Consider the following 57,450-nt stretch of genomic DNA (forward strand, 5'->3'; position numbering starts at 1 on the left):
CACCACTGCGGTCACCGGTAGAACTCGCCGTAATAGGTGTCGAGGCGATCTCGGTAGGCGGGGTCGTCGTCGGTGACGGAGTCATCCAGCTCCGGAGAGTTCTTGATCTGGTCCTTCGTCAGGTCGACAAAGACCTTCTGTTCCACGTCATCCACTCGCTGGATTGTTCCGGCAGGAAGGACCACCTTCCGCCCGAAGATCCACGGGCCGGTGTCGACGACGATCCGGCTGGTGCCGACCTCGTGGCTTGCCTCATCGATCTTGCCGATGGAGCCGTCGCTGGCGTGCACGTGGTAGCCCACCAGGTTGCTGGACCCGGGTGTGCGGTCCGCCGACTCCCGGTAGTTCCATGCGTCCCATGATGTAGACATCTCTGCTCCTTGTCCTCATTCTGTGGCGAGGGTGGATGCGCGACCGGGTTGGCCGCTGCCAGGTTCACGCTATGCGCGGTTGCCGAAGCCGGGGACCCCCTGGCGGAACCGCGCGAAATGGCGTAAAACGCGACATGCTCCCAGCCGGCAGAATCGTCCGCAGGGCGGTCGGCCCGATGTGTCTGGGTCCTTGACACCGGAGCGATCATGGGCATCGACGGACCCTGAGCGCGATCAGACGCGAGCAGACGGACCGCGCGTCTGTCAACCCATCTGGCCCTCGCAATTCAGCGAGGTAGCGTCCTCGTATCGAGCCACCGATCGTTGCCGCAGGGAAGGACGGGCGTCATGCAGCCGTTGCAAGAAGCACCGACGACTGCCCTCCTAGGCGGCCGCTATCAGCTGGGCGAGCGCATCGGCGAGGGCGGCATGGCGCACGTCTATCGAGCCGAAGACCTGTGGCTCGGACGGACCGTCGCCGTGAAGCTCATCCGGGGCGATGCCGACGCGGTCGACTCCCCGGTTCGGGCGCGCACCGAGATGACGGTGCTGGCCTCGCTCGATCACCCCGCTCTCGTGAAGCTTCTCGACGGCAGCGTCGACCCAGGACAGCCGCAATACCTCGTCATGGAATTCGTCGACGGCACGAACCTTGCCGAGCGCATCAACGACGGCCCGCTGGCGCCAGACCTCGTCGCCCATCTCACCGTCCAACTGGCTTCTGCACTCCACTCCGTCCATGGGGCAGGCATCGTGCACCGCGATCTGAAGCCTTCCAATGTTCTGGTGGAGTCGAGTACGGCGCCGGGAGAGCAGCCGCACGTGAAACTCGCCGATTTCGGCGTGGCCTACTTGATGGACAGCACCCGCGTGACGACACCCGGAACGGTCATCGGAACAGCGGCCTATCTGGCGCCGGAACAGGTCCGCGGCGAGGCGATCGCGCCGCCGGCGGACATCTACGCCCTCGGACTGGTGCTGCTCGAGGCTCTGACCGGCCAGCGAGCCTTTCCCAACGCTTCGGGTATGGGTGCCGTCATGGCGCGACTCATCGATTCGCCCCACGTGCCGGAGTGGGTGGGCCCCGTGTGGGCTCAGCTGCTCAGTCGGATGACGGCCACCGACCCGGCGCTGCGTCCCACCGCGCTCGAGGTCGCTCAGGCAGCCGCTGGGCTCCCGACTCACATCCGTCCGGGCTCTGTGCCGACGGAACCGGCGGCGACCCAGCCATCCTTCCTCCTTCCCGCCGAGGCCCTCCCCGCCGAACCCGCTCCGCCGACTCGGCGGGTGGCCGCCCCAGCCGGGCGAGCGGTTTCCGCTCTGCGAACGGGAAGGCGTCGCGGCGTCCGCACCGGAGCAGTTGCGCTCACGGCTTCGCTGGCGACAGCAGTTGTCTTGGGGATCACCGCTTCGGCGTGGCCCACTGCGGTCGATGCCGCGACGGAGCCCACAGTCAGTCGCGTCATCGTCGAACCGCTCAGCATGGACATCGACAGCGGGAACGCAGCTGTCGAACCTGTCGCGGACACCGGACCGTCGGGCGCCGACGTTGCGCCCGCCCTGTCGACACCTGCCTCCGATGTGAAGACGAAGGGCGCCGACGAGGCCCGCAAGGCCGCGGAGAGCGCACAGCGCGAAGCCGAACGGGCGCAACGCGATGCCGAGAAGCAGCAGCGCCAGAACGAGCGAGAATCGGCCAAGACGTCCCACGGCGGCTGACCATGGCGTCGCGCACCCGAATCGGATCGATGTGCGGACGAGGGCGAGGCCCGCTCAGGTCGCGGCCAGCCGCTTCGCTTCGGCGATGCGCTGCACAGAGCGGACAGTGACCGGTTCGAGGCCGATGATCAGATGGTCGACACCCATGGCTTCGTAGTCCCTGAATGCCTGGGCTATGTCCGTGATCGTCCCGGAGATCGCCTTCGCCTCCGGCTCCATGACGGCGGGTTGGTCCCGATCGGCGACGGTGATCCCGACCGTGACCGAGACCGCATCGATCGGCCGGCCGGCGACCGACACCGCCGCTCGCAGCTTTCCGATGTTCTGCTGGACAGTCTCGTTGGCCAGGCCGTACCAGGCCGTGTTCCACTGGTCGGCGAACCTGGCCGTCAGATCCAGCATGCGCGGCCCGAACGCGGCTACGAGAATCGGGATGGGTCGGACCGGCGCTGGCACGAGCACCGCACCGTCGACGGTGAAATAGGTCCCGTCCATTGTCACCGTCTCCCCGCGGACCAACCGGGCGACGATCTCCAGCCACTCCTCGAACCGCCCGACCCTATGGTCGGTGGGCAGGCCGAACGCTTGGTACTCAGGGTCGTGCCAGCCCGCACCGACGCCGAGGATGAGCCGCCCGTCCGAAACGAGATCGAGCGTCCCCGCCATTTTGGCAGTCAGTCCCGGGTCCCGAAATGACGCGCAGAGCACCATCGTGCCGAGCTCGACCCGCTCCGTCACGGCGGCGACGGCGCTGAGCAGCGTCCACGCCTCGTGCATCCCGTGCGTCGTTCCATCGGGCGCGCGGTAGAAGAAGTGGTCCGCCAGCCAGACCGAGTCCAGCCCAGACAGATCCGCGGCCAACGCGGCATCGCGCACGTCAGCCCAGCTCGGACTCCCGCCGCGAGGCCCGTCGGTGCCACCGGCCGGAAGCATCACCCCGATCTTCATCCGGCGAGAATCTCCTTCAGGTGTGCCACGTGGCCGTTGGGGTCTACACCGTAAAGGGCGTGGCGAACGCGACCCTCCTCGTCGATGACGAAGGTCGAGCGGATCACCCCGATCACCGCCACACCGTCTCGGATCTTTTCACCCCACACCCCATACGCCTCGTGCGCGGCACGCTCGGGATCACTCAACAGGCCATAGGTCAAGTGGTCACGGGCCCGGAACTCACGCAGCTTCTCCGGAAGGTCGCGCGACACTCCGAACACCTGATAGCCCGCCGCCTGCAGTGGGCCAAGGCTGTCCCGGAAGTCGCACGCCTCAGTGGTGCATCCGGGCGTCATCGCTTCCGGATAGAAGAAGAGGACGACGGGAGTGCCGCGCAGGCCGGTCAGCGTGACCGGCCGCTCGTCCTGATCGACGAGCGTGAAGTCAGGTGCCTCGACACCGGTTTCAAGACGAGTCATGCCCCCAGAGTAGGACTGATCCCGCCCGAAACTCAGGGAGTGCGACGCGAGGCCGATGTGCGTACCGTGGCTCTCACAGGCACCCGAGCGAGACGGCGACACCATGCGAGGACCGAAGGCGCACACGGGCTTGCTGGGTTTCGTGGGCGTCGCCGCAGTACTCGGCAGCATGATCCTGTCCATCCCCGCGGGGGCGGCCGTCTCCGTGAAGCAGGGCTTCGAGCTCGAGGGAGTCAGCGAGCCCACAGCGACGGGGGCCCCGGATGGCCCCGCCGAGTCACCGAGCCCCACTCCCACCGAGACGGAGGAGGCAGCACCCAGCCCGACGAGTTCAGCGACGCCCGGCCCCACCCCCGGCGAGTCGGCGACGCCTACTCCCTCACCGACCCCCACACCTTCGACCACACCCGCGCCGACCTCCACAGTCGCCCCGGTGCCCGCTGTGCCCCCCGCGATCACCACCTCCACGATCGCCCTTCCGACGCTGCTCATAGCTGTCGGAGTGCTCCTCGCGGCTGGGCTGTTCGTCTGGTCGCTGATGCGCAGGCGCCCGGCGCCCGCGCCGCCCGAACGCCGGGCAGTGGTGACCACAGAGGCTGTCAGCGTCCCGGTTGTGCTGGATTCGATGGCGGCACTGGGGACAGCCATGATCGACAGCGGGTACCCGGTGGGCCTGGTCCGCGACGCGCTGGAAGACATGGCGGCGGCGAGCGGCCGGCCCTCAGTCCAGGCGATCGTCTACCCGACATCGATCCTCGTGTCCTCCGCCGACGATGCCGTGGCGCAGACCCGCGCGGTGTCAGCCGGCGACTCGCCGTATCTCCTTCACCAAGTCGACATGGTCGACCGGATCGTCGGCGTCGCCCGCAGCCGCCCGGGTGCCGCGGCGTGGGTGAGGCGACAGATCGATCGCGTAGCCGTCCTTCCCCCGCCATACTCTCGCCTGCAGCGGATCGGCGCCTACGGTCTCCTTTCGGCGGCGCTCAGTGTGCTGCTCGAATCCTCTTGGCTGGGAGTTCTGCTCGCCGGGCTGCTGGGACTCGCGGTCGGAACGGTGCTGCTCCTCAGCGAGCGGCTTGCGTCGAGTTCCCAAGCGCTCATCGTCGTCGCTGTCTCGCTGAGCGTCGCGCTGATCGTGCTCGTCGTCGGGCGAGCCGTCGATCCGGGCGTTCTTCCCGCGATGGTCGCACCGCTGGTCATTCTCCTTCCCGGAGGACTGCTGACCATCGGAGTCATCGAGCTCGCAACCGGCCAGATCATGTCGGGAGCGGCACGTGTAGCGGCCGGTGCGATGCGCCTGCTCCTTCTCGCAACCGGCATCGTCGCAGCATCCGCCCTCGTCGGCATTCCCGCGCACGAGCCCGCAGGCGAGAACCCCCTCGGCCCCGTTGCCCCGTGGATCGCGGTGGCCGTTTTCGGCCTCGGCATCACCGTCTATCAGTGCGCGCGACGCCGATCGATCGGATGGATCCTGGTCGTGCTCTACGTGGCTTACGGCGCGCAGGTGCTCGGCGACGTCCTCTTCGACGGAGTGCTGTCTGCACTGGTAGGCGCCGCGGTGATGACGCCGGTCGCCGTGGTCATCGCCCGGCAGCGCACCGGCCCGCCCGCGCTGGTCAGCTTCCTGCCCGCCTTCTGGCTCCTGGTGCCAGGAGCACTCGGGCTCATCGGCGTCGCAAGCGTGCTGTACGGCGATCTGGGGGGCGCCAGCACGATCATCACCACGGTCGCCACGATGATGGGCATCGCACTGGGTGTGCTGCTCGGGCTCGCCATGTCCGGATCGCTGCAGGGATTCGCGAACTCCGAGTTCAACGACGTCGACGGGTTCGACGACCGCGCCGAGACCCCTGAGTCGCTCGCGCCCTCAGAGGTTCGGCGGCCGAGCTCCGGGCTGGGACTCGAGTCGTGAAACGAGCGCTACGCGAGGGCTTTCGACTTGAGGACATCGAACTCGGCCTGCGTGATGGCACCCGAGTCCAGCAGGGACTTGGCGGAGGCGATCTGTTCGGTCGCTGACGTCGAAGAGGAGGACTTGGCGACGGACTGGATGTATTCAGCCTGCCGCTCGTGCATCGCCTTCATCTGCTCCAGTTGGCGCTCCTGCATTCCGCTGCCACGCGCGATCAGGTAGACCAGGAGACCGAGCCAGGGGATGAGGATGACGAAGATGATCCAGAGCGTCTTCCCGCCGCCGCGCAGGTCGCTGCTGCGGAAGATGTCGCCGATGACCCAGAACAGGCACATGAACCAGGCGAAGAACAGGAAGAACTCGAGGAGGGCGAGCAGGAACGACCCGTTGTCGTTGAACATATTGGTTTCCTTCGGGAGGAGCTTGCAGGGTGGTCCTCGGAGGCTATCAGCGTGACGAAGAGATCTGGCGGCGCTCTGCTGCGTCACACGGCGGACAGCACGCCGACGGCGGCGAGCACCACCCACGCCAGGTAGGCGAGGAGGCAGAACCTGTCCGGCCATCCGATTCGGATCTCGGGCGAGCCGCCCTGCCCGCGGGCGGGCGCAGCGGCGGTGAGGAACCACACCAGACCGGCTATCGGAACAACGGATGCGATCGCCAGCGTCCAGCCGAGCGCAGGCGCCACCCCGACTCCCGCCAACAGCGCGGCAGGCGGAAAGCCGGCGAGGCACACGCCTCCCAGCACCGTGTGCGCTCTGCCCACGGGCGTGGATTGAGCCCGCGGAGTCATGATCGGATCTGAGTCGATGAACGCGGCACCGAGCGCGCCCAGCGCGACGGCGGCAAGGCCGATGGTCCAGGCGCCGCCGAACGGCCATAGGGCGACGCACGTCGCGGCGGGGCTGATGGCCATCGTGACGAAGGCCAGGCGCATGACCCACCCGTATCGCCCGAGGGAGTACTCGCTGATCATCCGCCAGGACGGGTCGTACTCGGGCTCGAGGACGTGCAGGATGGCGATCAGCCCAGCGGTGATCCCGCCGGCGACGAGCGCAGTGACGGCGGCGATGGCAGCGACGCTCACCCTCGGACAGCCATCGTTCCAGCGACCACCGGCATCCTCCTGCGCGGCACTATATCCCGCCGGCAGTTCGCGGGCTGAGCCGCAGGTCGTCCGGCCTAAAAGGACGGAGAGATCGGGTGGCGCGCATGCGCGCCACCCGATCTCTGATCAGCGAACCGACTTGACCTTGAAGATGATCAGCGCCGCACCGACGAGGGCGAGTGCGCCACCCACCAGGTAGAGGAGCGTGTAGTTCTTGACGCCCTCGGCAGCGCCGATCGTGATGATCGCCGCCGCCAGGATCGGGGCGAACGCGCTCGGGATCTTCTGCGCGAATTGAACGACAGCCATGTAGCGGCCGGCCTCGGCGCGGTCCGGCAGGATGGCCATCACGATCGCCTGGTCGACCGCACCGAAGGCGGCCAGCGCGAGGTTCATGAGCACAGCGCCCACGATGAGGCTGGGCATCGTGTATGCGGTCGCCTCGACGATCGCGCCGACGGCGAACAGGCCGGCGCCGATCCCGACGAACAGCCTGCGGCGACCGAGCTTGTCTGACAGCCAGCCTCCGCCGATCGCTCCTACGACGGCCGCGACGATGCCGAGCAGTCCGATGATCGCGACGATCCCGGCGATCTCGGCGATGGGCAGGCCGAGTCGCTGCGAGTAGAAGAACGTGCCGAACGCGGTGTTGAAGTACAGCCCGACGAAGAAGATGAACCGGCCCAGCCAGTTCCAGCCGAATTCGGGGTACTTCCGCGGGTTGAACACGAAGGCGCCGAAGACCTTCTTCAGCGAGATCTTGTCGCTGGGCAGGTCCATGTGGCGGGAATCGGCATCCTTCCCGAAGAACACGAAGAACAGCGCCAGGATCGTGCCGACGATGCCGGGCAGCACGAAGACGAGGAACTGGCTGACATTGACGACTGCGTAGACGACGCCGATGCCCATGATGGCGGCGACCTGCGCGGCGACACCGGTCAGGGCCGACACCTTGCCGCGCTGTGCGTCCGGCAGCTGGTCGGCCTGGATGAACAGCACCGTTGCGGCCGCATTCGCCCAGCCGAGCATGCCGATCGTCCAGCCGAGGATCATGACGGGAACGTTCGGGGAGACGCCTATGATGGCGAGCCCGATCATGCCGATCACGATGCCGCCGATGATGAAGGGCTTGCGTCGCCCGAGGCGACTGCGGGTGCGGTCGCTCCAGATGCCGATCAGCGGCGACGAGAGGATGAAGACCGTCTGGGCGATGCCGGTCGCGTATCCGAGGATCTCCTCGTGGCCGGGCGCGAGCTGCTGGATGCGCAGCGCGAGCGAGTACGTCAGCGGAACGATGAAGGCCATCGCGGCGCCGAAGTTCAGCAGGACGAGCCACAGGATGAAGCGCTTGGTCACGGGCTCGGTGGGACCGTTTTCGGCGCGGACGGTCGTGGTCAGCGGACCGGCAGCCGGGCCGGCCGTCATCGGCCGGCCGGTTGCGGCCGCGATGGTGATGCGCTCTGCCTCGTCGGCGGTGAGGTCATCGTCGGTGTTCATGGTGGACTCCTTTGTCAATTGTGGATGTCGGTGGCGGGCTGGTGGGTCGGGGTATCAGTCGGTGGTGCCGGGCTTGCGGCCGTTCAGGCCGCGCCACCGGTCGCGGAGGGCGTGCGCCGCGGTCTTGGGTTTGCGGTCGCGGGTGAAGACGCCCTTCTTGTTGCCTTCCACTCGGTGGATGCCGTTGGAGGTGGCGAAGTCGGCGAAGTTCCACACCTGCTCGCCGACGAACTGCGGGAAGCGGTCGAACACGCGGTGGTTCATGGCGAGGTAGTCGCGCTGATACTCCTCGGTCCATGCCGCGTCCCAGATGGAGTGGACGCCGGGCTGCGTGTCGGCGCCGTACTCGGTCATCATGATGGGCTTGCCGGTGCGGTCGATCCATCCTTGGATGTCGCCCTGCAGGTACATCTCTGCGACCTTCAGATCTCCCGTGGCGATGTACCAGCCGTAGTAGCGGTTCATGCTGACCACGTCGAAGAGGTCGATGATCTTGTCGTTCTGGAACGTCGCGAACATCACCAGCGCGTAGGTGACCGGACGTGTCGGGTCCAACTCGCGGGTCAGCTCGACGAGGGGCTCGAAGTACTCGCGTGCGCCGTCCTCGTTCGAGGCCGGCTCATTGGCGATGCACCACATGACCACGCTCGGGTGGTTCTTGTCGCGGGCGATGAGTTCGCGCAGGTGCTGCGCGTGGGCCGCGTGCGTGTTCGCGTTGGCGTACTGCTCGGAGAAGGTCGGGAACGGGGGCGTCCCCGACATCCCTCCGACGACGCCCATGTTGAGTCCGACGGCGGCGGTCTCGTCGATGACGACGATGCCGTGGCGGTCGGCGAATTCGAGGACCTCCTCGGCGTAGGGGTAGTGAGACGTGCGGAAGGAGTTCGCACCGACCCAGTCCATGAGCTGGAAGTCGTGGACCATGAACGCGTCGTCGTGTCCCTTGCCGCGGACCGGGGCATCTTCGTGTTTGCCGAACCCGGTGAAGTAGAACGGCTCACCATTGATGAGGAACTCGTGCCCGCGCACCTCGACGGTGCGGACACCGACCGGGAGCGAGTAGCTGTCGACGACCTGGTCCTCCGTGACTGCTTCGATCGTCAGTTCGTAGAGATAGGCGGCGCCTGGACGCCAGAGCACGACGTCCGACACGGTCAGGGTGCTGGACGCTCCGGTCGCCTGCGCGATGACGCGGCCGGACGCATCGGCAAGCCGCACCCGCACGTCAGCGACATCCGAGGTCGCGACCCGGTACTCGACCGATCCGACCGCGCCGTCGAAGTCCGTGACGACGGTCACGTCGGTGACATGGATGCGCGGCGTGCTGTAGAGCCACACGGATCGGGCGAGGCCGGCGTAGTTGTAGAAGTCGTGGAAGTAGGTCTGCCGGCGGCGGCCGTCCATGCCGACTTCGATCTTGCCCGGCGGGACGGTTTCGTTCGTGAGGTCCGGGCTCACCGCGACGGTCAGCCGGAACGATCCGCCCGCCGCGACCAGATCGGTCAGGTCCACATCGAAAGGCGTGTAGCCGCCGACATGCTCCCCGGCCAGCTGGTTGTCGACATAGACACGCGCCGCGTGGGTTGCCGCGTCGAAGCGCAGCAGGATTCGCTCCTCCTGCCACCCTCGCGGGATGCGGACCTCACGCTGGTAGTAGACCCAGCCGACGTGATCCCGAATCTCCGGGTCGGCGAACAGGTCGTTGTAGCTGGCCGGGACGGCGGCTTCGAGCGGCGTGTCCAGTGGTGCGAGCCATGGCTGTTCGGGGAGCCGGGTGTCGATCGCGAACCGCCACACGCCGTCGAGGTTGACCAGTTCGCGGGTGGGTGTCTGCTTGGGCTTGAGCATGAGGTGTCCTTCGGTGGCGTGTGCCGGGTTCAGATGGTCTGGCCGGCGTCGGCCAGGAGGGTGCTGCCGGTCATGATCATCGACATGTCGCTCGCGCAGAACAGGACCACCCGGGCGATGTCGTCCGGGGTTCCGAGGCGACCGATCAGGCTCTGACTCATGACGGGCATCATGGTGGGATCGACTCCCGCTGCCTGCATCGCCGCAGCAGCGGCGGCGAGGTTCCCTTCGGTCGGGACGAAGGTCGGGGCGACACCCAGCACCCGGATGCCGAGAGGGGCGAACTCGAGGGCCATCTGCTTCGTCATGCCGCGGACGGCATGCTTCGAGCCGACGTATGCCGAGAGCCCGGGGGCGGTGCCCTCGAAGCCGGCGGTAGAGACGATGTTGACGATGACCCCGGATCCGGTTGAGGCCATGCGACGGGCGGCTTCGCGAGAGCCGTTGAAGACGCCGCGGGCATTGACTGCGAAGACCTGCTCCCAGGCGTCGTCTTCGGTGTCGAGCACCGGGATGCTCGGGAACACGCCGGCGTTGTTCACCCAGACATCGAGGCCACCGAGTGCCGCGATGGCCTCGGCGGTCGCGACGCGGACGGACTCGGCATCCGTGACGTCCATGCGCACGCCGACGACGTCACCGCCGAATCGACCGGCGATGTCGGATGCCGCGTCCCGGGCCAGTGCTTCGTCGATGTCTGCCACCGCGACGGCGGCGCCCGCCTCGGCGAGGCGCACGGCAATCGCCTTGCCGAGCCCGCGTCCACCGCCGGTGACGAGGGCGCGGCGACCGGCGAGCGACAGCAGGCTGTCGACGGGTGATGCGGAGACGTCCGCGAAGGGGAAGCTCACGCGGGCACCCCCACGGGGAGCGCGTTGCGCTGGGCGACCTGGCCGAGCCAGGCGAGGCTGGGCTTGGGGGTGCGAGCGAAAGTGTCGCGGTCGATGGCGATCAGGCCGAAGGTCGGCTCCCAGTGGCCCCACTCGAAGTTGTCCAGCAGCGACCAGTGGAGGTAGCCGCGCACGTCGATGCCGTCGGCGATCGTTCCGAGCAGACCCTGCAGGGCCTCGTCGGTGTAGCGGATCCGCTGGGTGTCGTCGGCGGTGGCGATGCCGTTCTCGGTGATGAGGATGGGAACGCCCTGCGTCACCTCGGTCGCGTGGCGGACGGCCATGGCGAGCGAATCAGGCCGGTACGTGGTGCCGACGAGGGTGTTGTCGGGCAGCTGCGGGTGCGGGACGAGCCCGTTCGCGTCGACCTGCTGGCTCGAGTACGCCTGCACGCCGGCCCAGTCGTCGCCGCGGCTGCCTTCCCAGAAGATGTCCTCTTTGCCGTAGCGGATCTCGAGGAGCTTCTCCTCGCCGCCGGGCGCCGCGGTCAGCGCGCCGGCTGCGATGGTCCAGCCCACCTTCGCGGTGGTGTGCTCCCGGACGATGGCGCGGGCGGCGTGGTGGATCTCGACGAATGCGCGGCTGATCGCCGGGTCGGCGTAGGCGAGGAAATTGTTGCGCGCCGCCTGCTCTCGCTCTTCGTCGCTGGCGTACTCGCCCTCGACGGTGGGGCTCACCCACTGCCCGCCGGCCTGCTCCATGCGCTTCATGGCGGTCATGATCGCGGCCTGCATGTTGGGCTCGTTCATCGTCGCGACCCACTCGACGCCGTCGAGGATCGTGCACGCCTGCTCCACGTACCGCGAGAACAGGTCCTTCGCCTCCGGGCCTGACCATCCGCCCGCTTCGGCGAACCACTGCGGCGTGGTGAAGTGCTGCAGGGTGACGACGGGGGTGATGCCGCGATCCAGGCAGGCGTCGATGACGCGGCGGTAGTGGGCGAGTTCGGCCTTGGAGAACCGTCCGCGGATCGGCTCGATGCGCGACCACTCCAGGCTGAAGCGGTACGCGGTCAGGCCGGCGTCGGCCAGCAGCTGGATGTCTTCGGCGTAGCGGTGGTAGCTGTCGCAGGCGTCGCCGGAGAGCTCCATGCCCGGCATCAGCTGCTCGCGTGCCCACCAGTCGCTGTTGACGTTGTTGCCTTCGATCTGGTGCCCGGCCGTAGCCGCGCCCCACAGGAAGTGCTCGGGGAAAGTGGTCATCTTCGTCCTCTCGGTCGATCAGTTCTTTGGTCAGTTCGTCAGTGCTTGTGCGAGCGACGGATGCCGCAGACTCCGGTGCCCGCGGTACGTGCCGGGCCCCGCCTGGGCGACGGTGCCGTCGGGGAACACGATGCGGGCGGATGTCGCTGCCGGAATGTCCGCGGAGATGTGGAGCTCGTCGTCCTCGATGCGCCATTCGACGCGGATGGTCCCCTGCGGGGTCTCGTGCGAGCCTCTTGCCCAGGTCAGTGATGGCCCGGGGACCGGCTCGATCACGACGGATTCCCAGGCGATTGAGCCTGGCTCCTGACGCAGGCCAAGCGTGTGGGTGTGCAGGAAGCGGATCACCGCACCCTTGCTGTAATGGTTGAGGGACTCGTGCGCGGCGCCGACCTCGTCGACGCCGTCCCAGTCCTCCCAGATCGTCGTCGCACCCCGGTCGATCATGTTCAGCCATGACGGCGCGGTGCGCTGGAAGAGCAGCTGGTACGCGACATCCGCGTGTCCGGTGTCGGAGAGCACGGGCAGCAGGTCGCCGGTGGAGAGGAAGCCGGTGCGCAGGTGCGTGTCGACGGAGCGGATGAGCTCGACGAGGCGGGTGGCCGCGGCATCCCGCAGCTCGTCAGGCACCAATCCGAACGACAGCGCGCGCACATAACTCGCCTGGGTGTCGGCGACGGTCGTGCCGTCGGCGTGCAGGTACGCGGCCTGCCAGGCGGAGCGGATCTGCTCGGCGGTGCGTGCGTAGCGTGCCGCCTCGACGTGGTGTCCGAGCACGGATGCGACCCGCGAGAGTGTCGCCGTGGAGCGGTAAAGGTATGCGGTGCCGACTTCGCCCTTGTCCGCCATGAACCACGCCATCGGGTTCGTCTTGATCGGGTCGATCGGGGTGCCATCGGCGGCGCGTTCCTTCGGCTCGGTCCACTCACCCCAGTGGAAGGTGCCGTCCCACAGGTACTCCTCGAACCATTCGGGCTCCGGGCTCTGCTGGCGGCGTGCGTGGTGGCGCTCGGTGCGCGCCTTGTCGAGCGCCCATTCGACCCAGCGGACCATCGCGTCCCAGTTCTCCGCGAGAACCTGCTCGTCGCCATAAGACTCGTAGAGCTCCCACGGCACGGCCACGATCGCGTCGCCCCAGCCGGCCGAGCCGGTCATCATCGCGAACTGGTCGTCGAGGTGGTGCTTGATGCGGCGGCCGTCCGGGGAGAAGTTCGCGATCCGGCCGTCCTCGAGCTGGTCGTCGCGCACCGACCGCAGCCACTTCCGGCTGAACCCGAGTACGTCGTACAGTCGCGTCGCTGTCGGCGCGAAGATCTGGTAGTCGCCGGTCCACGCGAGACGCTCCCGGGTCGGGCAGTCCGTCGGCACATCCACGGCGTTCCCGCGGAAGCTCCAGTCGGCGATCGAGTGCAGTCGGTTGAGGTCGTCGTCGCTGCAGCTGAAAGTTCCGGTGCGATGCAGATCGGTGTGCACGACCTGCATCGTGACGCTGGCGGGCTTCAGCGGTGCGCCGTGGCGGGTGATCCGCACGTACTGGAATCCGTGGACGGTGTGGCGGGGCTCGAAGACCTCGTCACCCGATCCGGCGACGACCTCATCGCGCTGGACGAAGACCACCGGCGGTTCGCCGGGGCGCTCGGAGTCGAGGTGGTCGGTGGACAGGTCTCCGTCGAGGCCGAGGTGCTCGCCGTAGTCGATGGTGGTGATCGTCCCCGCGGGGCCGAGGTCGGTCAGGCGGATCCAGCCCGACGCGTTCTGCCCGAAGTCGACGATCCACACGCCCGGCTCGATCGCGCGGAGCGACTGCGGTGCCCGAGACTCCACGATTCGCACAGGAGGTGCCGGCGACCACTCGATGTCCGGAGCATCGACCACGCCCACGAGCACGGGGACAGGGCTGCCCTCCCCCACGGTGAAGTCGACGGTCTGTCCGTCCATCAGGTCGGCGCGTGCACTGGTCGACCGCCTGCTCGTCCAGGTCTCGTCGCTGCGGATGATCCGGCGCGTTCCGTCGGTGTGCTCGATGTGCAGCTCCGCCCGTGCACCGAGCACGGTCCCCCACCCAGCGGGCATCCGAAACGCGCCGACCTGTCCGCGATACCAGCCGTCCGAGAGCTCGAGCTCGAGCCGGTTCGAACCGGCCCGCAGCGCCTCGGTGACATCCGACGCCTGCGCGTAGAGAGTCCGATCGTAGGAGGTCGACCCGGGCGACAGCTCCGCCGTCCCCACACGCTCGCCGTTCACGGTCGCCGTATAGACGCCGAGCGCTGTCGAGTACAGCCGCGCCGATCGCACTGGCGCGATCAGCTCGAACCCGGTGGCGAGCAGGTGCGCGGGTCGCTGACCGTATCCGGGGTCGGCTGACTCGACGGGTGAGATCCAGGATGCCGTCCAGTCCTCGTTGCGCAGACCCACCTCGAACTCGGCCCAGTCGGACCACTCCGACGTCGCCGCGTCGGCAACCGTCCGCACGCGCCACTGAATGCGCTGCCCGCTCTTGAGCGCACCCCACGGCCATGCGACGAACCGGTGGCTGGTTGACAGCTGCGTCGCCGGCACCGGCGAAGATCCGTCGATGCGCGCCTCGAGCTCGTTCAGCGACTCGGCCGGGGCTGCGGGCGAAACCTTGAAGGAAAGGCGGGGCGCCCCACCCGTGACGATGAACTGGTCGCCGCCGCCATCGGCGGTCAGGGCGAATGGCGCGTGCATCACCGTGACTCCTTCATCGTGAGTGAGTGGCCTCCGCTGCGCAGCGGACCGTCGCCGGCCGCGGCATCCGTGCCACTGTGAACAAAAGTAACCATCATGGTTACCGTTGTTCTACTGTAACCACTCTGGTTACAATTGGCAAGTGCAGACGGCGAGTGCGATACGTTCAGCCGGAGAGCACACGATGCGGAAGGCAGGAGCGAACGTGACCGCCACACCCGTGAGCAATGTGGACACAGCGTCGAAGTCACGCAGAACGCGCGGACCGTCGGCCTCCACGCCCGCTCGCCGCGCGGAGATCGTCCGGGCCGCATCGGCGAGCATCGCCGAGCACGGCTACGAGCGCGCCTCGCTGCGCGATATTGCGGCCCGCGCGAACGTGACCCACGCGGCGCTGCTGCGTCACTTCGCCAGCAAGGATGAACTCCTTCTCGCCGCGCTCGCCCAACGCGATGAAGACGACGAGGAGCTCGCGCGACGCATCATGGGCTCACAGGTTCCCGCCGAGCGGGTGCTCAGCACCGTGCTGCGGGACGAGTTCGCGCACCCCGAGCAGCAGCGCAACTGGCTCGCCATCACGGTGGCCGCGACCAATCCGGACCATCCTGCGCAYGGCTTCTTCATCCAGCGCCGGGAGCGGATGCGGGCGCATCTCTCCAGCGGACGCCTGGCCACCACGCACGACAGCGAGGAGCTGAGCGCCGACGACAAGGTCACCATGGTGATGGCCATGATGGACGGGCTCCGAATCCAGGCGCTCCTCGACCCGGAGCGTCCGACGCTGCCGCTGCTTGAGATGTTCATGCGCCTGATCGCCACACCTGAAGCGAACTGACTGATCCCGACGAGCCTGTCAGCGCTTCTCGATGACGGCCGGCAGGCCGCCGTCGATGCTCATGGTGCCGCGCATCACGAACCGGGGTTCGTAGCCGTCCGGCAGCCGCGGGGCGAATCGCTGAGCGAGGATCGCCAGCAGAAGGTGACTCTCCAGCAGCGAGAAGTTGTTCCCGATGCAGATCCGGGGCCCTGCGGCGAAGGGATGATAGGCGTGCCCGTGGCGCGCGGTCTCGGCATCCCGTGTCCAGCGATCGGGATCGAAACGGTCCGGCTCCGCCCAGAACCCCGGGTGCCGGTGCGTGTAGAAGGGCGAGAGCATGATCGTAGATCCCGCCGGGATGTCGAACCCGGCGATCCGGTCGTCTTCGATGGCGTCTCGGGCATAGAACGGCGCGGCCGGATAGAGCCGCAGCACCTCTTTGACGACGCGCAGGGTGTACGGCAGACCGTGCAGGTCGTCCAGCGTGGGGACGCGGCGGCCGAGCACCTCATCCAGCTCCTCATGGAGGCGATCTGCCACGTCGGGGTTCGACGCGAGCGCGTACCAGGCGGCGGTCATCGTCCGCGCTGTGGTCTCGTGACCGGCGAAGAACATCGTGATCGCCTCATCGCGCACCAGGTGCTCCGCCATCGGCGCACCGGTGTCGGGGTCACGGGCCGCCATCAGGCGCGACAGCAGATCACTCGGCCAATCCGCTTCGTCCATCGCCAAGCGCTCGCTGATGCGGGCTTCGATGGAGCGATGCACCAGACCTCGAGCGTCGACATAGCGGCGGTTTCGTGCGCTCGGAATCCAGGCCGGCACCCGCAGCGGCACCATCTGGGTGTCGGCGAAGGCGACCATCGTCTCGACTGCGCCCTTCATCTCGCTGATCGATTCGGGGGTGTCGGAACTGAACATCGCCTTGAGGATGATCGTCGCCGTGATCAGCATCATCTCCTCGGCAAGGTCGACCTGACCCTCGCCGGCGAGGCCTTCCCACCGCTCCGCGAAGCGGAGTGCGTCCTTGATGACCACGTCCGCGTAGGTGGCGACGCCGCGCGGAGTGAACATCGGCGCCATCAGCTTTCGCTGACGGCGCCACAGGTCCCCCGTGCTGCCGACCAGTCCGTCGCCGATCAGGTATCGGCGGACCGCGTCATAGCTGCCCATCTTCTCGTACCGCTGACGGCCCGAGACGGTCACCTGCTCCACGGCATCGGGGTGCATGACGAACACGAGTCGACGGGGCCCGAGGTGCGCTTCGAACACATCGCCATGCTCGCGCCACATCGTGCCTGCGAAATCGAGGAATCCTTGACTGCGGATGCCGCGCGCAAAGGCGATCGGGCCGACAGCGGGGGCCTGCACCATGGCCGTGCCTCCCCCCGATGCGCGTCAGAGTATCGGAGCGCCGAGCCGGCGGTCTAGAGGTCCGCCCCGCTTCCACGAAGTCCGTTGGGAGAGTCAGGGTGATGTTTGCTGACTGTTTGACATGTTTATCAATCATTTGCAATCATAGATCCATCAGCAAACGACACGCGGAAACTACGAAGCCGCATCGAGGAAGGCTCCCCCGTGGACGCATCGACTGCCGCACTGCGTACCGAACACATGGCCGCCGAGATCCTCTCGCAGCCCGCAACCTGGGCCCGCGCCGTCGAGATGCGCACCGAGCAGGCGCTGCTCCCCGCTGTCGGCGCGCGGATCGCGGTGGTCGGATGCGGCACCTCGTGGTTCATGGCGCAGGCCTATGCAACGCTCCGGGAAGCGGCCGGACTCGGTGAGACCGACGCCTTCACCGCGTCGGAGGCCTTCACCGATCGGCGCTATGACGCCGTCGTCGCGCTGACGCGCTCGGGGACGACGACCGAGGTCATCGAACTGGTCGAACGACTGCGAGGCAGAGTTCGCACCATCGGCGTCGTCGGTGACCCGACCTCGCCGCTGGTGGACCTGGTGGACGACACGATCGCGCTGCCGTTCGCCGACGAGCAGTCCGTGGTGCAGACACGCTTCGCGACGTCTGCCCTCACCCTCTTCCGCGCGTCGCTCGGGCAGAGCCTCGACGCAGCCATCGCCGACGCCGAGCGAGCCATCGGCGAAGAGCTCGACCCGGAGCTCGTCGACGCCGAGCAGTACACGTTTCTGGGCAGCGGATGGACGATCGGCCTGGCGCACGAGGCCGCACTCAAGATGCGCGAGGCGTCCCAGTCCTGGACCGAGTCGTACCCCGCGATGGAGTACCGCCACGGACCGATCAGCATCGCCGCGCCAGGTCGAGTCACGTGGCACTTCGGCGTCCCGCCGGAGGGGCTCATCGACGACATCACCGCGACCGGCGCTCGCGCCGAGATCCGCGACATCGATCCACTCGCCGACCTGATCCGCGCTCAGCGCGTCGCCCTCGCGCGGGCGCGCGCGAAGGGCCTCAACCCCGATGAACCGCGCAACCTGACCCGATCTGTCATCCTCACACCATGACGACCACGGATGCCGCGTCACGACGCCCGCGGACCCTCGATCGCGGTGCTCCAGTGGTCGCGTTCGACGTCGGTGGCACGGACATCAAAGCGGCACTCTTCGACGGGTCCGGGTCCATGCTCGGACTGAACCGCTCACCGACTCCACGAGACGAGACCTCGCCGGCCGAAGTCATCGGAGCCCGACTCGCCGTCATCGCCGGCGAACTCATGGATGCATTTCCCGATGTGCATCCGGTCGCGGCAGGACTCGCAGCACCGGGGATCGTCGACGAGGCGGCCGGCGTCGGCGTCTACTCGAGCAATCTCGGCTGGCGTGACGCGCCGGTGCGTGCCATCGCCCAGAGCGCTCTTCAGCTCCCCGTTGCATTCATCCACGACGTGCGGGCAGCGGGCACGGTCGAGCATCGCCTCGGCGCGGCTCGGCCCTTCAGCGACGCGGTCGTCATCGTGATCGGCACCGGCGTGTCAGCCACGCTGATCATCGACGGGCGGGTCCACCTCGGCGGCGGTTACGCGGGTGAGATCGGACACGCCTGCGTCGATCCCCAGGGCGAACTCTGCCCCTGCGGTGCCCGAGGCTGCCTCGAGACGGTGGCGGCCGGGGGTGCGATCGTCCGTCGCTACACCGCCCGGACCGGACGCACCATCACGGGCACGAGAGAAGTGGTGGCTCGCGCGGCGGCCGGAGACCCGGATGCCGCGGCAGTGTGGGACGCGGCGGTTACCGCCCTCGCCGCTGCCATCGCTCACCTCGTCGCCACTCTCGCTCCACAGGCGGTCGTGCTGGGCGGCGGGTTGGCGGAGGCCGGCGACACGCTCCTCGAACCGGTCAGGCGGCAGGTCGACGCGCTGCTGAGCTTCCACCGGCGCCCGCTGCTGCTTCGCGCGGAGGTCGGCGAGAACGCCGGGCTGCTGGGAGCGGCGCTGCTTGCCCGGGATCTCGCCGCCCAGACATCCGGCATCGCGGTTACTGCGATGCCGTCATGATCGTCACCGTCACGCCGAATCCGGCTCTGGACATGACGTGGACACTGCCGGAACTCACGGTCGGCGAGTCGCACCGGGTGCCGACCGCGTTCGCGCGCGCCGGCGGCAAGGGCGTCAATGTCGCCCGTGTCGCCGCCCAGCAAGGTTTCGACGTCCTCGCGGTCGCACCGGTCGGTGGTGCCGTCGGTGAAGTGTTCGCCCGGGACCTCGCCGGCAGCGCAATCCCCAGCCGGCTCGTCAGCTGCTCGGGCCCGACCCGGCAGACCGCCGCGATCGTCGAGGCCGACGGGACCACGACGATCCTCAATGAGGTCGGCGAACCACTGAGCGACGGCGACTGGGACGAACTGCTCGCGGTCGTTGAGGATGCGCTTGCCGACGCCACGGTGATGGCGGTGTCGGGGAGCCTCCCCCCGGGGGCTCCAGCGGATCTCTACTCGCGGCTCGTCGCATTCGCTCGCGCGAAGGGCATCCCGGCGATCGTCGACACCTCGGGCCCCGCACTGCTCGCCGCCGCCCGTGCCGGAGCCGACATTCTGAAGCCGAACGCCGACGAACTACGCGAGGCCACCGGCGAGAGCGATCCTCTTCGCGGCGCACGCCTCCTGCTCGAACGGGGCGCGGGCACGGTGCTCGTGTCGCTGGGCGCGGACGGCATGTTCGCCGTGTCCAGGGCCGATCCGAGGCATCCGATCGGCGCGCGCCTGCCCTATGCACTGGTCGGGAATCCGACCGGCGCGGGCGACGCCGCTGTGGCCGCGGTCGCCGCCCAGTTGAGCCTCGGCGAGACAGCCCTCGACACCCTCGTGCGCGTGGCAACAGCGTGGTCCGCGGCGGCCGTACTGATGCCGACGGCGGGCGAGATCTCCCCTCGCCACACCGCGCTGCTGGCTGACGTCGTCCTGTTCCAGCCGAAGGAGTCGGAGGCGCGAGGGCATGCAGCCCTCCGCGACCGCTCGGCCGCGGCACTGATCTCGACTTCGGAGACCTGATGCCCCTCGCATCCACACGTGACCTGGTGGCGGCAGCCGCCGCCGACCGCATCGGGCTGGCGGCGTTCAATGTCATCCACATCGAGACCGCGGAGGCGTTCGTCGATGCCGCCGATCGTGCCGGCCTGCCCGTCGTCCTGCAGGTCTCGCAGAACTGCGCCGAATTCCACGGTGGCCTGGAGCCGATCGCCCTCGCGACGCTCGCGATCGCCCGGCGCGCAGCCGCCCCGGTGTCGGTGCATCTGGACCACGCCGATCGCGAGGACATCGCCGATGAGGCGATCGCTCTGGGATTCAGCTCGCTGATGTTCGACGGGGGCGGCCTGGACTATCCCGACAACGTCGCGGTCACCGCCCGGGTGGCCCGGCGCGCACATGCTGCCGGCCTGTTCGTCGAGGGCGAGCTTGGAATGATCGGCGGCAAGGACGGCGCCCACGCTCCCGGAGTGCGGACCGACCCTGATGAGGCGCGCGAGTTCGTGAAGGCGACCGGTGTCGACGCCCTGGCCGTCGCCGTCGGGTCCTCTCATGCGATGCCCGATCGCACGGCACGTCTCGATCTGGAGCTGATCGCACGGCTCCACGGCGCGGTGCCGGTTCCCCTGGTGCTGCACGGCTCATCAGGGGTCGCGGATGCCGACATCACGGCCGCGATCGTCGCAGGCATGACCAAGATCAATGTCTCCACGCATCTCAGCCGGCTGTTCACGCGATCCGTGCGAGAGTATCTGGAGGCCGAGCCGAACACCTCCGATTCTCGGCGCTATGTGCGGGCGGGACGGACTGCTGTCGCGGATGAGGCGGCACGGCTGCTGCGACTGTTCGCGCTGAAGTCGACGGAACCGGTAGGAACAACGCGAGCATGAGCAGGGCAGAACGCCTCAACGCGATCCTCGATCTTCTGGCCGAAACCGGCCAAGTCGAGGTCGATGAGATCGTCTCGCGGCTGGACATCTCACCGGCGACCGCACGCCGCGATCTCGACTCACTCGCCGAACAGCAGCTGCTGACCCGGACGCGCGGTGGGGCGATCCCCCATTCGGTCGCCTACGAGCTCCCCGTTCGGTACCGGAGCGAGAGCGGGTCAGGATCGAAGCAGCGCATCGCGGCTGCAGCGAGCGCCCTCATCGCACCGGGTGCGGTGATCGGTCTGTCCGGCGGCACGACGACGACGGCGATCGCGGCCGCACTGAGCGTGCGTGCCGACCTCATGCAGCCCTCGCCGACCCCCAACCTCACCGTCGTCACCAACGCCGTGAACATCGCGGCCCAGCTCGCGACCCGATCGACCATCAAGCTCGTCCTGACCGGTGGCGTCGTCAACCCTCGCACCTACGAGCTCGTCGGAGACTTCGCCGACCCGGTTCTGCGCTCGGTTAGCCTCGACATCGCGTTCATCGGCGCGAACGGAGTCGATCCCACCGGCGGCCCATCCACCGACGACGAACGGGAGGCAGCCGTGAACCGTCTCATGGCGACCCGGGCCCGGCGGGCGGTGATCGTCGCGGACTCCTCGAAGCTGGCGCACCGCGCGTTCGCATCCATGGGGAATTCGGACTTGTTCCCGACGATCATCACCGATGACGGGATCTCGGTTGCAGATCGCACCGCGCTTTCCGATGCCGGGTACGAAGTCATCGTCGCTCCGTGACCCGAAGAGCTACGCCTTTCGCGAGTCCGACAGGGTGAAGCGCCCGCCGTTGCGCCTTCGCGTGCGTGGCGGCGCCGTGCTCTCTCGGATCACGAATTCGGGTTCGACGAGCTCTGAGGAGAATGGCTCGTTGGGATTCTCGAGGTCGTGGAGGAGAAAGCGGACCGCGCGGACTCCCATCAGGTCGTAGGGGAACTTGATGGTCGTGAGCGCGGGGACCGCGTATCGTGCGAGCCGGTTGTCGTCGGCACCCATGACGGAGATGTCCTCAGGAACACGGACGCCCGATTCCTGCAAGGCGCGAAGCACGCCGAATGCCATCTCGTCGCCCGCGACGAAGACCGCGGTCGCCTCGGGGATCTTGGCGAGCAGCAGACCGTTCTCGTAACCCGACTCAGGGCTCCAATCCCCTTGCAGGAGGTCGGGAACAGGTCTCCCGGCATCCGTCAACGTCGCCCGCCACTCGTCCGCGAACTGTGGTGCGCCCTCGCCGGCGACGTACCAGACGGTCTCATGTCCGAGGTTCAGCAAGTAATCGACCGCCCGACGCGTGGCCGGCGCGCCGGAAGCGATGGCGATGGCGTCGGTCCACCGCTGCCGAGGACCGCCCAGAGCGATCGTCGGCACCTCGGAGAGGAGCTGCTCCATCTCGTCGTCGATGTCGGCAAGCGTGAGTGCGAGCACGATGCCGGCGACGTTCTGCTCGAGCAGGCGCGTCATGGCGCGCGCGATGTCGGAGGTGTCCAGGGATGCCGTGACGCTCATGGTGACGGTGTACCCGGCGGCCTCGGCCTCCGCGATGATGCCTGTGGCGACATCGAAGCGGAACGAGCCTTCACCGAGGGTGACCACCCCGATCGATCTGCTGTTGCCGGACGCGAGCGCCGAGGCGACGCGGTTGCGGCGATAGCCGAGCTCGGCGACGGCCGCGAGCACCTTCTCTCGGGCGACCGTCGAAACGTGGGGGTATCCGCTCAGGGTGCGCGAGACGGTCTGCGGCGAAACCCCCGCCAAGCGGGCGACGTCGATCATGTCGGGGCCGGTCGAGCGCGAGGCTCGTGCCGTCGAGCCGTTTGTTCCTGCCATCGTCCTAGCCTCCTGCCCCTGCCGAGCCGAGGACTTCGAGTTCGTCCGTGGCGAGCTCGTCTCGCCGCATGCGGAAGTCAAGCACAGCAGGCACGGGCTCTGCACGCGCGACTCGCGCCCGCAATTCGGGCGACACGGAGATGCCGGCCGATCGGGCGTGCTCGGCGGTGCGGAGGTCCCACCAGAGCGCATGCAGGCTGGATTCACCTTCGCGGAGGTCGGCGACCTCGATGCCGCCATCGATGATGCGGCGGCATCCTTCGAGGTCTCCAACGGCGATCCGGGCAGTCGCCTCGAGAAGTCGCACTCTTCCCCCGACCCGAGCCTCAGCAGGCAGGCTCTCGATGGCACGGCACGCGCGCACCCCCTGTCCTGCGAGCAGGTAGGTCCTGATCGCCTCGATCGCGAGCGGAACACTGTGCGGAGAGAGCTGCAGCGCGTCGTCGTACCATTCGCAGGCCTGGTCGAGGTCGCCGAGGTGCCGGCTCAGGGCCGCGAGATTGCGAACGGAGAGGACGTTCGGTGTGATCGCGATGGACTGCAGCCATTCGGCGCGCGCGCCTTCGAAATCCTCGCGATGGGCCAGAGCGTTGCCGCGCAGCGCTGCCTCGACCCAGCCGCCGCGACCACGGAGCTCCGCCTCCCACTCGGGGTGCACCTGCAGCGACCGTGGGAAGGCGGCCGGGTCGTCGTGGGGAAAGCGCCCCGCCTCGATGAGCTCTATCCAGTCGCGCTGTTCGGCAGTGAGCGTCACCGCCTCGAACGGGGCCTCCGGTCGCGACAGGCGATCCCGCCCGCGCACGAGACGGCGCTGGTCCTCGAGGGCGCCCCAACCCGATCCGCGATGCAGCACCTCGGAGATGGGTGCACGCGCCACGATCGCGGCAGCAGTCCGTTCGGCTTCCAGCTCGCTCGGCGATGCGAGCGCGTGCACGGCCGTTCGCGCGGCAGCGCGTGCAGCCGACCATTCGCCGTGGGCGGCCTCGGCCGGAACATCGACCCGGCCATAGGCCTCCACCCACGAGATCTCTCCCCCGGCGGGAAGCCGGACGTGCTCGAACTGGGTGCGAGCGAGGCCCGCCTGAATCTCGATATAGGCACGCTCCGGACCGCTCAGCCACTCCTGCCAGCGCTCACCGCCCACGCTCGTGCCCCACAGGAACAGCTTCCGGCCGCGCAGCTGCGGGCTGGAGATCTGCGCGAGCCCCGTTCCCCCTGCGTCGACGGCGGTGATCCACGGGTTCGCTTCGGCATCAGTATCGAAGAAGTAGTCCGCTGCGTCGTCCACGCGGCCGGGGTAGGTCACGTCGATGCCGAGAGCCTCATCCACCACGGGCACACGGCGCAGCGAATTGGCGTAGCCGTAGTTCCATGCCTGCTCGGCGCACGAGATGACGCGGGTGTGCTCCGTCTGCTCGACCGCGATGTTCGACCACCAGTAGGTGGGAACGTCGTGGTCGTTGGGGTTCGTCAACCTCACGTGGATGAACAGCGCCCCCGAACCGGCAGGAAGGTGAGCGTCGACCTGATAGACGACGTTTCGGATGCGGTCGAACTCGTAGAGACGGAGCACGGGCGTTCCGTCGGGGTGCTCGACGCGCGCTGCGTGGATCGGTGAGAACGTGCCCGGGGCATGGCCGATCGTGCCGACGTTCCACTCCACTCCGCCGGCGAACCAGGCGTTGCGCAGCCCCAGGTTCGCCGGCTGGAGGATGCCGTTGCGGAACAGCAGTTCGCGGCCGCTCGGCTTGTGGACGAGCGACCACAGTCGTCCACCCGCGCCGAGGAGGAAGGTGGCGCGGAGCAGCCCGTTCTCCAGCACCGCGACCGGATGCTCCTGGATCACGCGGTCGCGTGCGTAGTCGTCCTGCAGCAGGTACGGCGCGATCGATGGGACGCGACCGTACGCGGCATTCGTGCGGATCTCGTCGGACGCTTCCGACATGTCGACCTCGAAGTCGCGGTTTCCGGTGCCGAACAGCGGCGGCAGCGGATTGTCGGGCCCCAGGGGGGCGGTCGGCAACGAGAGTCGATCGACGAACAGTTCAGTCATGAGAGTTGTTTCTTTCAACAGAGGATCATCCGAGGCAGAGGGTGGTGAGCGGCTATTTCCCGGCGCCCACCGTCATTCCTTCGACGATCCGACGACCCATGACCATGAAGGCGACCAGGACCGGAAGGGTGACGAGCACGATGCCGGCGAACAAGCCGCCCCAATTGGACGTGTACTGCATCGTGCCGTAGAGGCCCATCAGGGAGACCGGCAGTGTCTGCTTGTCGGTCTCGGTGATGAAGATGAGCGCGACGAGGGTCTCGTTCCATACGCCGAGCCCGGCGAGGATCGCTGCGGTGATGATGCCCGGGCGCGCCAGGGGCAGCATGATCGTGAAGAACGTCCGGAACGGTCCGGCACCGTCCAGCGCAGCAGCCTCCTCGACCTCGCTGGGCAGCGAGCGGAAGAAGCCCGTCAGCAGGAAGACCGTGAAGGGCAGTCCCGTGGCGACATAGATCAGGTACACGCTGATCCGCTCATCCCACCAGCCGAAGAGCGAATACATCGTGCTGCTGATGGTCTGCATCATCACGAAGATCGGCAGGATCACGGCCTGGAACGGGATGCCCATGCCGACCACGAAGAAGCTGGTCAGGGGGCTGGCTGCCCGGTGCCTGGTGCGGCTGAGCGCCTGTGCGGCCAGCGCGGACAGCAGCACGATCGTGACTGTTGCGGCCGCGCACAGGGCGACGGTGTTGAGGAAGCCGGTGCTGAGGTTGCCCACTCCGAGCGCCTCGACATAGTTGTCGAAGTTGAAGTTCCGGGGCAGTTCGAACGGCTTCGTGAAGATCTCGGAGCCGTCCCGGAACGACTGCAGGATCAGCCACAGGAACAGCAGCACGTTGAACGCGGCGACCGCCCAGATCAGGGGGGCGACCATCGGTCCGAACCAGCCGCCTCGACGGGCGCGCACCACACGGCGAGCGCTGCGAGCGGGCGCCGGAGCCGCCACCTGCGGAATGGTCATCGGCATGGTCAGGAGATCAGAACTCGAGTGCGTCACGGCGCATCATCCTTCTCACAGCGACCACCAGCACGGCGATCAGCACCAGCATGAACACGCCCATCGCGGATCCGTAGCCCATTTCATAGGCCGGAGACGGTCCACCGGTGGTGGCCGCATATTGCGCGATCGCGAGTGTCGCGACATCCGCGGGCGGATAACCGGCCATGCCCACGAACGCGAACACGAAGTCGAAGATCCGGATCGCGCCGATCAGCCACAGCACGACGGCCACGGTGACGATGTCCCAGGTCAGCGGCAGCGTCACGTACCGGAACCTCTGGAATGCGTTCGCGCCATTGAGCTCGGCGTCCTCGTAGAAGTACGGCGGGATCCGGTCGATGCCCGACATCAGGAGGACCACGTAGAAGCCGACGCTGATCCACACGATGCCGATCATGATGGTGTGGAACTCGTTGTCCGGTCCCAGCCAGTCGATCGCGAACGCTCCGAGCCCGACTCCCCGGAGAATCGAGTTCAATGCGCCCTTCGGTGCCAGCAGCAGCCCGAACCCGATACCCATCACGATCGGCGAGATGATGTAGGGGAGKAACAGAAGAGTGCGAACGGTGACCTTGGCGCGCATGTCGCGGACCACGATCGCGAAGGCGAAAGCGATCACGAACACGAAGAAGCCGCAGACGAACGCGATCGCCATGGTGTTCCAGAACGCAGCGTGGAAGTACGAATCGCGGGTCAGCCGGAGGTAGTTGGCGATGCCGATGAACTCCATGTCCGTCCCCGCTCCCGCCCAGCGCGTGAAGCCGGCCCAGATGCCGACCAGCGCAGGGGCGATGAAGAAGAAGATGTACACAGCGAGGGCGGGGAGCACGAACACCCAGAAGGTGCGCCGTCGCTGGCCCTCGAGCGAGGCGGCGCCCTTGCGGGCCGGGCGGGAAGCCGCCCGACCCGCAAGGGTGATGGTTGCCGACATTGTCAGCCCTGCGCTGCGAGCGTGTCGATCGTGCGCTGCTTGAGTGCGGCGACGAACTCCTCGGGGCTCGCGAACTTCTTGTTGAACAGGTCGGCGACAGTCGGGTAGAGCACCTTTCCCGACCAGTCGGCGTTGACCGCGCTGCCGTCGAGGCCTGGGACGAGCTGATCGGCGTCGGCCGAGGCCTGCACCTGCGCGGCGAAGTCGGTCAGATCCTTGGGCACAGTGACGTCGCTGCGGGGGGCGAGGCTGGACGAGTCGGTCGCGAAGGACTGGAGGACATCCTTCTTCAGGAAGTAGCGGATGAACTCCTTGGCCGCGTCGGCGTTCTTCGCCTTCGCCGGGATTGCGAAGCCGAAGTCGTCGACCCAGGTGACGTCATTGCCCTTGCCGCCTTCGACGGTCGGATACGGCACGGAGCGGTACTCGATGGTGGCGTCGACGTCGATGTCCGACTGCTTGAGGGCGGCACCGGTCTCGGCCGGCGCCCAGGCGCCCATCGTGAGGAATGCCGCACCGTTCGAGCCGTCGGCCCATCCGGTCTGCTGCGCCGGCCAGGTCGTGCCGGCGAAGTCGTCGGGCAGGTATCCGCCCTGGAGCAGCGGGAAGAGGTCCTCCGCCGCGGCCAGGATGGCCGGGTCTTCGGCCGCCTCACCCGTCTTGTCTGCTGCGATCGCGTCGAGCACCTTGGCGCCGCCGTGACGGACAGCGGAGTACGCGAACCAATACATCTCGTAGTACGACTGGTCACCGTCGACCGTGAACGCGGGCCGGCCTTCGGCCTTCAGCTTGTCGGCGAGGGCCGCGAAGTCGTCCCACGTGAGGGGGGCGTCGATGTCGTCGGTGAGGCCGTTGTACCAGGTCGTGACGCCGGTGACCGAGTAGGGGACGAGCATCGGCTCGCCGTCCTTGTTCACGTACAGGTTCGCCAGGCTCTCGGGGATCAGGTCGCCGATCTTCTCCGACTCTCCGATCGGAGTGGTCTTGTACACGTCGGCGAGCCCGAGCACACCGTCGCTCTCGAGGAACGAGCCCCAGATGCCACTGCCGGCCTGATCGAAGAGGTCCGGCGGGTTGCCGGCTGCCTGACGGGGCGTGACCTGCTTGATGACCTCGCGGCCGGTCCACTCGACATCGACCTTGATGCCGGTCTCCTTGGTGAAGTCCTTGATCGAGGCGGCGAGCACCTTCTGCTGCGGCTCGCCTTCCTTCCACATCGACCAGTAGGTGAAGGACGTGGGCGTCGATCCTGCGCTCGCCTGTCCTGCGCAGCCGGTCAGCGCGCCACTGGCCGCCACCGCTGCGACGGCGGCGAGCGCCACCGTGCGAACGATCCTGCTCTTTTTGATCATCCTTGATCTCCCTGTTGCTCTGTGATTGAGGGGGTGCCTCCGGCGAGTCTTCGTCGGGTCGGCGGCTAACGTAACACGATTGCTAGCGCTATCAAACACTTTTTTGTTTGCGCTGCCAATTTTTTTGTTAGCGCTAGCAATGCGACGGCGGAACTGCTTACTATCTCCCCAGAACCCCCCACCCCCCTCTGACCCTGAATGACGAAGGAAGTACCACCACATGTCCGAGAGCTACGACCGTTCGGCCTGGTTCCGCGAAGCGCGGTTCGGCATGTTCCTCCATTGGGGGCCCTATTCCGTCGCCGGCCGGGAGGAGTGGCTCCGGTCCATCTACCGCCTCTCGATCGAGGAGTACCAGCCATACGTCGACGGGTTCGTGCCCGACGCGTTCGATGCGGAAGCGTGGGCGGATGTCGCGGAGCGCGCCGGGATGAAATACGCGGTCCTCACCTCGAAGCACCACGACGGGTTCTGCCTCTTCGACAGCGCGCACACCACGTACTCGACGATGCACAACGGACTCGGCCGCGACGTGGTCCGTGAGTTCGTCGAGGCGTTCCGGCGCCGTGGGATCAAGGTCGGGCTCTATTACTCGCTGCTCGACTGGCATCACCCTGATTACCCGGCGTGGGGCGACCGTCAGCACCCCCATCGGGACGACGAGACGTACCGCGACCGCACCCACGACTTCGCGAACTACGTCGACTACCTGCACGCGCAGGTCCGCGAGTTGTGCACGAACTACGGCGAACTCGACCTGCTGTGGTTCGACTTCTCCTACGACGACTTCACCGGGGAGCGGTGGCGAGCGAGCGAACTGGTGGAGATGGTCCGCGCGCTGCAGCCCGGCATCCTCATCAACAACCGCCTCGAGGCGAGCGGCGGAAGCCTCGGCTCGCTGGTCACTGCCCACCCGACACCCTGGGCAGGCGACTTCGTCACCGCCGAGCAGCTCGTCCCGCCTGGCGGCATCCGCGATGTTCACGGTGATGCGGTGCCGTGGGAGTCGTGCCTGACGGTGAACAACCACTGGGGCTACTTCATCGGCGACGACGCATACAAGTCGAGCCGGATGCTGGTGCGCAACCTGGTCACGACGGTCAGTCGTGGCGGCAACATGCTGCTCAACGTCGGCCCGCAGCCGGACGGCCGCATCGGCGAGAACGAGACGCGGATCCTCGGTGAGATCGGGGCCTGGCTCGAGCGGAACGGGGACAGCATCTACGGGGCGGGAGCAGCCGAGCTGCCGAAGCCGGACTGGGGCTGCTACACCCGCCGCGGCCGTGATGTCTTCGCGCACGTCTTCGAACCGCCGATCGGTCCGCTCGCCCTGACCGGCATCGATGCGGACGAGATCGCAGAACTTCGCATCGACGGCGAGGTCGTCCATCCGGCGGATGGCTGGCTCACCGAGGCATACCCCGACACCGTGTTCGTCTGCTTCGGCGACGACGACACATCGTTCACCTATCCCGTGCCCGACGAGTCCGACACGGTGGTCGCCGTGCGCCTCGCCGCCACGATCGCTGCTCAGGCGTCCGCGTGACGAGCTGGGTGCTGCATACCGCGAACACGACCTACGCAGTGAGTCTGGCGCTCGACGGCACAGCCCTGGTGCTCGACTACTTCGGACCGCGCACGGATCGCGTCCCGCACTGGGAGCGACCCGACGTGCCGCCGATCATGTCGACCTTCGCCGACTATGCACCCGTCGAGTACGCAGCCCTGGGGCTGCGCCACGTCCACGCGAGCGAGTTGATCGTCGAGCACCCGGACGGCTCACGCGGGTCGCACTTCAGCTACTCGAACCACGTCTTCGACCAGGACGAGAGCGCGACTCACCTGGCGGTCTCTTTCACGGACCCTCGGGGGCTGGAGATGGTGCAGCACGTCAGCACCGTCCCGAGCTCCGACGTGGTCGAGCGGTGGGTGGTCCTTCGTGACGTCCGGCGCGATGGGGAACCCATCCGACTGGCTCGTGCCTTCTCAGGGGCGGTATCGCTTCAGGCACCATCGGGCGTGCGATTGGACTACCTCGCCGGAGGCTACGCGCGCGAGGTGCAGCCGCAATCGGTGGAGCTGCGAATGGGCACCTTCCGGATGGGGAGCAGGCAGGGCCTCACCGGGCACACGTTCGCTCCGATGGTCGCCGCCACACCGCTGGATGCGACGGGGGGGACGGATGCCGGGGCTGGGACGATCGGCATCTCGCTCTCGTGGAGCGGTTCGTGGGTGATGAGCGCCGAGGCTCACCCGAACGGCCTCGTGCGGATCTCGGCCGGTCTCGACGACGAGGGAACGACGCTTCTCATGACCCCCGGTCGAGAAGTCGAGACTCCGCACCTGCTTGCCGCGCACGTCATCGGCGGTCTTCCGGAGCTGACCCGGGTGTGGCATCGCCACCAGCGCAGCGCGATCTCGCGCACGACCTCGCCCGAGCACCGGCCCATCGTCTACAACTCGTGGGAGGCCACCGAGTTCGATGTGACCGAAGAAGGCCAGCTCGCCCTTGCCCGCACCGCGGCCGACCTGGGTGTAGAAGTCTTCGTGGTGGACGACGGATGGTTCGTCGGACGCAACGACGGCGACTCCGCACTCGGCGATTGGACCCCCGATCCACTGGCATTCCCGAACGGGTTCGGCTCCTTCGCCGACAAGGTCATCAGTCACGGCGTCCGCTTCGGACTCTGGGTCGAGCCCGAGGCAGTGAGCCCGAACAGCGACTTGTATCGAGAGCACCCGGATTGGGTGTACCAGAATCACGGCATCCCGGAGATCCTCATCCGGGATCAGCTCGTGCTCGATCTCGGAAATCCCGACGCCTACGCGTGGGCCGAAGCGATGCTGCGTCGCCTCCTCAGCGACTACCCCATCAGCTTTCTCAAGTGGGACATGAATCGGCCGATCACGAGCCCCGGCCGCCGCGGCGACCTGAATGGATTCGAGTGGTCGTTTGCGCACACGTCCGGCTACTACCGGCTGCTGCAGATGATCCGCGACGAGTTCCCCCACGTCACGGTCGAGGGCTGCTCCGGTGGGGGCGGCCGCATCGACAATGCCGTCCTCGCTCTCGTCGACGTGGTGTGGGCGAGCGACGCGACCGGCCCCCGCGACCGTCTCCTCGTCCAGGACGGCTTCCTGACGGCCTATCCCGCTCACGTCATGTCGTCCTGGGTCACCGATACCCCAGGAGTCCTGGATCGGGCACCTGCTTCACTCGAATTCAGGTTCGTCGTCGCGATGGCGGGGGCGCTGGGCATCGGCGCCGACATCGGTGCGTGGACGGAAGCCGAGCGTGCGACAGCGCGTTCGATGGTCGAGCTGTACAAGGAGGTCCGGCCTGTCATCCACGGGGGCGAGCTCTACCGGCACTCGAATCCGACTGCGCGCGGCTACGCGCTCGAGTTCGCGGGCGGCGGCGCACACGGCGGCCGGATCGTCGTGCTCGCGTACGACAGCACGCGCGAGCGTTTCGGGGCTGAGCCGGTGGCCTTGTTGAGCATCACACCGCCGCTGCGGATCCGCATCGACTCTGCGGTGATGGGTAAGACGTACCAGCTACGCTCGGACGGATCGCTGCACAGCGGCGCGGCACTCCGAACCTCCGGGATCGAGATCCCCTGGGCGCTCGCCGCCGATGCCGACGTTCTCGTCCTCGACCCGGTCGCCTGACCCACCACCCGTCCGGACGCAGGAGATGAATGCCGTGAACGAACCCAGTGCCACCAGGGTGAAAGAGATCCTGATGCTGCACCACAGCCATCTCGATGTGGGCTACACCCATTCGCAGCCGATCCTGTGGGAGCTGCAGAACGAATACATCGGTGAGGCGATCGCGTGGCTCGAGCGGACAGCCGACCTGCCCGACGGCGTGCGCCCGAAGTGGACGTGCGAGGCGACCGAGCCGGTGCGACGCTGGCTGCTCCGCGCATCGGAGTCGGAGCGCGGCCGGTTCCGGGCGTTGGTCGCCGAGGGACGGATCGGGCTGGCCGCGCTGCGGTGGCATGTCGGGGCTGCGATCGATCGTGCGGGGCTGGAGAGGCTGGTCGCGGGCAAGCGTGAGATCGAGGAGCTGACGGGCGCGTCCATCTCCGTGGCGTGCCAGCACGACGTGAACGGCGTGCCGTGGGCGATGGCGGATGTGCTGCTGGACGCCGACGTCGACCTCTTCGTGATGGCCGTCAACACGCACCTGGGTCAAGCGGTGCAGCCGCGGCCCGGGATCTTCTTGTGGGAGGCGCCGTCGGGGCGGACCATCCGGGTCTTCAACGGACACCACTACACGATGTTCGACCAGCTCCTGCTCTCGTGGCATGATTCCGTCGACCGGATGGCGGAGGGGTGGAGCAGCCTCTCGACCTGGCTCGACGGCATCGGCTACGGACTCGATTTCGTGTACCTCACGAGCACCGCTGCACCCGTCATGTGGGACAACGCACCGCCGAATCCGTACATGCCGGACCTGCTCGCCCGATGGAACGCGGCGGGCCACGGTCCGTCGGTACGCTACGCGACCTTCGACGACCTGCGGCAGCGCGTGCTCGAGGTGCCGGAGGAGACCCTCCCCCGCCTGCGCGGGGACTGGACCGACTACTGGAGCTTCGGCTACGGCAGCACGCCGATCGCGACGGCTCTCAATCAGCGGGCGAAGCGCCTTGTGGCCTCGGCGGAGACCCTGACAGCCGGCATCCCTCATCCGACAGCTGCTCAGGCGCTGGAGAAGCTCGACCTGTTCGATGAGCACACCYGGGGGTATTACGACACGACCCCCGAGCATCCGCAGGCGCAGACCGGCGACCTCCTGAAGCAGGCGTACCCGCACGAGGCGCACGAACTCGCGTCCTTCGCCGTGATGGACGGGCTCGAACGGCTCGCGGAGAACCCGGTCGCCGACAAGGGCGTCAAGGGCGTCCTCCTCTGCAATCCGACGCCGAACACCGTGACGGTCCACCCACGGCTGCCCGCTGCCTGGTTCCGCACCGACACTCCCGAGACCGCACGCACCGCTCGGAGCAGTCGGATGCTGTACCCCGGCCGGTCCTGGGGTGCCGAGTTCCCCGGCGATGTGGCCCGGGCCTTCGGCCCGATCGAGCTTCCGCCGCAGTCATGGCGCAGCATCCCGCTCGAAGAACTGCCCGCCCCGCGCGACCGTGCCGCCGTCGTGCACGCGATCGAGACGTCGAGGCAGGAGCGTCGCGAGCTGAACGTGGCATCGACGGATGTCGCGGTCACCCGCGTCGGACGCATCGAGTCGCCCTTCCACACCCTGAGCTACGACCCCGGCAACGGCCGGATCCTCTCGTTGACCGACCGACGCCAAGGACGCGAGCTGCTCGCCCCCCGCGACGGGATGGACTTCTTCTCGTTTGTCCGCGAGCGGCCCGACGCCCTCGACGACGGCACCCGGCAGGCGTACTACCGGCGCAACCTCGACAGCGAGAAGTACGACATCTCGTGCTGGCGGGAGTGGTCGCCTATTCGAGAGCAGGCGACGCGAGTCTTGGATTGCTCCGTCGACGAACGCCCCGACGGGATCACCCTTGTGCGCACGCTGGCCGCGCCGGGAATCACCCACCTGGTCGTCTCGATCTCGCTGTTCGCGGATGATCCGATCATCCGGGTGGATGTCGAACTCGAACTCGAACGCGAGGCGGACCCGCAGGGCATCTACTTCGCCATCCCGCTGGCCATGAGTGGAGGGTGGGGCGCAGCGTTCGACAGCGCCGACGAGATCGTGCGGCTCGACCTCGACCAGCTCCCCGGCGCCTCCCGCGGGTGGGTGACGGTCGAGTCGATGGCCACCATGTGGGATGAGGAAACGGCCATCGCACTCTTCGCGCCCGACGCGCCGCTGGTGCAATTCGGCGACTTCCACTTCGGCCCGCCGATCGAGTCGGTGCCGCGGCCCCAGGATCCTCTCCTGCTCGCCTGGCCCGTCAACAACTACTGGGACACCAACTTCGCCCGGACCCAACCCGGCCGCATGCGTCTGCGATACGGCTTCATGTCGACCCAGACGTCAGCGCGCGACGAGCTGCCACATCACGCGGCGACATTCCGGCAACCACCTCTCGTATGGCCGATCACCACGGCGGGACGTGGTGCCGGGGGTGGCCTGCTGCCGGGGGCCACCCTGGACGACGGCTGATCGCATCGATCTCAACCAGCTCTCGCGGTGGTCCGCTCGCGTCTCCACCACCGATCTGATGGCATGGAACGCCCGCTTGGCCCCGTCGTGCGAGGCGAAGCCGGGAGCGCCGGCGCCGACCGGTTGTTCAGTGCTGGGCTCAACGGAGCGCAGGGTCGGCGACGCCCGAGCCCTGGTCTGCCTCGTCTGCGCTATCGAGTTCGACCTGGCCTCTCTCGAAGTACGCGACGAGGTCCCCCGGGAGCTGGGGCACCGCGAGCGCGGATCCGTCGCCACGCAGCGACTGCGTCGCCAGGATGCCGGCCGCCACCGCCTCGCGAGCCGCCACGGGAGAGGTCTCGGTGACGCCGCCTTCTCGCACGAAGCGGAGGAACTCGGCGATGAGCAGTCGGTCTGCGCCGCCATGGCCGGAATCCGTGATCGCCGGGACGATGAAGGTTTCGTCGGCGGGGGCCAGGTCCTGATGACGTTGATTCCACAGCCGAATCTCGCTGCCCTCGCCGTTGCCGAAGTTCTCGATTCGTCCCTCGGTGCCGATCACGGTGTAGTTGCGCCACGTGTCGGGAGCGAAGTGGCACTGCAGGTAGGACGCGAGCACGCCGTTGGAGAGCTGAAGGTTCACCATCGACAGGTCTTCGACGTCGATGACCGGGTTGAGGCCTGTCTGTGACGCGGGGGGCCAGTTCTCGGTGCTGAACCAGTCGAGCATGCGCTCGTCCGATCGGTCACGGCGATCCTCGATCTGTCCGTAGACGCTCAACGAGCCCATCGCGGCCACTCGTTCGGCATAGCCTCCGGCGAGCCAGTGGATGATGTCGATGTCGTGCGCACCCTTCTGCAGGAGCAGTCCCGTTGTGCGACGCCGGTCTGCGTGCCAGTCCTTGAAGTAGTAGTCACCGCCGTTGCCGACGAAATGACGACACCAGACGGCCTTCACATCACCGATCCGCCCATCGACGATGATTCGACGCATGAGGGTGATGACCGGAAGGTGACGCATGTTGTGCCCCACGTAGAGCCGGCCGCCGGTGCGTCGCGCGGTCTCGAGGACGGCGTCGGCCTCTGCAAGATCCGTCGCGAGGGGCTTCTCGCTGAAGACTGCGACGCCCGCTTCGAGTGCGCGGATGGCGATCGAGGCGTGCAGGTCGTCGGGGGTGAGGATCATGACGGCGTCGATCCCCGACCCGAGCAGCTCGTCGAGCGAGTCAGTGACGAGCGCGTCGGGCAGTGCCGCGCGTGCGTCGGCGCGGCCGCGCTCAGCGACGTCGCACACCGCAGTCACGCGAGAGCCGGCACCTGGCCGGTGCACTTCCTCGTGCAGGCCGGCACGGATGCCGAAGCCGATGATGCCGATATTGAGATCCATTCGGGTTCCTCCGGGAGGTTTCTGGGTACGGTGAACAGCCGCCGAAGCGACCGGAAGCTTGAAGGGCGCTCCGCGCCAGTCAGCGCGGGATGGTGTCGCCGGGGCGGCGCAAGGGCGGCGCGTCGAGGTCGGTCGAGCCGCCGGGGATCAGAGTCCAGGGGAAGTCCAGGAGTCTGGGCGGCGACGGCACCTGCTCGAGTGCTCGCTCCACGATGAGCTCCGCCTGGCGCTCGTACAGGTCGCTCGGTCCCACCGTCGTGAGGGTGGGAATGACCTGCTGCGCCTCCGGAGCGTTGCCCACACCGGCGATGGCGACATCGTGCGGAACTCGCAGGCCGAGCATGTGCGCTGCATTCATCGCGGCGATGGCAGCGAAGTCTGTCGTTGCGAACACGGCGGTGGGACGGCGATCGCCCGACAGGAGCTGGATGGCGGAGGTGAGGGCGCTGGCTTTGCTGTGATCTTCGTAGGTAACGGTGAACGAGGGATCCACGTCGAGTCCTGCCGCTGCCATCCGCTCGAGATACACCGTGTACCGCGAGGCGGGAGCGACCGACGCACGCAGCTGGGACTCGCCGGTGAGGCATCCGATCTGGGTGTGTCGCTCCAGCAGATGATCCATGACGAGCGCGCAGCCCGGCAGCGCATCCGAGCGGACGACGTCGAATCCATCGGGTTCCAAGGTCTCGCAGAACACCACGAGCCGCTGTCCACGCGCGACGAGAGTGCGCAGTTTTTCGCGGCTTTCATCCACGAGATCGACTGGCACACCGACATACGCCACATCGCTCTCCACCCGATCGAGCGCCGTGGACCAGTCCCCGTCCGCGAGGATCAGGGTGGTCAGACCATGGGGCTTGGATGCAGCGTTGACGGCCTCGGCAACAGCGAGTGACCACGGGTCGCTCAGCATGTGGAGCGAAAGCTGGATCATGCCCGTCTTGCCGGTGCGAATCGCCCGAGCCGCGCGATTGGGTCGGTAGTTGAGCTGGTCGGCCGCATCCAGCACCCGCTGGGTGGTTGCCGGAGCGACGCCCGACTCACCGCCGTGCCGCCCCGAGAACACGTAGGAAACGGTGGCAGTGGAGACACCGGCGAGCTCCGCGACCATACGAAGAGTCGGCCGGCGTCGCGGACGGGAATCATGGTCGGCCACTGTCACGGTCTCGCTCATCCTTTCGTCCCCGAGAAGGCTATGCCCTGGATGAAGTGGCGCTGCAGGAAGATGAAGACGAGCAGCATCGGGAGTGTCGCCAGAAGCGCCCCCGCCATGAGTACCGAGTAGTCGACGTGATGAAGGCCGCCGGCGAGCATGGCGAGTCCGACCGACAGGGGCATCTTGGATTGGTCGCTCGTCACGATCAGGGGCCAGATCAGATCGTTCCACGACCAGAGCGTGGTGAAGACTGCGAGGGCGATGATGCCCGGCTTCGCGAGCGGCACCATGACCCGCCAGAACGTCTGCCACGGATTTGCGCCGTCCAGCCGGGCCGCCTCTTCGAGCTCGGCCGGCATCGCCATGAAGAACTGGCGCATCAGGAAGATTCCGAAGGCGCTGAACAGCCCAGGGACGATGAGGCCCTGGAGCGTGTCGAGCCAGCCAAGGGCCTGGATGATCTCGTACTGGGGCAGCAGGAACAGCAGCGAGGGGACCATGAGCACCGACAGCACGAGGATGAAGAGGATGCTGCGGCCGCGGAACGGAATGCGGGCGAAGGCGTAGCCGGCCATCGTGCACAGGACCACCTGGCCGAGCGTGCGGCCGGCCGTGATCAGGATCGAGTTCAGGAGCATCTGCCAGAAGGGGATCTGGTCGAACACCCCTGCAAAGTTCGTGAACACCCAGGGGTCGGGAAGGAGCTTGGGCGGAATGCTCACCGCGGCGTTGTCCGACTTGAAGGCCGTGAAGAACTCCCAGATGAACGGGAAGACCATCACCACTGCACCCGCCGCGAGCAGCAGGTGGACGAGGGTGTGGCGTCCGAGTCGACCCCGCTGTCGTCGCGGCCGACGGTTCATCTCGAAACTCGCCGATGAGGATGCGGCGTCCACGATGTCACTCATAGTGGACCCACTTCTTCTGCATGCGGAACTGCACGATCGTGAGCGCGAGGACGATCACGAAGAGGACGATCCCGATCGCGGCGGCATAGCCGCGATCGTTGTCGAGGAAGCCCGCCTCGTAGAACGAGTACACGATCGTGCGGGCGGCCGGTACAGCGGGATTGATCACGCGAGGCGTGAGCATCAGGTAGACGAGGTCGAAGACCTGGAGTGCGTTGATCACGGTCAGCACTGTCACGAGGAAGATGCTCGGGCTCAGGAGCGGGGTCGTGATCGAGACGAACTTCCGGATCGGCCCCGCCCCGTCCAGCTCGGCTGCCTCCATTGCGGTGTCGGGAATCGCCTGCAGTCCCGCCATGAAGATCACGATGTTGGTGCCGAGGCTCGCCCAGATGCCGACGACGGCGATCGCCACCAGCACGGTGGAGTCGTTGGTGAGCCATGACGGCCCCACAATGCCGAAGGGCCGAAGCAGGCTGTTGAGCAGGCCGAACTCGCCGTTGTAGATCAGCTTCCACACCAAGGCGAAGGCCGCCGGCATGGTCACCACCGGGATGAAGTAGAGCGTGCGGTAGAAGCCTCGCCCTCTCAGCCCGGGAGTGTTCAGCAGTGCCGCGATCACCATCGCGAGCGGGATGCCGAGCAGCACGATCACGGTATAGACCGCTGTGTTGCGCAGATTCACGTAGAAGTCGGGATCCGAGAAGAGCCGAAGGTAGTTCGCGAAGCCGACGAAGGTGCTCCCACCGAACACACCGGTCTGCGTGAAAGAGAGGATGAGGGTCCGGACGGCCGGCCAGAGGTAGAAGACCGCGAGACCGAGCAGGGCGGGTCCGATGAACACGAGCGCCCACAGGGGCGATGTCCCGAGCGTACGGCGTCGACGGGGCCGGGAGATCGGTCGCCTCCCGGCACCGGGGGCGGCCCTCGGCCGCCCCCGGTGCTGATCGGCGATCGCAATCCCTTGGGGGTGTGCGATCACTTCGGTCATGGTGTGGTTCCTACTCCTTGTCGAGCTCGGCCTGCATCTTCGCAGCGAGGTCCTTCAGGCCGTCCTCGGGAGAGACGGCGCCAGCCCAGATCTGCGGCAGGATGTCTCCCTCGTGCTTGTTCCAGGCCGTCGTGTTCTTCGAGATCGGGTACGGAACCGCGGTGGGAACCTCGTCGATGAAGGTCTGCAGGTCGTACTGGGGCAGCGAGTCGACCCAGGCCTGCTGCTCGCCGTTGTACGCCGGGATGACCGCTCCGGTCTTCGCCATGATCTCCGCCGCAGCTTTGCCGCTCGCGAAGGCCGCGAACTCCTTTGCCTCCGCGAGGTGCGGGCTCTTCGCGTTCGCAACGTTCGCGAGACCGTGGATGATGCTCTGGTTGCCGGTCGGGCCGGTCGGGAGCGGCGCGATGTCGATCGTGCCGCCGATGGCGCTCTTCGCGTAGCCGGAAGGTGACCACGAGCCGTCCCAGAACATCGCGATCTTGCCCCCGGTCCACATGTCGAACGGCGACGTGTCGGTCATCTGCTGGGACGTCGGTGACTCGCCCGATGCGATGAGGTCAGTCCAGAACTCAACACCCTCGAGCGCCTCCGGCGACCCGTAGCCGCTCTTCTTGTGGTCGGCGCTGATGACCTCACCGCCCGCCTGGTAGATCGTGTTGTAGAAGGTCATCTGCCCGTAGGGCGCGGCCGCAGTGCCGTAGATGCCCTGTGCCGGGTCGGTGAGCTCCGCGGCAGCCGTCTGGAAGTCCTCCCATGTCCACCCTGCCTTCGGGTACGCGACTCCCGCCGCATCGAAGAGAGCCTTGTTGTACCAGACGCCGATCGTGTCGAAGTCCTTGGGCGCTCCGTAAAGCTTGCCGTCGTAGCTGTACAGGTCGACGAGGCCCTTCGGGTAATCGGACGTGTCGATGCCCTGGTCGTCGAGCGGGGCGATCTGACCATTCGAGGCGTACAACTGGAAGTTCGGGCCGTTGATCCAGAAGTTGTCGGGGCCCGATCCTCCGGCGACTGCCGTCTGGATCTTCGTCCAGTAGTCCGCGCTCGGAATGAGCTGGATGTCGACCGTGACGTTCGGGTGATCCTTCTCGAACGCGCTGATGATCTGCTCCATCGCGGGCTTCTGGTTCTCATCCCAGAGCGCGTACTTCAGTGTCACCTTCTCGTCGGTGCCGCCGTTGCCTCCGGCGCTTCCGCTGCTGCATCCCGCAAGCGTCAGCGCCGCGAGGGTCGCACCGGCAACCAACGCGAGCCGGGCACGCGACGAGCGATTCCGATTCATTGAGAACTCCTTCGTTCGCTGTGTTAATCGATTGGCTTAAACGATTAGCAAAACGATAAGACCGCCGGCTAGGGAATGCAAGGGGGAGTTTCGACACGTGCCGCGGGGTTCGAAAAGCATAGGCGGTTGGCGCAGAACGCCCCCGAAAGATTCCCCAGGGCGGGTCTCAGCTGGCTGCGGTGCCGCGCGCGACTCGCCGGTATCCGGTCGGCGACATCCCGACGTATCGCCTGAACGCCGTGCTGAAGTGCTGGCTCGATGAGAAGCCGAGAGCGTGTGAGATGTCCGTCACCGAGTCCGCTCCTTCCAGCAGTTCGCGCGCCCGGCTGACCTTCATGCGAAGGATGTAGTCCTTCGGGCTGGTTCCGAAGGCTCGCGCGAACTGCTGAAAGAAGTGGGTCGACGACATCCCGGATACTTCGATGAGCTGCGCCACCGTGATCGGCTCCTCCAGGTGGGCGGTCGCCCACTCCAGCGACTGGCGCAGCGCCGGGTGCAGCGGCTGCGACGCAGCATCGGCGTTCCAGACCGCGTGCGCCAGTTCCATGAGCGCTGCCATGCACAGTGCGTGCTGCCAGGTGCGTGTCCCGCTCCACCTGAGGTCTGTCGCGGTCAGGACGCGTAACAGCAGGTCGACGCTTTCTCGAGGAGCCGGGCGCGTGGTGACCCCAGCGGCCACGAGATTGTCGATGGTCTCGGAGATCGACCGATCATCTTCGCCCGGCATCGCGGACAGCGCACGATTGGTGCCCACCACCAGCCAGAGCAGCTCTCCCCTGGTCTGCGCCGCGGCGCCGGTGCTGTAGACGTGTCCCGGCGGAATGACGATCACCGCTCCCGGTTCCACCACGATGGAGCTCCCGTCGACCACGAAGTCGAACGTGGAGCGGATGGCGAAGGCCAGGACGAGCAGACCCGTGTGCACCTGGTCGGGCAGCGCGGGCTGCGCCGCCAGATAGCGATAGTGCCCGGCGCTGACCAGCGGACCCTGTCCCCGCAGATCGATGATCGTCCGATCGGCGGTCGACTCGAGGTCGGGAACATCGGATGCGACGGCCGCCCGTGGTTCGACTGTCCCGAGGACGTCGGTGCGCTCAGAACGCATGAAAACATCCTATGGACGTTCCCGAACGCGAGTCGGCTGGTCCCTCCGCATGCTGATCTCCTGCCGAACAGGAGGACACCGTGGATTCGGATGCAACTGACCAGGACGCGTCTTCCAGGCCGGGCGTCGTCATCGTCACCGGCGGTGCCGGCGGCGGGATCGGCCAGGCGATCAGCCACGCCGTCGCGCAGTCCGGCGACCTCGTGGTCATCGCCGATCGGGACCTCCCCGCCGCAGAACACCTCGCGCAGCAACTGCGCACGACCGGAGTGTTGGCCGTCGGACGATACCTGGATGTCGCTGACGAAACGAGCGTCGGCGAGTTCTTCGCCGATGTGCCCACGGAACTCGGCCCCCTGCGCGGCCTCGTGCACAGCGCCGGCGTCGGCCTCATCCGCCGGCTCGCCGATGTCAGCACCGCGGAATGGGATCGCGTTCATGGTGTGGATCTGCGGGGCGCGTTCTTATGTGCGCGCGCGGCGATCCCGCTGCTGATCGAGAACGGCGGGGGCACGATCGTCAACATCGGCTCCGTGCAGGCGCTCGGACCGCACGTCGGGTACTCGACCTACGCCGCCGCGAAGGCGGGGCTGATCGGACTGACCCGAGGCATCGCCGCCGACCACGGCCGCGACGGCATTCGGTGTTCGATCATCCACCCGGGTTTCGTGGACAGCCCGCAGAACCGGCAGCTGCTCGCCGGCTGGGGCGACCCTGAGACCTGGATCCAGCACTACATCAACACGCGCCAGATGACACCGCGGCCCATCACCGGCGCCGAGATCGGCGCGGCCGCCGTCTTCCTGCTCTCCGACGCGGCCCGTTCGATCACCGCTGCGGAGATCACCGTCGACGGCGGCAGCTCCCGGATGGCATTCGACAACACCGACCCTCACGAACCCGGAGACCACTCATGAGAATCGAACAGATCGAGCTGATCGAGGTGCAAGTGCCCGCCCGGGAGGGAGCGGTGAATTCCGCGAGCCTCGACAAACCGCTGCACAAGCTCGCCTCCGGCGCCGACGCGGCGTGGACCCGGCAATTCGACGAATTCTCGAAGTACGTTCTGGTCGCCACGACCGACGACGGGACCGTCGGGCTCGGCGAATCGCTCCGCGACCCCGATCGACGCGTCCAGGAGGCCATGGCGCGCTCCCTCATCGGGGCGGACGTCGGGCGGCTGCGCTGGCAGAACCTTCCGCTCGTGCGCAGCCGCGAGTACGACGGGTTCGAACTGCTCGTGCTCGACCTGCTCGGCAAGCAGGCCCATCTCCCCCTCGCGTCGCTGCTCGGCGGCGCGTACCGGGATGCCGTGCCCGTCGGGGCGTGGAGCGGACACCGCACCCCGGAGGACGCGGCCACCATCGCCGCGGCGGCCCAGGAACGCGGGGCGACGACCTTGAAGCTCAAGTGCGAGCTCGACGACGATGTCGTCGGCATCGCCGAAGCGGTGCGCGACGCCTGCGGACCCCGCTTCACGCTGATCTTCGATCCCAATGAGCGGTTCGACGAGCTTCGTCACGCGGTGCGGCTCGCACGCGGCCTCGAGCGCGTCGGCAACGTGCTGTGCCTAGAGGATCCGCTGCCTCGCTGGGACCTCGAGTCGTACCGCGAGCTCCGCTCCCGGACCACGATCCCGATCGCGATCCACGTGGCGCTCGGCTACACCGCGCACGGCCAGCGACTCTCCGACGTGGTCTCCGCGATCAGTGGGCGCGCAGCGGATGTCTTCAACTTCAGCTCCGGCATCGCCGACTTCCTCCGGATGGCGCATGTGGCGGATGCCGCATCCCGCCCGTACTGGCACGGCAGCGAGATCGACCTGGGCATCATGGAAGCCGGTGCCGTGCATGTCGCCGCCGCCACCACCGGCGCGACACTGCCCAGCGACATCTTCGGAAGGCAGATCCGCGAGAGCGACCTGCTGGTGAGCCCACTCGCGTTCAACGGCGACTCGATCATGGTGCCAACGGGACCGGGACTCGGAGTCGAACTCGACTTCGAACAGGTCGCCGACTACGAAGTGTCGCGGGTCCGGGTCAGCGCGGAGGACGCGTGATGTCTGCTCACGACCAACTCCACGACATCCTCATCCACCGCGACGTCGACGCTTTTGTCGCGGGCGACTGGGACAGCACCGCGGCCGACTTCGACGCCGAGGCATTCACCGGCTACAGCGGTGGGGACGGAACGCTGCGCCTCACCTATCCCACCCTTGCCGCTTACCGCGACTCCTGGCTTGAACAGGCAACCGAGTTCGCCGGAAGCCCGCCAGAGCACCTGCGATCACAACTGCTGTCAGCGCAGCGGATCTCCCGCATCGAGATCACTGATGACAAGGCACTGTGCATGAAGGTGTTCGACGGAACGGTCGCCKGCCCGGACCTGCAGCCTCACCACCTCACCTGGACGACGTACTACTTCCTGCGGCACGACGCCTCGACCCAGCGATGGCTCATCACCGGCTTCGTCGGCTACCTCCCCCACCAGAAAGGCCTCGCATGACTCGGGCATTCCTCCCCCGCCGCGCCACGCAGCATGTCACGGCGGGGCCGTACTCCCCGCTGCTCGTCGTGCCGGCCGGCGACCTCATCGTCCTCAGTGGGCAGGGACCACTTGACATCCACGGGAACGTGCAAGGTCACGGCATCCGGGAGCAGACGAAAGTCACCCTCGAGAACTGCCGACGACTTCTCGAGCACGCCGGCGCCGACCTGTCGCACGTCTTCAAGGTCAACGCATACCTCGCCGATCTCGATGACTGGGAGGAGTTCAACGAAGAGTACCTCCAGCACTTCAGCGAACCGCGCCCTGTCCGCACGACGGTGGGCGCGCGGCTCCTCCTGGGAATGCGTGTCGAGATCGACGTCTGGGCGACCCGATGAGACTCGCCGAGCTGCGATCGGCCGAGGCGAACTTCGCCGGCAGAGACGAGATCCTCGCGGTGCTCCCCATCGGCGCCGTCGAGCAGCACAGCCGGCATCTGCCCCTCGGCACGGACGCCCTGATCGCCGAGATGATCGCGGCTGCCGTCGAACAGCGGCTCGAATCCCGGGTCGTGCTCCTGCCAACCGTCAGCGTGGGGGCGAGCGACCACCACCTATCCATGGCTGGCACCGTCTCCATCGGGACGCTTGCGATCGCCCAGGCTGTCGCGGGACAGTGTCTGAGTCTGGCGCAGAGCAGCGGCATCCGTCGCTTCCTCATCGTCAACGGGCACGGCGGCAATCAGCCGGCTGCTCGACTCGCACTTGAGAAGATCCGCGCGTCATCTGACTCCGTCCACGCGTTCGCCGTCGACTATTGGGCGCCGATGTTCGCCGAACTGGATGCCGCCGGAATCCTGCGCCCGAGCGCGATGGGACACGCCGACCTCATCGAGACATCCATCCTGCTCGCGACTCGCCCCGAGCTCGTTCGCATGGAGCTAGCCCTCGAGGATGCGTACCAAGATGCGCTTCCCGACTACGTCACGACGACGAGGGGCATCCCCGAGCGGACGCTCCACGGTGGCGTGGGTGACCCCACGGGGGCGACCGCAGCCATGGGCAAGCAGTTCTTGGACGCCGCCGTACGGGGCATCGTGACGCTCATTCAATGACGCCCGGCCTTCGGTGCCTGCCGTTCGCAGACGCACGGGCCTAGTAGAGGTCGCGCCGGGTCACTTCCGCGGCGGCACCCCAGTCGAGCGTCGCGAGCGATGGGTCGGCCAGGGCGATCTCGAACACACGGCGCAGCGCCGCGCCGGTGGGGAGCACCAGACCTGTCTCGGCCGCGACCATCTCGGCCAGCCTGAGGTCCTTCATGCCCAGTGGCATAGCGAACCCCGGCGGGTCGTAGGCCTCGTTGACGATCTGCGACCCGTAGCCACGGTAGACGACTCCGTCGAACAGGGTGCTCGTCAGCAGTTCGTGGAATTGCGCGGGATCGACTCCCTGCCGCTCGGTCATCGCGATCGACTCCCCCAGCGTCTGGATCGTGTGGATGATATGGAAGTTCACCGCAATCTTGACCACGTTCGCCACCCGTGGCCGCTCACCCAGACGCCAGATCCGCGCGCCCAGGATCCCGAGGATCGGTTCGACGGCATCGAGATACTGGGTCGCGCCGGCCGCCAGGATGTTCAGCTGGCCGGCTGCGGCGACCGGAGGTCGACCCAGGACCGGCGCGGCGACATACCCGACTCCCGCCGCGGTGAAGCGGGCCTCGAGCCGATCGGCGGCGGCCGGGCTGATTGAGGCCATGTTCACATGGATGCCGCGAGCCCGGGCGAGCGCCGCGCCCTCGAGCACGGCATCCGCGGCATCGTCGTCGGCGAGCATCGAGATCGACAGGCCCACCTCCAGCGCGTCCGCGGGAGTCGCGGCCTCGACCGCCCCGACGGCGACGAGCGCATCGACCGCGTCAGCCGACCTGTTCCACACGTGCACCTCGTGGCCCGCGTCCACGAGTCGCCGCGCCATCACCGACCCCATGGTTCCGAGACCCAGAAACCCGATCCTCATCGCCACGACCCCGTCCCGTCTGCCGCGCTCTTCCGGCGGCCCTCCGATGCACTCACCAGACCGATATTAGGTAGTGGTCCTCAAGACAGCGGTCGCTCGTCCGAAATCCGGCTGCCGGACAGCACGTTCGACGGAAGTTCCAGGAGCGGGACGGTCAGCCAGACCAGGGCACCAAGGAGTTTGGGGGCGTCCTCCCACAGCGGCTGGCCGTGCACGGTCTGATCGACGACCACGGAGACGCCGAGAAGGACGAGGCCCAGGATGAAAGCCCGGCCACCGGACGACAGGTTCTGCACGCGGAATCGCGACAGGCCGTCCTGCGGCCGCGCGCCTGCAGCCGACCGAAAAGCGCCGAACAGAAGCACGACCCCAATGGCGGCATAGAGCAGTTCGAACCCCTCCTCCGGCAAGCCGAGCTCAGGTCCGACTCCGTCGTGGAGGAGGAGAGCATCGTCGAGCGCGAGAAGGATGTTCAGAACCGCGAATCCGAGCAGCCAGCGACGACGTGTGGGCCAGAGCACTGCGGCCAGCGCAGCCATGGAGGCGACTGAAGCCCACACCATCGTGTTCACCAGCGAAAGTCCTCCGGCCAGCAGCGGCAGCACGGCGCCGGCGTCGGCGGACAGTGCCATGAGGTCGCGGCTGTAGAAGCCGAAGGGCTGCTGATTCAACGCGGCCATCAGACTTGTGCCGGCCACCAGCAGCACACCGAGCAGCAGAGCCGCCKGGACAAGCGCCGTTCGAAAGCGATCATCTACCGACCGCTCGACCTGTGTCACGTGCTTTCCTCCTGATCCATCACGGAGCGTCAGCGTCCGGGCGGGCATTCGCTAACGGCCCCGGGGATGCGCGGCTGCGGCGGCCGACACGTTCCTGACCTCGCCCGTCGCGAGGATGTCATCGATGGCGTCCAGAGCACTGTCGAGGCTGTCGAAGAGATCCGTCACGGCACTCGAGCCACGCAACCAGACCACCTCAAACCTCTCGTCGCGCGACTCGACGAACGCGACAACGTGCAGAGGGTCTTCCTCAGGGATGCGCAGATCGCCCACCCGCCATGCCCCTTCCGTGACTGCGGTCACCTCAAAGTGGCCGTGCTCACTGCTCCACGTCGGACGCGCTGTTCGTTCTTCCGCACCTCGCGGTTGTTCGAGGCTTTCGACACCGTCTCTCATGTGCACTCGGCCCGTGTTGCTGAAGGACCCCTCCCTGAGTTCATCGTTGCTCAGCCCTGTCGCAAGAGGGATGGGGTTGACATCGCACATCGGTGATCACACACGATGGGGAGCGGCGGAGTAGACCTGTGCCCCGCCGTTCGTCAACCACCGCTGGCGCGGGCTCGATGCGCTTTCTGCGGGTCGGGCAATCGGCAATCGTTGCGACCCTGCCGGCGTTCGTCCTGCTGCTGATCCTGCCGCAACAAGGTGCAGCGTCACGAGTCGACGATCCGTCGTCGTGAGTGGCGGCTACGGACTCACCACCGATTGCGAACGTCTTCGGCCCAGCCCAGGATGCCCTCGAACACGATGACGGCGCCGTCCCGCGTAGTGAATGCGCCAGACCACCAACCGAAACACTGGTCGGTGCGCGACGAGACGATCCCGAGGTTCGTCCGAGTGACTTTGTCGTAGAACGGAACGAAGGTGAGGTCGAGGTTGGCGCCGCGGATTCGCCAGGGACGCAGGAAGTCCGAGGTGTCGTAGTCCCACCGCAGTTCTTCGCTGATCTTGTGGAGCCGGCCGTCGACGAACAGGGCGTTCTCGGTCGATCCGGTGCCGTCCGTCCACTGCCCGCCGAGCTGGACTCCGATCACCCGCCCATCGGAGACTCCCGACCCGGCACCCCAGTTCCAGCTCACGTCGTACGGCCACCGGCCGCGGCCGTGGTCGAGCACCGCCCACGACTCACCCGCCGGGACATCGTGCTCGACCCCGTCAACGGTGATCGTGCCGGATGCCGGGCGGGCGACATCCTTCACGGTGTATTGGAACCGTCGATCACTCCAGGGGACCACGACCCCCAGCGACTCATGGCCAGGAGGGCGAGCCGCGACGATGTCGACCGCTGCTCCCGGGATCTGCGCGCGCAGCCGGGTGCCCTCCGGCATCTCGTCGATGTCGATGGTCAGGTCCCGGGCACGCGCCCGCGCGGGGCCCTCCCCCAGGCTCGCCGGGAGAGTCGCGCTGCCGCTCAGGAAGCCGGTGACGCCACGGTGCACGGCTGTCTCGGTGGCGCGGTCGAACACCCAGACGTCATGTACGGCGGCGTAGTCGAGCGACGACACCGTGAGTGAGACGATGTGCGTCGGCGTCGTGACGTTCCAGTACTCCCACCGCTTGTTCCGGCCCCAGGAGTGGCGGCCGTCGATGCCCGAGGTGTCGAGCAGCGGCGCGCGCATCCATCCGACCGCGTCACGATTGAGGTGACCGTCGGAGCCGGTCAACGAAATTGGACTCGTGAGCTCGCGCTCGATCACGGCGTCTCCCCCTCGGCGGCCGCTGCGATGCGGGCGTTCATCTGGCGCACGACGTGCTCATCGACCTTCACCACTTTCCGGTCATAGGTGACGAGACCGTTCACCTCGTCCTCGACATCCGCGAGCTGGGTGTAGACGATGGCGCCGAGGCCACGACGCACCGCCGGCACGATCTCGTCGTCATGCAGACGCACGAATGCCGCCTCGAACTCTTCCGCGGTGCGGAACTTCTTGTAGCCGAAGGTGCGCACGCTCCAGGTATGGCCCGCAACGGGGAGGCTGTAGCCGCCGTATTCGGTCAGCGCGAGGACTCGCGCATCGCTTCGCCAGGAGCGCTTCATCCGGAAGCGGCGGAAGTAGACGTGCAGGCTGTGCAGGTCCCCGGCACCCTGGTCATGCCATCCGCTCGCGTGGTCGACGGGTCGCGTCGGATCGAGAGAGCGCACGGCGTCGGCGACGCGCAGGGCGTCGAACTGCCCCCAACCCTCGTTGAACGGCACCCACAGCCCGATGCTCGGCACGCTGCGGAGCAGCTCGATCATCGTCTCCAGTTCCGATTCGAACGACGCTCGGCCCGCGGCATCCGTCCTCCGGAATCTGCGGTGCTGCCGGTCATCGAGCACCAGCGGGGTGACGGCCGGGGCCGTGATCACCACAGGGTGATAGTCGCTGCCCCCGTTGACCGCGTCCTGCCACACGAGCATGCCGATGCGGTCGCAGTGGTGGTACCAGCGCAGCGGCTCGATCTTGATGTGCTTGCGAAGCATGTTGTAGCCGAGGCGCTTGGCGAGCTTGATGTCGTACTCCAGCGCGGCGTCGGCAGGAGCGGTGTACCCGCCGTCGGGCCAGTACCCCTGATCGAGCAGCCCGATCGGCAGGTACGGGGCGCCGTTGAGCAGCAGCCGAGGGGCGCCGCGCTCGTCCATTCCGACGCCGAAGGAGCGCATCCCGACGTAGCTGGTCACCCGATCCTCGGCCAGGGTCACCTCCACGTCGTACAGGAAGGGCGTCTCTGGCGACCACGTCCGCACCCCTTTACGCAGGGCGATGGGTGTCGGCACGCCGACGGTCACGATCGCCTCGGCGGCCGGCATCCCATCGGCCGTCATGACGACTCGGGCGGTCTCATCGCGAGCGGCGTGTGTGCTCTCCACCGTCACCACGACGGTCTCGGCATCGAGATCCGGGACGAGCACGAGGCGATCGACCGCGACCCGCGGCAGCACCTCGAGCCACACGGTCTGCCAGATTCCGGACTGCGGGGTGTACCAGATGCCGCCCCGCCTGCTCGCCTGCTTTCCGCGCGACAGCCATGACGTGTCGGTCACGTCGCGCACCGCGACGACGAGCTCGTGGTCGGCCCTGCCGTCCGCGAGAGCCGCCGTGATGTCGAGCGTGAAGGGCAGGTATCCGCCGGTGTGGCCGCCGACCTCGACGCCATCGACCGCGACCCGGCAGGACTGGTCCACGGCGCCGAAGTGCAGCAGGATGCGATCGTCAGGCGCGGGCTTTTCGGGGGTGGTGAACCGGCGGCGGTACCACAGCGTCTCGTCCGGAGCCGTCGCGCGCCCGACGCCCGACAGGGCGGTCTCCGGCGAGAAGGGCACCACGATGTCACGATCGAAGTGCGCGGGCTGCTCCCGCGGGTCGGCGACGGCAAGCGGGTCGGATGCCGCGAACGGCGTGAACGCGCACTCCCAGCGTCCGTTGAGGCTCTGCCACGAGGGCCGTGCCAACTGCGGCCGGGGGTATTCCGGCAGCGGCGCGTGGGCGTCGAGGTCCTCGCCCCAGGAGGTCAGGAGGGTCACGACGTGGGCCCCGTCGGCGCGGGGAGCCGCCGAAGCAGCATCACGGGAATGATGACGAAGGCGGCCACCGCCGCAGCTGCCAGGAAGATCCACGGGGTCGGGACCTGCTTGGTCACGCCGAGGTCTTCGAAGGTCTCGTTCGCCCCGACGATCACAGCGGCGCCGATGAACGGGCCGATCACCATGGGGATGAGAGTCGCGGCGATCATCCGCAGTCCCTGCACCATTCCGACGCGATCCGCCGGCGTCGCGTCGCGCACGGTCGCTGAGATCGCGGCGCCGGTGAGCATCATCCCGCCGATCATGACGGTGCCCGCGATGATGACGCCCAGCATGTCGCGAACGAAGAACATGGCCACCATGCCGGCGATCATGATGCCGACCATCGGCAGGATCGCGCGCACCTTGCCGACTCGGTCGATGACCCGGCCGCCGAGGACGCTCGCGACCGAGGCGAGGATCAGGACGCTCCCAAGAATGATCGCGTACCCGTCGATGCGCAGGTAGCGCTGAATGTAGATGATCAGGTAGGGGAGGAAGACCTGCGTGCTGATCCCGAAGATCGCGAGAGCGGCGAGAGTGACGTACAGGCGCGGGTTCGCCGCCATCGTGCTCGGCCGCAGCCCATACACGAGGGCAGGGAAGTAGCCGTCGGTGGTCACCCCGGCCCCCGGGACGTCCCGCACGAGGAACCATGCGATGACACCCACAACCGCCGTCGCACCGCCGACGATTCCGAAGAAGAGCGACCACTGACCGTCCTTCGTGAGGCCGTCCAGGGCGCCGAAGACGATCAGCATGGCGAGCAGCGGCATGATCGCGAGCACTCCGTCGACGCGGCCGCGGTTCGCGGGAACCGTCGATTCGGTGACCCACGCGTTGAACGCGCCGTCGCTGGCGCCGGATCCGAAGAACGACATGACGCAGTCGAGCACCACGATGGCGACGACAGCGAGACCCACCGCCTGTGCGGTCGCAGCGGCTCCCTCGGCGGGCTGGACGAGCCCGAACGCTGCTGTCGTGAGCCCCCAGAGGATGTAACCGACGGCGATGAACGGGCGACGGGTGCGCGCACGATCCGACGCGACGCCGATCAGCATCGTCGCGAGCGTCGCTGCGACAGCGGATGCCGCGACCAGCGTCGCTATGACGTGCGGGTTGTCGGTGATCGTGTCGTAGACGAACACGTTGAGATACATGTTCTCGACGGTCCACGCCACCTGACCGATGAGGCCGACGAGCACGATGGTGACCCACGTGCGCGCGCGCAGACGGGTCGGGGGACGCCCGGGCATCACGATGGCGGGCGAGGTCGAGGAGTGCATAGGGTCCTTGCTGGCACGGCGCTGTGCTGTGAATCGGCGAGTGGGGATGGAAACTCATTGTATATTGCCACGTGGCATGAAATTCGCGATCGAACCGTAAGAGGGGGTCCCCGTGGTCACACAGATGGACGTCGCCCGCAGAGCGGGGGTCAGCCGGCGAACCGTGTCGAACGTGGTGACCGACTTCCCCTACGTGAAAACCGAAGTGCGCGAGCGGGTTCAGCGCGCCATCGTTGAACTCGGCTACGTCCCCAATCGCGCAGCGCAACGACTGCGGACCGGACGCAGCGGAGTCATAGCGCTGCTCGTCCCTGAAGTCGGAGTGGGGTACTTCGGCGAGATAGGCAATCTCATCATCGAGGCGGCCGCCGCTCGCGGAGTCGGGACGATCGTCGCGCAGACCCGAGGATCCCGGACTCGCGAGCTTCAGGAGATCGAGCGTGTCCTCGCCCTGCAGCCAGATGGCCTCATCCTCAGCCCGCTCGGACTCACCGCAGAAGACCTCGAGTCGATTCAGACCCGCTGTCCTGTCTCCCTCATCGGGGAGCACTTCCTCGGCAGCGCCGATTCTGCCGTCGCGATCGACAACGTGAGTGCGGCCCGCGAACTCGTCTCGCACCTGCTGTCGCTCGGGCGTCGGAACATCGCCTTCCTGGGCATGACCGACGATGCCCCACGATTCATGAGCCTCCGCCACGACGGATACGTGGCCGCCCTCCAGGAATTCGGTGTCGAACCGGCGGGTGACATCCGCACTGACGCGTACGAGTTCATCGACGGGTTCACAAGTGGAACCCTTCTTGCTGAGCGGATTCGCGCGGGAGCGGAGATAGACGCTGTCTTCTGCGTCACCGATGAACTCGCGATCGGTGTGATCCGCGCCCTGCACGACGCGGGTCTGCACGTGCCCGGCGACGTGGCGGTCGCGGGGTTCGACGACATCGCAGAGGGTCGGTACTCGACGCCGCGCCTGACGACTGTCTCGCCCGACAAGGAGCAGATCGCGCGGCGTGCACTCGCGGTGCTGCTGGACGGACCCGCGCCAGCGAGTGCGATCGAGTATCGACTGAGCATTCGGGAGAGCAGTGCCGGGGTGGGCCTGAGCTAGGCGGCAAGGGGGCCGCCGAGGTGAACTGGAACTCAGCTCCGGGTTCCAGCTCCCTCCCCCTGTTCATGTCGGGTGTCGCGGGCGCCTATATCGTCAGCTGCGAACTTCGGCCCACGCGCGGTTCTTGAGCGATTCGTCGATAGCGTCGAGCACTCGCGCCGCGGAGACCGCTTCGTCGATACCGATGCGACTGGGCAGGTCGAACTCGACCATCTGCAGGAAGTAATCGAACTGCTGCGGAACGACACCCTCGAGGCGCCCGTCGAGTTCGGGGTCGAGCATGACGTTGGGCAGTTTGAAGTCGTCCAGTGTGTCTAGCGAAATCCCCTCAGCGGTCACATCGACCTTGACGTTGCCCTCGGTGCCATAGAGCTCGAACTGGGATGCCAGTCCACTGGGCGTGGACTCGGGCAGGACCCAGGAGATCTCGATGGTGCCGACGCACCCGTTCTCCAATTCAGCGAGGATGAGGGCGACATCGACGCCTTCAACGCCTGCTGCAGGAAGAACCTTGGCTGCGGTGGTGGCGGAAACCCGCACGATGGGGCTGCCGCTGATCCATTGCACCAGGTCGATGTCGTGGATGCCTTGGTACATGTAGATCGGTGACGCGCCTCCGTTGGCGAAGCCGACGCTGCGAGGCACGATGCGCGATGCGCGAAAGTGCACGGGGTCGCCAACACGTCCTGATGCGACGATCTGTGCCGCAGACCGGAAGCGGGGGTCGTGGCGTAGCACGTGTCCAACGAGCACCTTGGAGTTCGTCGCGCGCTCCGCTGCGGCCGCGATCGTGCGGGCCCCTTCCAGAGTGTCGGCGAGTGGCTTTTCGACGAGCACGTGAAGTCCAGCTTCGAGCGCGTCGACGGTCACGCCGACGTGGAGACGGTCGGGTACGGCGATGATGACGCCGTCGAGGTGTACTGCTTCGAGCGCATCCTTCAGGGATGGGAACCAGGGCGCGCCGTACTGTTCGGCGACGCGGCGGCCGCTGGCCTCGAATGGGTCGACAATGGCGGTGAGGTTGGCGCGGGGATTCTCGGAGACGATGCGGCAGTGAACCTGCCCCATTCGGCCGGCGCCGACGACGGCGATATTCGTGGCTGTGCCACTCATGCTTGTGCTCCCTTCGTGAGCGTGGGTACCGCGGTGAGGAAACGGCGGGTGAGCGCCATTGGTTCGGTAATAGATGTCCCGACGACGACCGCGAACGCGCCCGCTTCGAACGCGGCCGCCACCTCGGCGGGGGACTTGATGCGGCCTTCTGCGATGACTCGCGTGGATTTTTCGGCCAGCGCGCGGACCAGATCGATATCGGGTTCTCCACTGCGGTTCGGTGGGGAGGTGGTGTAGCCCGCCAGCGTAGTCCCGACCAGTTCGGCACCGAGCGACCGGGCGTGCAGACCGGCGTTGAGACTGTCGACGTCAGCCATTACGAGGATGCCGCGCTCACGGACGGCGGGCAGGAGAGTATCGACGCCCGGGGTTCCTGGTCGAGTTCGAAGTGTCGCGTCGAGTGCGACGATGTCGGCTCCGGCGTCTACAAGCGCTTGGGCAGCGTCAACGGTGGGGGTGATCCACTGAGCACCGTCGATGATCATCTTCTCAAGGCCGATGATCGGTACGCTCACCCGTTCGCGTACGGCCGTGACATGCGCGACGCTGTTGACGCGAACGGCGGCAGCGCCGGCAAGGGTGGCTGCTTCGGCAATTGCGGCGATGATGCCGGGGTCACGCAACGGCGATCCGTCGGGCGCTTGGCAAGACACGATGAGTCGTCCGCGTAGCGTCTCAAGGTCGATCATTCTGACTCCTCTATTGCGATGAGACCGGCAAATGCTGGTCGGATGTCGGGTTCTTCTGCGACCACGCGGGCTCCGTCGAGTGCGGCGTCTGAGCGCACGATGAACGGCGCTGGGTGCAGGCCAAGGTGATCAAGAGCGCGGTACACGGCGCTGACGAAAGTCTCCGAGCGGGTGAGCCCTCCGGTCAGCCCGATCGGACCGTCGTCGACTCGCGCGCTGCGGATGGTGAGGGCGAGCTGGTCAGCGGCTTCCTCGAGGATGCGCTGGGCGACTTCATCGCCATCCTCAGCTGCGCGCAGCACATCGGGCGCAAAACCGGCGACGTATCTAGGCGGCGGCGTGGAGCTCATCGCGTCGTGGTAAATGTCCTCGGGTGTTCCGAGGCGCATGCTGGCACGGGCAAGGGCGGTGAATTCTCCGCGACCTTCAATGGCGTCAAGTGCGGCTTGTAGGCCATGCTGACCGAGCCAGAATCCGCTGCCAAAGTCCCCGAGGAGGTAGCCACGGGCATCGATTCGGCGCGGCAAGCCCGAGCTGCCCACGCCGAGCGCTGCCACGCCGGTTCCGCAGATCGCAACGGTGCCTGGGTGCGGCCCGACGGTGCCGAGGAACGCCGTCACGGCGTCCGCCGCGACAACCGTCAGGCGCGGCTGAAGTCGCTTGTGGACCTCAGCGGCGAGCGCGGCAGGTGCAGGAGAACCCTCGACATATCCGGATAGGCCGATGCCGATCGCGTCGAATGATGCAGTGGAAGGAAGCTGATCTGCGATCCGTGCGGCGAGTGCCTGCACCTGAGCGTCCCCGGTCAGCGCGTTCACGCCGACTGGCGATTCGACCACGTCACCGTCTGCCACACGGAGCCGCAAGCCGGTCTGACCAATGTCGACTGCGAGCGTGCCTGTCACGAACGTCCCGTCGACTTCTGCGCGCTTCCGTCCGGGAGCAACGACGCGGTGTCGCTATCCATGAGCCATGTGACGTCGCCGTGGTCCCGGAGCACGCTTGCGGGGAGGGCCTCCGTTCGGGGACCGGCGAGGGTGGCGGACTGCACGGTTGGGTGGACCTCCGAGAAGGCCTTGCCGTGCGTCGTCGTGGCCGTCACTTGACGCCCCCGAATGACAGACCTCGGGCCATGTGCTTCCGGACGAGGATCGCGAAGATCACGATCGGCAGGGTGCCGATCACGCCGGCTGCTGTCAGGCGTGCCCAGTTCGTGCCGAAGAAGCTGAGGAACCCTGCGATCGTCACCGGCACGGTCTGACTGTCGCCGCTGGTGAGCACGAGCGCATAGAGAAATTCATTCCACGACTGGATGAGCGCGAGCACGAAGACAGCGAACGCCGCACCCCACACATTGGGCAGCACCGTCAGGAACAGCGTCCGCCACTCTCCGAGCCCGTCGATCAGTGCCGCCTCGCGGATTTCCCGAGGAAACGCGACGAGGAAGGACCGGAAGATGAGGACCGCCAGAAGGATGGCGTAGAAGGTGTGCACGATCGTGAGTCCGGCGGGATTGCCGGTAAGTCCGACGCTGAAGAAGGTGCGGTAGAACGGAGTCAGTGTCAAAACCGGCGGAACCGTGGTCAGCAGCAGAATCGCGAGCACGACACGTGCGGACCACGCCGACTCCGGCGGCCAGACCTGGGTGGTGAGGTAGGCCAGGGGAAGGCCGACCGCGATCCCCACGATGCTGCTGATGACGGCGACGGTGGTGCTGACGAGCATCGCCTGCCCCATTCCGCCGTCGACCCATGCGTTGACGTAGCTGTCGAAATGGGGAACGAAGAACCAGACAGGGACACGGCTGAACGCGTCCACGTCGCTCTTCAATGAGGTGCTGACAAGCCAGATGACAGGCAGGATGCACCAAAGAACGAAGATGTAGACGGCTGCGACGCGCAGCGTGTGCAGAGCGTTGCGGCGGGTTTTCATCGACGGCCCTTCCAGACGCGCAGACCCATGAGCCGGATGGCACTGGGGAAGAGAACGATCAGAACCACAAGGGAGACGATTACGCCGACAGTGGTGGAATAGCCGATGTCGAACGTCTCGAAGCCGAGGCGGTAGACGTAGTTGCTGATCGCGAGAGTGGACGTGCCTGGGCCGCCCTTCGTCATCGTGTTCACCAGAGCGAAGGTCTTCACTGCGTCGATGACTCGGAGCAGCACGACGATCGCAAGCACGGGGGCGAGCATCGGTATCGTGACGTTCCACAGCATCCGGAAGCCCCCGGCACCGTCAAGCTGTGCGGCTTCGAACGGGGCTGGGTCGAGCGACTCGAGGCCGGCGAGCACGATGATCACGACGAAAGGTGTGTTCTGCCAGACTTCGACGAGGATCACCGCGCCCAACGCTGTCGCAGGATCAGCGAGCCACGCGTGCGCGCCGATACCCACGGTGTCCAGGAACCAGTTGATGAACCCTGACGTGGGATCCATCAGCAGCCGCCACATGAGGCCTGCGACGACCGGGGTCAGCACCATCGGAATGAGGATCAGCGCTCGTAGGACCCCCTTGCCTGGGATGCGGCCGTGCAGGGCGAGGGCGATGGAGAGGCCCAGGACGAGTTCGATCCCGACTCCAGCGACGACATAGATGAGTGTCACGCGGATGGAGCCAAGGAGTGTGGCGTCGGTGAACGCGCGGGCGAAGTTGTCCAGGCCAACGAAGATGTCCGCGCTGCCGGGCCGCAGCAGGTTCTCTGCGTGCGTGACCAGGTTGATCCCCTGCACCACGATGATCACCAGCAGCGGGATGATGATGATCGCCGCAGGCAGGGCGAGACTCGCCTGTGCGAGGAGCGGGCGGAGGGAGCGCCGGCGGGGCGAACGCCGGAACGGGGGCTCGACGGTGCTTTCCGTGTCTAGACGTGTTGGCGTCGTGAGATTTGTCATCGTCTGAATCCGTTCCGGCGTTCTCGGCGGTCAGCCGCCCAGCTGGGCGGTGATGGCGTCCTGAGCCGCGTTCAACGCGTCCTCAGCGTTGGCCTCCCCTGCGAGGGTGCGGGAAAGTGCCTGGCCGACCTCGGTGATGATGGCGTTGGCGTCGGTTCCGGCGGGGAGATAGTTGACGTTGCCGGTTGCCAGCTGCGCGAGCATCGCGTCGCGGAAGGGACCATACTTCTCGGCGTACGCGTCGCCTTCCAGCACAGCGTTGTGAGTCACACCGATCGCTTCGGTCGTCTCGACCGCGTTGTTCTGGACCTCTTCGCTCGTGGCCCAGGCCATGAACTTGTACGCGGCTTCCTTGTTCTTGCTGAACGAGCTGAGGTACAGCGCGTGCACGTTGAGCGAGTTGTTGGTGTTGCCGCTGGTAGGCGGGTCGGAGATCGCGTAAGGGATGGGCGCGTAACCCACCTTGCCAGCGACGACGCTCGCCTCGGGGTCCTCGTTGAAGGGTCCGTTTGCGGTGGCGTCGATCGTCATCGCAGCGGTTCCCTGCGTG

General features: G+C 67.1%; 51 protein-coding genes (1 of these 51 only partly in view). 17 read left to right on the forward strand and 34 right to left on the reverse strand.

Annotation, left to right across the window (positions count from 1 at the left end):
* Positions 1–11: 11 nt before the first annotated feature.
* On the reverse strand, positions 12–371 hold the full coding sequence (locus ACXJ3V_RS12995) for a PRC-barrel domain containing protein (RefSeq protein WP_457100734.1): 360 nt from the start codon (positions 369–371) through the stop codon (positions 12–14).
* A gap of 348 nt (positions 372–719) precedes the next feature.
* On the opposite strand from ACXJ3V_RS12995, the gene ACXJ3V_RS13000 reads away from it, so the two are divergent.
* Complete coding sequence (locus tag ACXJ3V_RS13000) at positions 720–2,090, forward strand: protein kinase domain-containing protein (RefSeq protein ID WP_457100735.1); 1,371 nt, start codon at positions 720–722, stop codon at positions 2,088–2,090.
* A gap of 54 nt (positions 2,091–2,144) precedes the next feature.
* Here ACXJ3V_RS13000 and ACXJ3V_RS13005 read toward each other — a convergent pair whose 3' ends face one another.
* Both ACXJ3V_RS13005 and ACXJ3V_RS13010 read right to left on the reverse strand, forming a co-directional pair.
* Positions 2,145–3,038 (reverse strand): LLM class flavin-dependent oxidoreductase, encoded by an 894-nt coding sequence (locus ACXJ3V_RS13005; RefSeq protein ID WP_457100736.1) that lies wholly within the window; start codon positions 3,036–3,038, stop codon positions 2,145–2,147.
* Positions 3,035–3,499: a peroxiredoxin gene (locus ACXJ3V_RS13010; protein ID WP_457100737.1), complete on the reverse strand. Its 465-nt coding sequence runs from the start codon at positions 3,497–3,499 to the stop codon at positions 3,035–3,037. The genes ACXJ3V_RS13005 and ACXJ3V_RS13010 overlap by 4 nt, the downstream gene beginning before the upstream one ends.
* A 103-nt stretch (positions 3,500–3,602) precedes the next feature.
* Between ACXJ3V_RS13010 and ACXJ3V_RS13015 the strand changes: the two genes are divergently transcribed.
* Positions 3,603–5,411, forward strand: a complete 1,809-nt coding sequence (locus tag ACXJ3V_RS13015; RefSeq protein WP_457100738.1) for a threonine/serine exporter family protein — start codon at positions 3,603–3,605, stop codon at positions 5,409–5,411.
* 8 nt (positions 5,412–5,419) lie between these two features.
* On the opposite strand, the gene ACXJ3V_RS13020 is transcribed toward ACXJ3V_RS13015, so the two are convergent.
* The 7 genes from ACXJ3V_RS13020 to ACXJ3V_RS13050 form a co-directional block, all read right to left on the reverse strand.
* A complete protein-coding gene (locus ACXJ3V_RS13020) occupies positions 5,420–5,812 on the reverse strand; it encodes an SHOCT domain-containing protein (protein WP_457100739.1) in 393 nt (130 codons plus the stop codon).
* Positions 5,813–5,895: 83 nt separating this feature from the next.
* Positions 5,896–6,498: a DUF998 domain-containing protein gene (locus ACXJ3V_RS13025; RefSeq protein ID WP_457100740.1), complete on the reverse strand. Its 603-nt coding sequence runs from the start codon at positions 6,496–6,498 to the stop codon at positions 5,896–5,898.
* A gap of 147 nt (positions 6,499–6,645) precedes the next feature.
* On the reverse strand, positions 6,646–8,016 hold the full coding sequence (locus ACXJ3V_RS13030) for an MFS transporter (protein WP_457100741.1): 1,371 nt from the start codon (positions 8,014–8,016) through the stop codon (positions 6,646–6,648).
* A 54-nt stretch (positions 8,017–8,070) separates the two neighbouring features.
* A complete protein-coding gene (uidA, locus tag ACXJ3V_RS13035; protein WP_457100742.1) occupies positions 8,071–9,864 on the reverse strand; it encodes a beta-glucuronidase in 1,794 nt (597 codons plus the stop codon).
* A gap of 29 nt (positions 9,865–9,893) precedes the next feature.
* Positions 9,894–10,715 carry an SDR family NAD(P)-dependent oxidoreductase gene (locus ACXJ3V_RS13040; protein ID WP_457100743.1) on the reverse strand — a complete coding sequence of 274 codons (822 nt, stop codon included), beginning with the start codon at positions 10,713–10,715 and terminating at the stop codon, positions 9,894–9,896.
* Positions 10,712–11,956, reverse strand: a complete 1,245-nt coding sequence (locus ACXJ3V_RS13045) for a glycoside hydrolase family 1 protein (RefSeq protein ID WP_457100744.1) — start codon at positions 11,954–11,956, stop codon at positions 10,712–10,714. Before ACXJ3V_RS13045 ends, ACXJ3V_RS13040 begins: the two co-directional genes overlap by 4 nt.
* Before the next feature lie 30 nt (positions 11,957–11,986).
* A complete protein-coding gene (locus ACXJ3V_RS13050) occupies positions 11,987–14,665 on the reverse strand; it encodes a family 78 glycoside hydrolase catalytic domain (RefSeq protein ID WP_457100854.1) in 2,679 nt (892 codons plus the stop codon).
* A 205-nt stretch (positions 14,666–14,870) separates the two neighbouring features.
* Here ACXJ3V_RS13050 and ACXJ3V_RS13055 point away from each other — a divergent pair, with 205 nt between their 5' ends.
* Positions 14,871–15,500 carry a TetR/AcrR family transcriptional regulator gene (locus tag ACXJ3V_RS13055; RefSeq protein WP_457100745.1) on the forward strand — a complete coding sequence of 210 codons (630 nt, stop codon included), beginning with the start codon at positions 14,871–14,873 and terminating at the stop codon, positions 15,498–15,500.
* An 18-nt stretch (positions 15,501–15,518) separates the two neighbouring features.
* Here ACXJ3V_RS13055 and ACXJ3V_RS13060 read toward each other — a convergent pair whose 3' ends face one another.
* Positions 15,519–16,856 (reverse strand): cytochrome P450, encoded by a 1,338-nt coding sequence (locus ACXJ3V_RS13060; protein ID WP_457100746.1) that lies wholly within the window; start codon positions 16,854–16,856, stop codon positions 15,519–15,521.
* Positions 16,857–17,096: 240 nt separating this feature from the next.
* Between ACXJ3V_RS13060 and ACXJ3V_RS13065 the strand changes: the two genes are divergently transcribed.
* Genes ACXJ3V_RS13065 through ACXJ3V_RS13085 form a run of 5 tightly spaced genes read left to right on the forward strand, consistent with a single transcriptional unit; the run spans position 17,097 to position 21,598 of the window.
* Entirely contained in the window at positions 17,097–17,966 is an 870-nt protein-coding gene (locus ACXJ3V_RS13065; RefSeq protein ID WP_457100855.1) for an SIS domain-containing protein, read from the forward strand.
* A complete protein-coding gene (locus ACXJ3V_RS13070) occupies positions 17,963–18,955 on the forward strand; it encodes an ROK family protein (RefSeq protein WP_457100747.1) in 993 nt (330 codons plus the stop codon). The genes ACXJ3V_RS13065 and ACXJ3V_RS13070 overlap by 4 nt, the downstream gene beginning before the upstream one ends.
* Entirely contained in the window at positions 18,952–19,947 is a 996-nt protein-coding gene (locus ACXJ3V_RS13075) for a 1-phosphofructokinase family hexose kinase (protein WP_457100748.1), read from the forward strand. Before ACXJ3V_RS13070 ends, ACXJ3V_RS13075 begins: the two co-directional genes overlap by 4 nt.
* Complete coding sequence (locus tag ACXJ3V_RS13080) at positions 19,947–20,813, forward strand: class II fructose-bisphosphate aldolase (RefSeq protein ID WP_457100749.1); 867 nt, start codon at positions 19,947–19,949, stop codon at positions 20,811–20,813. The genes ACXJ3V_RS13075 and ACXJ3V_RS13080 overlap by 1 nt, the downstream gene beginning before the upstream one ends.
* Positions 20,810–21,598, forward strand: coding sequence for a DeoR/GlpR family DNA-binding transcription regulator (locus ACXJ3V_RS13085; RefSeq protein WP_457100750.1), 789 nt, complete (start codon positions 20,810–20,812; stop codon positions 21,596–21,598). The genes ACXJ3V_RS13080 and ACXJ3V_RS13085 overlap by 4 nt, the downstream gene beginning before the upstream one ends.
* Before the next feature lie 9 nt (positions 21,599–21,607).
* Here the strand turns inward: ACXJ3V_RS13085 and ACXJ3V_RS13090 are convergent, their stop codons facing one another.
* Genes ACXJ3V_RS13090 through ACXJ3V_RS13110 form a run of 5 tightly spaced genes read right to left on the reverse strand, consistent with a single transcriptional unit; the run spans position 21,608 to position 28,026 of the window.
* Positions 21,608–22,684 (reverse strand): LacI family DNA-binding transcriptional regulator, encoded by a 1,077-nt coding sequence (locus tag ACXJ3V_RS13090; RefSeq protein WP_457100751.1) that lies wholly within the window; start codon positions 22,682–22,684, stop codon positions 21,608–21,610.
* Positions 22,685–22,688: 4 nt separating this feature from the next.
* Positions 22,689–24,737, reverse strand: a complete 2,049-nt coding sequence (locus ACXJ3V_RS13095; protein ID WP_457100752.1) for a DUF5107 domain-containing protein — start codon at positions 24,735–24,737, stop codon at positions 22,689–22,691.
* A 52-nt stretch (positions 24,738–24,789) separates the two neighbouring features.
* Positions 24,790–25,740: a carbohydrate ABC transporter permease gene (locus ACXJ3V_RS13100; protein ID WP_457100753.1), complete on the reverse strand. Its 951-nt coding sequence runs from the start codon at positions 25,738–25,740 to the stop codon at positions 24,790–24,792.
* Positions 25,721–26,674, reverse strand: coding sequence for a carbohydrate ABC transporter permease (locus ACXJ3V_RS13105; protein WP_457100754.1), 954 nt, complete (start codon positions 26,672–26,674; stop codon positions 25,721–25,723). The genes ACXJ3V_RS13100 and ACXJ3V_RS13105 overlap by 20 nt, the downstream gene beginning before the upstream one ends.
* 2 nt (positions 26,675–26,676) lie before the next feature.
* Positions 26,677–28,026, reverse strand: a complete 1,350-nt coding sequence (locus ACXJ3V_RS13110; RefSeq protein ID WP_457100755.1) for an ABC transporter substrate-binding protein — start codon at positions 28,024–28,026, stop codon at positions 26,677–26,679.
* 220 nt (positions 28,027–28,246) lie between these two features.
* Here ACXJ3V_RS13110 and ACXJ3V_RS13115 point away from each other — a divergent pair, with 220 nt between their 5' ends.
* Genes ACXJ3V_RS13115 through ACXJ3V_RS13125 form a run of 3 tightly spaced genes read left to right on the forward strand, consistent with a single transcriptional unit; the run spans position 28,247 to position 34,174 of the window.
* Complete coding sequence (locus ACXJ3V_RS13115; protein WP_457100756.1) at positions 28,247–29,572, forward strand: alpha-L-fucosidase; 1,326 nt, start codon at positions 28,247–28,249, stop codon at positions 29,570–29,572.
* On the forward strand, positions 29,569–31,698 hold the full coding sequence (locus ACXJ3V_RS13120; protein ID WP_457100757.1) for an alpha-galactosidase: 2,130 nt from the start codon (positions 29,569–29,571) through the stop codon (positions 31,696–31,698). Before ACXJ3V_RS13115 ends, ACXJ3V_RS13120 begins: the two co-directional genes overlap by 4 nt.
* Positions 31,699–31,732: 34 nt before the next feature.
* Positions 31,733–34,174 (forward strand): glycoside hydrolase family 38 N-terminal domain-containing protein, encoded by a 2,442-nt coding sequence (locus tag ACXJ3V_RS13125; RefSeq protein ID WP_457100758.1) that lies wholly within the window; start codon positions 31,733–31,735, stop codon positions 34,172–34,174.
* A gap of 139 nt (positions 34,175–34,313) precedes the next feature.
* Here ACXJ3V_RS13125 and ACXJ3V_RS13130 read toward each other — a convergent pair whose 3' ends face one another.
* The 6 genes from ACXJ3V_RS13130 to ACXJ3V_RS13155 all read right to left on the reverse strand — a co-directional run bounded on the left by ACXJ3V_RS13130 (position 34,314) and on the right by ACXJ3V_RS13155 (position 40,982).
* Positions 34,314–35,540: a Gfo/Idh/MocA family protein gene (locus ACXJ3V_RS13130; RefSeq protein WP_457100759.1), complete on the reverse strand. Its 1,227-nt coding sequence runs from the start codon at positions 35,538–35,540 to the stop codon at positions 34,314–34,316.
* A 79-nt stretch (positions 35,541–35,619) separates the two neighbouring features.
* Positions 35,620–36,714, reverse strand: coding sequence for a LacI family DNA-binding transcriptional regulator (locus ACXJ3V_RS13135; RefSeq protein ID WP_457100760.1), 1,095 nt, complete (start codon positions 36,712–36,714; stop codon positions 35,620–35,622).
* Positions 36,711–37,604: a carbohydrate ABC transporter permease gene (locus ACXJ3V_RS13140; RefSeq protein ID WP_457100761.1), complete on the reverse strand. Its 894-nt coding sequence runs from the start codon at positions 37,602–37,604 to the stop codon at positions 36,711–36,713. The genes ACXJ3V_RS13135 and ACXJ3V_RS13140 overlap by 4 nt, the downstream gene beginning before the upstream one ends.
* On the reverse strand, positions 37,597–38,595 hold the full coding sequence (locus ACXJ3V_RS13145) for a carbohydrate ABC transporter permease (protein WP_457100762.1): 999 nt from the start codon (positions 38,593–38,595) through the stop codon (positions 37,597–37,599). The genes ACXJ3V_RS13140 and ACXJ3V_RS13145 overlap by 8 nt, the downstream gene beginning before the upstream one ends.
* Positions 38,596–38,605: 10 nt before the next feature.
* On the reverse strand, positions 38,606–39,877 hold the full coding sequence (locus tag ACXJ3V_RS13150) for an ABC transporter substrate-binding protein (protein WP_457100763.1): 1,272 nt from the start codon (positions 39,875–39,877) through the stop codon (positions 38,606–38,608).
* Between the two features lie 166 nt (positions 39,878–40,043).
* The gene (locus ACXJ3V_RS13155; protein WP_457100764.1) at positions 40,044–40,982 is read right to left on the reverse strand and encodes a helix-turn-helix domain-containing protein; all 939 of its coding nucleotides are present in this window, start codon (positions 40,980–40,982) and stop codon (positions 40,044–40,046) included.
* 80 nt (positions 40,983–41,062) lie between these two features.
* On the opposite strand from ACXJ3V_RS13155, the gene ACXJ3V_RS13160 reads away from it, so the two are divergent.
* The 5 genes from ACXJ3V_RS13160 to ACXJ3V_RS13180 are packed head-to-tail and all read left to right on the forward strand — an operon-like array spanning position 41,063 to position 44,583.
* Positions 41,063–41,899 (forward strand): SDR family NAD(P)-dependent oxidoreductase, encoded by an 837-nt coding sequence (locus ACXJ3V_RS13160; RefSeq protein WP_457100765.1) that lies wholly within the window; start codon positions 41,063–41,065, stop codon positions 41,897–41,899.
* On the forward strand, positions 41,896–43,041 hold the full coding sequence (locus ACXJ3V_RS13165; RefSeq protein WP_457100766.1) for a mandelate racemase/muconate lactonizing enzyme family protein: 1,146 nt from the start codon (positions 41,896–41,898) through the stop codon (positions 43,039–43,041). Before ACXJ3V_RS13160 ends, ACXJ3V_RS13165 begins: the two co-directional genes overlap by 4 nt.
* Positions 43,041–43,487: a hypothetical protein gene (locus ACXJ3V_RS13170; RefSeq protein WP_457100767.1), complete on the forward strand. Its 447-nt coding sequence runs from the start codon at positions 43,041–43,043 to the stop codon at positions 43,485–43,487. Before ACXJ3V_RS13165 ends, ACXJ3V_RS13170 begins: the two co-directional genes overlap by 1 nt.
* A complete protein-coding gene (locus tag ACXJ3V_RS13175) occupies positions 43,484–43,867 on the forward strand; it encodes a RidA family protein (protein WP_457100768.1) in 384 nt (127 codons plus the stop codon). The genes ACXJ3V_RS13170 and ACXJ3V_RS13175 overlap by 4 nt, the downstream gene beginning before the upstream one ends.
* On the forward strand, positions 43,864–44,583 hold the full coding sequence (locus ACXJ3V_RS13180; RefSeq protein WP_457100769.1) for a creatininase family protein: 720 nt from the start codon (positions 43,864–43,866) through the stop codon (positions 44,581–44,583). The genes ACXJ3V_RS13175 and ACXJ3V_RS13180 overlap by 4 nt, the downstream gene beginning before the upstream one ends.
* A 40-nt stretch (positions 44,584–44,623) precedes the next feature.
* Here the strand turns inward: ACXJ3V_RS13180 and ACXJ3V_RS13185 are convergent, their stop codons facing one another.
* The 6 genes from ACXJ3V_RS13185 to ACXJ3V_RS13210 all read right to left on the reverse strand — a co-directional run bounded on the left by ACXJ3V_RS13185 (position 44,624) and on the right by ACXJ3V_RS13210 (position 51,096).
* Positions 44,624–45,487, reverse strand: a complete 864-nt coding sequence (locus ACXJ3V_RS13185) for an NAD(P)-dependent oxidoreductase (RefSeq protein ID WP_457100856.1) — start codon at positions 45,485–45,487, stop codon at positions 44,624–44,626.
* An 80-nt stretch (positions 45,488–45,567) separates the two neighbouring features.
* Entirely contained in the window at positions 45,568–46,266 is a 699-nt protein-coding gene (locus tag ACXJ3V_RS13190; RefSeq protein WP_457100770.1) for a hypothetical protein, read from the reverse strand.
* A 51-nt stretch (positions 46,267–46,317) separates the two neighbouring features.
* Positions 46,318–46,539 (reverse strand): hypothetical protein, encoded by a 222-nt coding sequence (locus ACXJ3V_RS13195; RefSeq protein ID WP_457100771.1) that lies wholly within the window; start codon positions 46,537–46,539, stop codon positions 46,318–46,320.
* Positions 46,540–46,961: 422 nt separating this feature from the next.
* Positions 46,962–47,963, reverse strand: coding sequence for a DUF2804 domain-containing protein (locus ACXJ3V_RS13200; RefSeq protein WP_457100772.1), 1,002 nt, complete (start codon positions 47,961–47,963; stop codon positions 46,962–46,964).
* Entirely contained in the window at positions 47,960–49,771 is a 1,812-nt protein-coding gene (locus ACXJ3V_RS13205) for a glycoside hydrolase family 2 protein (RefSeq protein WP_457100773.1), read from the reverse strand. The genes ACXJ3V_RS13200 and ACXJ3V_RS13205 overlap by 4 nt, the downstream gene beginning before the upstream one ends.
* Complete coding sequence (locus tag ACXJ3V_RS13210; protein ID WP_457100774.1) at positions 49,768–51,096, reverse strand: MFS transporter; 1,329 nt, start codon at positions 51,094–51,096, stop codon at positions 49,768–49,770. Before ACXJ3V_RS13210 ends, ACXJ3V_RS13205 begins: the two co-directional genes overlap by 4 nt.
* A 112-nt stretch (positions 51,097–51,208) precedes the next feature.
* Here ACXJ3V_RS13210 and ACXJ3V_RS13215 point away from each other — a divergent pair, with 112 nt between their 5' ends.
* Positions 51,209–52,204: a LacI family DNA-binding transcriptional regulator gene (locus tag ACXJ3V_RS13215; protein ID WP_457100775.1), complete on the forward strand. Its 996-nt coding sequence runs from the start codon at positions 51,209–51,211 to the stop codon at positions 52,202–52,204.
* Between the two features lie 93 nt (positions 52,205–52,297).
* On the opposite strand, the gene ACXJ3V_RS13220 is transcribed toward ACXJ3V_RS13215, so the two are convergent.
* The 6 genes from ACXJ3V_RS13220 to ACXJ3V_RS13245 all read right to left on the reverse strand — a co-directional run.
* Positions 52,298–53,317: a Gfo/Idh/MocA family protein gene (locus ACXJ3V_RS13220; protein WP_457100776.1), complete on the reverse strand. Its 1,020-nt coding sequence runs from the start codon at positions 53,315–53,317 to the stop codon at positions 52,298–52,300.
* Entirely contained in the window at positions 53,314–54,006 is a 693-nt protein-coding gene (locus tag ACXJ3V_RS13225) for an N-acetylmannosamine-6-phosphate 2-epimerase (RefSeq protein WP_457100777.1), read from the reverse strand. The genes ACXJ3V_RS13220 and ACXJ3V_RS13225 overlap by 4 nt, the downstream gene beginning before the upstream one ends.
* The gene (locus ACXJ3V_RS13230; protein WP_457100778.1) at positions 54,003–54,911 is read right to left on the reverse strand and encodes an N-acetylglucosamine kinase; all 909 of its coding nucleotides are present in this window, start codon (positions 54,909–54,911) and stop codon (positions 54,003–54,005) included. Before ACXJ3V_RS13230 ends, ACXJ3V_RS13225 begins: the two co-directional genes overlap by 4 nt.
* Before the next feature lie 193 nt (positions 54,912–55,104).
* Positions 55,105–55,938 carry a carbohydrate ABC transporter permease gene (locus ACXJ3V_RS13235; protein WP_457100779.1) on the reverse strand — a complete coding sequence of 278 codons (834 nt, stop codon included), beginning with the start codon at positions 55,936–55,938 and terminating at the stop codon, positions 55,105–55,107.
* Positions 55,935–56,900, reverse strand: coding sequence for a carbohydrate ABC transporter permease (locus ACXJ3V_RS13240; protein ID WP_457100780.1), 966 nt, complete (start codon positions 56,898–56,900; stop codon positions 55,935–55,937). The genes ACXJ3V_RS13235 and ACXJ3V_RS13240 overlap by 4 nt, the downstream gene beginning before the upstream one ends.
* A 30-nt stretch (positions 56,901–56,930) precedes the next feature.
* A protein-coding gene (locus tag ACXJ3V_RS13245) for an extracellular solute-binding protein (RefSeq protein WP_457100781.1) crosses the window boundary here: on the reverse strand, positions 56,931–57,450 show its 3' end. The gene runs 815 nt beyond the window's last position; only the last 520 of its 1,335 coding nucleotides appear in the window; its start codon lies beyond the right edge, outside the window; its stop codon occupies positions 56,931–56,933.

It is taken from the genome of Microbacterium sp. P5_E9 (genome assembly GCF_054049175.1).

Coding starts and splice junctions, on each gene's coding strand:
- ACXJ3V_RS12995 (WP_457100734.1), bottom strand. CDS start 371: ATGTCTACATCATGGGACGCATGGAACTACCGGGAGTCGGCGGACCGC.
- ACXJ3V_RS13000 (WP_457100735.1), top strand. CDS start 720: ATGCAGCCGTTGCAAGAAGCACCGACGACTGCCCTCCTAGGCGGCCGC.
- ACXJ3V_RS13005 (WP_457100736.1), bottom strand. CDS start 3,038: ATGAAGATCGGGGTGATGCTTCCGGCCGGTGGCACCGACGGGCCTCGC.
- ACXJ3V_RS13010 (WP_457100737.1), bottom strand. CDS start 3,499: ATGACTCGTCTTGAAACCGGTGTCGAGGCACCTGACTTCACGCTCGTC.
- ACXJ3V_RS13015 (WP_457100738.1), top strand. CDS start 3,603: ATGCGAGGACCGAAGGCGCACACGGGCTTGCTGGGTTTCGTGGGCGTC.
- ACXJ3V_RS13020 (WP_457100739.1), bottom strand. CDS start 5,812: ATGTTCAACGACAACGGGTCGTTCCTGCTCGCCCTCCTCGAGTTCTTC.
- ACXJ3V_RS13030 (WP_457100741.1), bottom strand. CDS start 8,016: ATGAACACCGACGATGACCTCACCGCCGACGAGGCAGAGCGCATCACC.
- uidA (WP_457100742.1), bottom strand. CDS start 9,864: ATGCTCAAGCCCAAGCAGACACCCACCCGCGAACTGGTCAACCTCGAC.
- ACXJ3V_RS13045 (WP_457100744.1), bottom strand. CDS start 11,956: ATGACCACTTTCCCCGAGCACTTCCTGTGGGGCGCGGCTACGGCCGGG.
- ACXJ3V_RS13050 (WP_457100854.1), bottom strand. CDS start 14,665: ATGCACGCGCCATTCGCCCTGACCGCCGATGGCGGCGGCGACCAGTTC.
- ACXJ3V_RS13060 (WP_457100746.1), bottom strand. CDS start 16,856: ATGGTGCAGGCCCCCGCTGTCGGCCCGATCGCCTTTGCGCGCGGCATC.
- ACXJ3V_RS13065 (WP_457100855.1), top strand. CDS start 17,097: ATGGCCGCCGAGATCCTCTCGCAGCCCGCAACCTGGGCCCGCGCCGTC.
- ACXJ3V_RS13070 (WP_457100747.1), top strand. CDS start 17,963: ATGACGACCACGGATGCCGCGTCACGACGCCCGCGGACCCTCGATCGC.
- ACXJ3V_RS13075 (WP_457100748.1), top strand. CDS start 18,952: ATGATCGTCACCGTCACGCCGAATCCGGCTCTGGACATGACGTGGACA.
- ACXJ3V_RS13080 (WP_457100749.1), top strand. CDS start 19,947: ATGCCCCTCGCATCCACACGTGACCTGGTGGCGGCAGCCGCCGCCGAC.
- ACXJ3V_RS13085 (WP_457100750.1), top strand. CDS start 20,810: ATGAGCAGGGCAGAACGCCTCAACGCGATCCTCGATCTTCTGGCCGAA.
- ACXJ3V_RS13090 (WP_457100751.1), bottom strand. CDS start 22,684: ATGGCAGGAACAAACGGCTCGACGGCACGAGCCTCGCGCTCGACCGGC.
- ACXJ3V_RS13095 (WP_457100752.1), bottom strand. CDS start 24,737: ATGACTGAACTGTTCGTCGATCGACTCTCGTTGCCGACCGCCCCCCTG.
- ACXJ3V_RS13110 (WP_457100755.1), bottom strand. CDS start 28,026: ATGATCAAAAAGAGCAGGATCGTTCGCACGGTGGCGCTCGCCGCCGTC.
- ACXJ3V_RS13115 (WP_457100756.1), top strand. CDS start 28,247: ATGTCCGAGAGCTACGACCGTTCGGCCTGGTTCCGCGAAGCGCGGTTC.
- ACXJ3V_RS13130 (WP_457100759.1), bottom strand. CDS start 35,540: ATGGATCTCAATATCGGCATCATCGGCTTCGGCATCCGTGCCGGCCTG.
- ACXJ3V_RS13135 (WP_457100760.1), bottom strand. CDS start 36,714: ATGAGCGAGACCGTGACAGTGGCCGACCATGATTCCCGTCCGCGACGC.
- ACXJ3V_RS13140 (WP_457100761.1), bottom strand. CDS start 37,604: ATGAGTGACATCGTGGACGCCGCATCCTCATCGGCGAGTTTCGAGATG.
- ACXJ3V_RS13145 (WP_457100762.1), bottom strand. CDS start 38,595: ATGACCGAAGTGATCGCACACCCCCAAGGGATTGCGATCGCCGATCAG.
- ACXJ3V_RS13150 (WP_457100763.1), bottom strand. CDS start 39,877: ATGAATCGGAATCGCTCGTCGCGTGCCCGGCTCGCGTTGGTTGCCGGT.
- ACXJ3V_RS13155 (WP_457100764.1), bottom strand. CDS start 40,982: ATGCGTTCTGAGCGCACCGACGTCCTCGGGACAGTCGAACCACGGGCG.
- ACXJ3V_RS13165 (WP_457100766.1), top strand. CDS start 41,896: ATGAGAATCGAACAGATCGAGCTGATCGAGGTGCAAGTGCCCGCCCGG.
- ACXJ3V_RS13175 (WP_457100768.1), top strand. CDS start 43,484: ATGACTCGGGCATTCCTCCCCCGCCGCGCCACGCAGCATGTCACGGCG.
- ACXJ3V_RS13180 (WP_457100769.1), top strand. CDS start 43,864: ATGAGACTCGCCGAGCTGCGATCGGCCGAGGCGAACTTCGCCGGCAGA.
- ACXJ3V_RS13185 (WP_457100856.1), bottom strand. CDS start 45,487: ATGAGGATCGGGTTTCTGGGTCTCGGAACCATGGGGTCGGTGATGGCG.
- ACXJ3V_RS13210 (WP_457100774.1), bottom strand. CDS start 51,096: ATGCACTCCTCGACCTCGCCCGCCATCGTGATGCCCGGGCGTCCCCCG.
- ACXJ3V_RS13220 (WP_457100776.1), bottom strand. CDS start 53,317: ATGAGTGGCACAGCCACGAATATCGCCGTCGTCGGCGCCGGCCGAATG.
- ACXJ3V_RS13225 (WP_457100777.1), bottom strand. CDS start 54,006: ATGATCGACCTTGAGACGCTACGCGGACGACTCATCGTGTCTTGCCAA.
- ACXJ3V_RS13235 (WP_457100779.1), bottom strand. CDS start 55,938: ATGAAAACCCGCCGCAACGCTCTGCACACGCTGCGCGTCGCAGCCGTC.
- ACXJ3V_RS13240 (WP_457100780.1), bottom strand. CDS start 56,900: ATGACAAATCTCACGACGCCAACACGTCTAGACACGGAAAGCACCGTC.